Genomic DNA, 55,705 nt, shown 5'->3' on the forward strand with positions numbered 1-55,705 from the left:
CGGCCACGGTCCGGGCGTGGTCTGCGGCAACGTCGGTGAGTCGGAGCCGGATATTGATGCCTTGCCGGTTCAGGGTGCCGCCCAGCGCGGCGATGTTGTTGGCGTGCATGACGCCGATGCGCCCCACGCCGACCAGTCCCAGAATGACGTCTTTCATACTTCCGCCTTCACGCGGTCCGCGGATACGGTAAACGCCGCCCGGAAGGCATCCAGGGCCGCCTGGCTGTCGCCGCTGGCCCAGGCTTCCATGCCCACTGTCCCGTCGTAGCCGGCGTCAGTGAGGGCCCTGGCAACGGCCGCGTAGTTGATCTCGCCGGTACCGGGTTCGCACCGGCCCGGCACATCCGCCACCTGGATTTCACCGAGGTACGGCAGCGCGCTCCGGACCAGCTCGATCAGGTTCCCCTCCCCCATCTGGGCGTGGTAGAGGTCCAGCATGAGCCGGGCGTTGGGGTGCCCGGCGGCCTGAACCAGCGCCAGTGTGTCCTTGGCGCGGGCCAGCGGGATACCGGGGTGGTCCAGGATGGTGTTGAGGTTCTCGAGGCAGAAGGTCACCCCGTGTTTCTCGCCAAGCCGGCCCAGCCGTTCCAGGGTGCGGGCGCCGGTGATCCACATCTGGCCGGTGGACCGGTAGATCGGGCGCGCCGCCTGGCCGTCCACGAGTTCCGCCGGGTGCACCACCATGCGGCTCACGCCGAGTTCCAGGGCGGTGGGGATCAGCAATTCCGCAGTCCGCACCACCTCGTCGGCGGTCTCGGGGTCCACCAGGCTGCCGGCGGTGTAGCCCGTCATGGAGGAAAAGGTTGCTCCCGTAGCCTTCAGGGCGGTGATGTCCTTGGTCCGCGAGTCCCAGAGCTCGACGTCGAAACCGGCGTCGTGGATCCGGCGCACCCGCTCCGTGAACGGGAGGTCGGTGAAGACCATCTCCGCGCAGACGGCGAGCCGCATCAGAGGGCTGCCGTCTCTGGCACGGCCGGTGTTTCTACTGCCCCTGTTTGTACCCTGGCGGGCGTGCCGCTCTGGACCGACTCGATGCAGGCGAGCGCCATGGCCAGCGCGCGCCGGGCATCCGCCGCGCCGGGCGTCAGTGTGTAGGGCGCGGACGACGTCGCGGCATGGTCACTGCTGCCGTCCCGCCGTGCCCGGACGACGGCGGTGAAGTCGGCGAGCTCGTCCGTGTAGGCATCGCGGAACAGTTCGACGTTCAGCCGGGGGGTGTCAGCCGACATTCCTTCGGCCGTGTAGCGCCGGGCGGCTGTTTCCGTGGCGCGCCCTGCCTGCACCATGCCCTTGGAGCCGAAGACTTCGCCGCGGATGTCGTAGCCGTAGAGTGCACTGAAGTTTGCCTCGGCCACGGCGATGGCACCGTTGCTGTAGCGGATGGTGACAACGGCGGTGTCCAGGAAGCCCTGATCGCGCAGTCCGGGTTCCACCAGCGCGTCGGCCATGGCGTAGACCTCCACCGGCTCGGCGCCTTCGTTGAACCAGTTCAGGGTGTCGAAGTCGTGGATCAGGGTTTCCAGGAAGACGGTCCAGGCCGGGACGCGGGCAGCGTGCGGGATGCTTCCCGTCCCCGGGTCCCGGGTCAACGAGCGCAGGAGCTGGGGTGTGCCGGCGGTGCCAGCCGCGAGGTCCTTCTTGGCGGCCTGGAAGTCGGCCGCGTACCGGCGGTTGAAGCCAATCTGGAAGTGCACCCCGGCCGACTCCACGGCCGCCAGGGCGGCGTCGAGTTCGTCGAGGCCCTGGCCGGCAGGCTTCTCGCAGAACACGTGCTTCCCGGCGGCAGCGGCCTGGCCGATCAGCTGCGCGTGGAAGCGTACCGGGCTGGCGATGATCACGGCGTCGATTTCCGGGTCGGCCAGGATGTCGGCCGCGTCGGCGGTCACCTTGGCCGTGCCCAAGGCGGACGCCAGCGCAGCGGCGGATTCCACATTGGGGTCCGCGATGGCCGCGAGTTCGGCGCCGGGGACCCGGCGGGCGATGCTCTCGGCGTGGAATGCACCCATCCAGCCGGAGCCGATGAGTCCGATCCTGACCGGTGCGGAGGTCTTGGCCGGGGTGTGGTTCAGATAAGCCAAAGGCTTGTCCTTTCAGGAAATGGGGCGGCAGCTACTGGTAGGTCTTGCCGGTGGTCTGGGACACGTCGGCGACTTCGCCCTTGACCTCCTTGACCACGTCGCCGTGGCCGCCGAGCTGTTCGAGTTCATGGGCGAGCTCGGCAAGTTCGGCGCCGCCGGCCATTTGGGCGGTGAGCTCGTCGAGGGTGATGTCCTTCTTGTCGTAGTAGCCGATCGATTTGCCCCGCTTGAGCAGCAGGAACCGGTCGCCGACGGGGAAGGCGTGGTGGGGGTTGTGGGTGATGAAAATGACCCCCAGTCCCCGGTCGCGGGCCTGCAGGATGTAGCGGAGCACGACGCCGGACTGCTTGACGCCGAGGGCGGCGGTGGGCTCGTCGAGGATCAGGACCTTCGCGCCGAAGTACACGGCGCGGGCGATCGCGACACACTGGCGTTCACCGCCGGAGAGCTGGCCGATGGGCTGTTCCACGTCGCGGAGGTCGATGCCCATTTGTGCGAGTTCCTTGAGCGTGATCTCCTTCATCTTCTCGACGTCCATGCTCTTGAACGGGCCGAAGCCGGACGTCAGTTCCGAGCCGAGGAAGAAGTTCCGCCAGATCGGCATCAGTGGTACGACGGCGAGGTCCTGGTAGACGGTGGCGATGCCGACGTCGAGGGCGTCCCGGGGCGAGGTGAATTTCCGTTCCTCGCCCATGACGTTGAGGGTCCCGGCGTCGTGCTGGTGCAGGCCGGCGATGATCTTGATCAGGGTGGATTTGCCGGCGCCGTTGTCGCCCAGGACGCAGGTGACGCGGCCGTTGTCCACGGCCATGGTGACATCGGAGAGGGCGATGATGTTGCCGTAGTGTTTGCCGACCCCTTCGAGGGAGAGCAGGTGGACGGGGGTGTGGGTGAGGGGGTCCGCTTCGTTCTGGAGCAGCGTTTGCTGGTCGATGTCTTTGGCGTTCATTTCTCTTCCGGCCCTTTACTTGAGTTCCGCGCGGCGCTTGACGATGAGGTTGACGATGGTGGCCAGCAGCAGCATCAGGCCGAGGAAGAACTTGAACCAGTCCGGGTTCCACTGCGCGTAGACGATGCCCTTGTTGGCCATGCCGAAGATGAACGCGCCGATAGCGCCGCCGATCGCGGAGCCGTAGCCGCCGGTCAGGAGGCAGCCGCCGATCACTGCGGCGATGATGTAGAGGAACTCGTTGCCTACGCCTTCACCGGACTGCACGGTGTCGAAGGCGAAGAGGTTGTGCATGCCCAGGATCCAGCCGCAGAAGCCGACACCCATAAAGAGCCCGATCTTGGTGGCCTTGACCGGAACACCCACGGCTCGGGCCGCGTTCGCGTCCCCGCCGACGGCGAAGATCCAGTTGCCCACGCGGGTCCGCATCAGCACCCAGGTGGCCACGGCCACCAGGGCGATCCAGATGAACACAGTGATTTTGACGTCCACGCCGGCGATGTTCACGGAAGAAGCGAACACGGCCCGCGCGGAGTCGAAGCCGTCCATGTTCGAAATCGAGGGGGAGGACACGCCGCCGCCGATCAGCCGGGTCAGGCCGAGGTTCAGGCCGGTCAGCATCAGGAAGGTGGCCAGGGTGACGATGAAGCTGGGCAGCTTGGTCTTCATCAGGATCCAGCCGTTGATGTAGCCGATGCCGAGGGAGACCAGCAGGGCCAGGGCGACGCCGACCCAGACGTTCGTGCTGAAGTACCAGCTGAACATCGACGCCGTCAGCGCGGAGCTGATCACGGCGACGCCGGTCGAGAGGTCGAACTCCCCGCCGATCATCAGCAGGGACACCCCTACCGCCATGATCCCGATCGTGGAGGAACCGTAGAGCACGGTGGCGAAGGCATTCGGCTGGGTGAAGGTCGGGGAAACCAAGGCAAAGAAGACGAACAGGACGATCGCGCCCACCAGGGCACCGATCTCGGGCCGGCCGAGCAGTTTCTGCAACGGACTGCGTTTGGCGACGCGCTCGTCGGCCGCCGCCGACCTTGTCTTTGTCTGTGTCTGGGTGATGGTCATGATGTTTCTCCTTGCTGCCGGGCCGGCTTGCGCCGGCCCGGCCAGCGGACTGTTAGCGGATGCCCTGCTGGGCGAAGGTCAGGACATCAGCCGCGTTGTCCTTGTCGATGAGCGCGGGTCCGGTGAGCACAGACTGGCCGCCGCCGATGCTGAAGCCGCCGCGCTTGTTCTGCCAGATGGCGTCCACGGCGCCGTAGCCCTGGAGCCACGGCTGCTGGTCCACGGTGAAGAGCACTGCCCCGTCAACGATCTTCTGGGCCAGATCCGCGTTCAGGTCGAAGCTGGCCACCTTGGCAGAGCTGCCGGCGTCGGTGACTGACTTGAGGAGAGTCAGGGTGATGGGGGCGCCGAGGCCGATGATGACGTCAGCATCCGTGGTGGCCTGGAGCTTGGCCGTCGCGGTGGACTGCACGGAGGTCATGTCCTTGCCGTCGACGTAGAGGATCTCTGTTGCGGGCACCTGGACCTTGACGCCGGCGCACCGCGCTTCCAGTCCGACGTGGCCCTGCTCCTGGATCACGCAGACCGGGTGCTTGTAGTTCTCGGCGGCAAGCCGGGTACCCACAGCCTCACCGGCGAGCTTTTCGTTGGAACCGAAGTGGGTGAAGGCACCAAGCTGGGCCGACACCCCTTCGCCCGCATTGAGGCTCACCACTGCGATGCCGGCGTCGGTGGCCGACTTCAGCACGTCCTTGAGGGCGTCGGGCTTGGCGAGGGTGACGGCAATGCCGTCCACTTTCTGGTCGATTGCCTGCTGGACCAGCTGGGCCTGGCGCCCGGCCTCAGGATCGGAGGTGTAGAGAAGCTCGACATTGTCCTTGGCCGCGGCTTCCTCGGCGCCCTTGCGGACGATGTCCCAGAACGTGTCCCCCGCCGCCGCGTGGGTGATCAGCGCGATTTTGATCCGCTCCGTGGAGGCGACCTGGCCGCCGCCTGCCGCGTTGCCTGAATCTGCGGGCTTGCCGCCGGTGCTGGAACACGCGCTCAGGGCCAGCATGGGTACCACGGCCGCTACGAGAGCCGTCTTCCGCCACGAGAACTTGGTCACGATCAATCTCCTTTGATTCCGGGCCACGCCGACCGCTTCGTTGCGTCAGTCCGTGAGCCATCTACAACTGATCATGGTGACTTAGCTCACTCATGTCAATAGTTTGTCCTGACATTAGGATGTAGTTACTAAATAATGCGCTTCGTTCCGTAAGAGAGCGGGGCCGAAGGGCGCGTTCTGGATGCATGCTGTTCCGAAATCGACGACGGCGGCAAGGGCGGCGGTGCCGGGGGCGGCCAGCCGACGGCGGCGGTGCCCGGGCCGCTTAAATGTCAGTGCCTCGCGGGACGATGTGGGTATGGAAAACAAGGTGGTTTTCAGTGCGGAGGTTCGGGAGGCAGCGAAGGCTTTGGCCGCATCCGCTGCGGCGCTGGCTGCCTCGATGGGCGCGGGTGCATCCGTTTTGCCTGAGGATGGCCGCTCTGAGGGTGATTCTCCTCAGGATGGTTCTGGGCTGTTGGAGGGTGGGGATCCGTTGCGGGATCTGGCGGACGCGTGCCTGGACCGGTTGGCCGATCTCTCGCGGATGGAGGCGCAGGGCGCGGCGTTGAAAGCCCTGGTCGCCGGGGAGTATCTGGAGGCTTCCGAGGCGTTGGCGGCGCCCGAGGCGTCCAGCACCGCGCAGGAGATGGCGGAGGTCGCCGAGGTCGCGGGTGTCCTGACCGTCTCCGAGCGGTCGGCCGGGGCGTTTCTGGGTGAGTGTGTGGCGTTGACCGCGCGGCTGCCGCTGACTTTGGCGGCGTTGGGCGCCGGGACACTCTCGTGGCAGCACGCACGGGTCATGGTGGACGAGACGGCGAATCTGGACGCCGCGGGGGCGGCGGCGCTGGAGGCGCATTTCCTTGACCCGGCCGCACCGGACCCGGCCAGGGGGTGCCCGGCCGGGGAACTGGTCCCGGGACGGTTCCGGGCCAAGGCCCGCACGTGGCGCGAACGCCACCACCCGGTGAGCATCGAAACCCGCCACAGAAAGTGCGCGGCGGACCGGCGGGTCGAGTTCGTTCCGGACAACGACGGGATGGCCTGGTTCAACGCGTACCTTCCGGCGGAGACCGCGGCAGGGATCTGGAACCGGACCACCGCCGGGGCGAGGGCGTTGCAGGGCCCGGAGGAGTCCCGGACCCTGACCCAGCTCCGCGCCGACATCGCCGCCACCCTCCTCCTCAACGGCAACACCGGCAACAACACCGCCGGCAGCGGCGACAGCGCAGATTTAGGGACGGCCGGCGGCACGCACAATGCTGCCGGCGGGGACGTTTTGAGCGGCGTCATTGTGGACGGGCCGGGCAGGGGTGCAGCTGAGCGCGGGACGGCTGGCAGCGGGCATCTTGATGGCCGGGATTGGAATACTGGCGTGCCGGTGCCGGTGCCGCGGGCGCAGGTCCTGGTCACTGTCCCGGTGATGTCGCTCCTGGGGGTGACGGAGGAACCGGCGATGCTGGATGGGTACGGGCCGATCCCGCCGTCCATGGCCCGCCGCCTGGTCGCCGGCGGCGCGGATTCGTTCCACCGGGTCCTGGTCGACCCGCGGGACGGGGCGCCGCTGGAGATCGGCCGGACCAGCTACCGGGTCACCAAGGCCCTGCGGCAATGGTTGCGGCTTCGGGATGCTAAATGCTCCTTCCCGGCCTGTAACAACGCCTCGCTCGACAACGATGCGGACCATCTGTTGGCTTGGGCTGATGGCGGGACCACCGGGATTACTAACCTTGGCCAGCCGTGCCGGAAACACCACCGCCTCAAACACACCACAGCCTGGACACCGGCCGGAGCCACCAAGGAGAGCCCGCCCGGCTGGACCTCACCGACCGGACGGACCTACCCCAGCGAACACCAGGACTGGGAACCACCAATCTGGCCGGACAGCATCCCGCTCACCGGCAGAAGCCGGGATCCCGGCACGCCCCTGGACCGGGGCTGGCGCCCGGACCCCGGCACGCCCCCGGACCCTGGCTGGCAGCCGGACCCTGGCGCGGACTGGGATCAGTTCGAGACTGGCTTCCCTGGCGACGACCCTGGCGAACTGTCTGATCCGGGACCATCACTCAACACCGGATGGGGCGCCGACATGGAGCCGCCTCCAGACCCGTTCGCGGAATGGTATCTGTTCGCCGCCGGCCAGGACGCCGAACTGGAACTCCCACCTGACCCCGGCCCGGAACCAGGACAGGAACTACCCGCAGACCCGTTCCCGGACTGGTTCGAGTTCGCCATCCGGCGCCTGGGCCAGGAGTCTGAAATGGTCGTGTAGGACTCCGCCGGCAGTCGGCGGCTCAGGACTTTAGCTCCGCTGGAGTTCCGCATGCTCCCGTGCAGTGTCGAGAGAACCTGCGTCGGCTCCGGAAAGGCCGCCGGACGGCTCGGAAACCAGGCTGTGCCCTTCGGCGTCGCGCCGCTTCGCCGCTGACGCGGCGAGCACCATGACCCCCAGCCCCAGCAGTGTGATGCCGGCGCCGGCCCAGATGGGCGAGGTGTAGCCCAGGCCGGCGGTGATGGTCACGCCGCCCATCCAGGCGCCGAGTGCATTGCCCACATTGAACGCGCCGATGTTGGCGCCGGATGCCAGGGTGGGTGCCGCCGCGGCGTACTTCATGACGCGCATCTGCAGCCCGGGCACCGTGGCGAAGCCGAACCCGCCCAGCAGCACCATGGACGCAATGGTCACAGGCTGGTTGTCGGCCGTCAGGGCGAAGACCACGAGTACTACGACCAGCACGGAGATTGCCACCAGGAGGGTGCGGTCCACGTTCTTGTCCGCCGCCTTGCCGCCGACGGTGTTGCCGATGAACAGGCCAACGCCAAACAGGATGAGCAACCACGGAACGGTCGAGGCGGAGAATCCAGTCACTTCCGTGAGGGTGAAGGCGATGTAGGTGAAGGCCCCGAACATGCCGCCGTAGCCGAGGATCGTGACGAGGATGGACAGCCAGACCTGGCCGGAGCGGAAGGCGCGCAGTTCACCGCGCAGGCCGCCGGGGGCAGTATCACCCGAACCGGTCTTGGGCACCAGGGTGAGGATCCCGGCAAGTGCAAGCACACCAATGGCCGTGATGGCCCAGAACGTGGACCGCCAGCCGGCAGCCTGTCCCAGCATGGTGCCGAACGGAACACCCAGGACGTTTGCCGCCGTCAGCCCGGTGAACATAATGGCGATCGCGCCGGCTTTTTTGGCGGGCGCCACCATGCTGGCAGCGACCACCGCGCCGATGCCGAAGAAGGCCCCGTGCGCCAGCGCCGCGATGATCCGGCCCACCATCATCAGCCAGTAGTCGGGTGCCACGGCAGAGACCAGGTTTCCGGCAATAAACAGCACCATCAGCACGGCCAGCACCGGCTTGCGCTGGAAGCGCGTCACCGCGGCGGTCAGGAGCAGCGCTCCAACGACTACGGCGAGCGCGTAGCCGGAGATGAGCCAGCCGGCTACGGCCTCGCTGACCCGGAAGTCTGCTGCCACCTCGGGCAGCAGGCCCATAATGACGAACTCGGTGAGTCCGATGCCGAACCCGCCAAGCGCGAGTGCTATCAGGCCAAGAGGCATGGAAAAGCTCCTTCAAAACTGTACGGAAAGAAAATCGAGGCGTAGCATATTAGTTGCAGACGCGTTATTTATTGTTGCACAAGCAACTATAGCGCGCAAGCAACTATTCCTGCTGCCGCCGTTCCGTTGTCTCCAGGGGCCGGTGCAGGACGATGTGAAAGGGAGAACTGATGGGCATCAAGGACGACGCTGTCGAGGTCCGGGCGCAAGGCTGGCGGACCCTCGCGGCCTTGCACGGACTGATCGAAGCGGAACTGGAACGCTCGCTGCAGGCGGTGGCTCAGCTGTCCGTTGTGGAGTACACCGTGCTGGATGCACTGAGCCGCCAGGACGGCTGGCACATGCGCATGCAGCAACTGGCCCGCGCCACAGCGCTGAGCGCCAGCGCCACGACCCGCCTCGTCACCCGGCTTGAGGACCGGGGCCTGCTGACCCGGATCCTGTGCGCCGATGACCGCCGCGGGATCTACACCGAGCTCACCCCGAAGGGGATCGAGCTGCTGGAGGAAGCCCGGCCCAGCCATGACGCCACCCTGGAGCGCGCGCTGGCCGACGCACACGAGGTCCCGGAACTGGCGCCGCTGGTGGATGCCCTCCCCCGGTTGCACGCACCGGTCTGACACGCACCGGCGTAGCCGGTTCGCTCCAGGCCACGCCAACGAAGAACGCCCCGCCCGCGGTGACTCGCGGGCGGGGCGTTCTTCTGCGTTGGGCTAGGCAGCGGCGGGTTGTTTGGCCGCCAGCTGCTTGAAGTGGTGCTCCAAGTCTTCCAAGGACTTGTCCTTGGTTTCCGGTATGTATTTCGCGGCGAACGCGATGGCGCCTATGCCCAGCACGGCAAAGACAAAGAAGGTGCTGGACAGGCCGATCGCGGCGAGGAGCTGCGGGAAACCGAAGCCCACCAGGAAGTTCACCGTCCACAGCACGAAGGCTGAGGCCCCCATGCCGAGGCCACGGATTTTCAGCGGGAAAATCTCGGACAGCATCAGCCAGGTCACCGGGGAGATGGCGCCCTGCTGGAACGCCAGGAACGTCACGGTCAGGGCCAGGATCACGAAGCCGCGGGCGGTGCCTTCGGGCAGGACCAGCGAGAACAACCCGATCAGCAGCAGCGCCGCCGTCGTTCCGACCTGGCCGGTGATCAGCATTCTGCGCCGCCCCACCTTGCCCAGCAGCCAGATCCCCACGAAAGTGGCGAGGACCGAGATGACGCCGTTGGCGATGTTCGCCGTCAGGGCGGCTTCCCGGCCGAAACCGGACTCCGCCAGAATCTGCGTTCCGTAGTACATGATTGAGTTCACGCCCGTGATCTGCTGGATGACCGCCAGGCCGATGCCCACCACGAAGATGCGGCGCAGCCAGGGCACGCTGAGGTCGCGCCAAGAGCCCATTTTGGACTTGTAGTCCTCCACGGCCATGGCCTTGACTTCCTCGAACTCGGCCCGGGCCTCGGACTGCGAGCGGATCCGTTGCAGCACGCTGAGGGTCTCGCCGAAGCTGCCCATCGAGGCCAGCCACCGCGGGCTTTCGGGCATGAAGTGCATCCCGATCCAGAGCGCGATCGCCGGGAGGGTGGCGATCACCAGCATCCACCGCCAGATCCCGCCGGATTCACCGAAGGTGTTGCCGAGGTAGGCGTTAAAGATGAAGGCCAGCAGCTGGCCGGTGACGATCATTAGCTCGTTCTGGGTGACGATCCGGCCGCGCCGGGCGCTCGGCGAGACTTCGGCGAGGTAGACGGGCACGGTGACGGACGCGCCGCCGACGGCGAGGCCCAGGACGAACCGGGCCAGGATCATGACTTCGGTGTTCGGCGCGAACGTGCAGGCCAGAGTGCCGAGCAGGAAGATCACGGCGAGCACCATGATCATCCGGCGCCGTCCGTTGCGGTCCGCGAGGCGTCCGCCGAACAGGGCACCGAAGGCGGCGCCAAAGAGCAGCGAGGAGGTCACCAGCCCCTCCGTGAGCGGCGTGAGGCCCAGGTCCTCCTGCATGTACGGCAGGGCGCCATTGATGACGCCGGTGTCATACCCGAAGAGCAGCCCGCCGAAGGTGGAGATGATGGTGACGGTGCGCAGCGCCTTCTTGTGGTTGGCGGGTGCCTTCCGCTGCCCCGCGGTTGCCGTCGTCGTCATACGGTGGCCTTCTGGATGTGCTGCTTGATCGTGTCCAGCTGGTAGCGGGACACCTCGGCGGCGTTCTCGTCCTCGGCGAAGACGCTGGAGACCATCACGGTGTCCTCGCGGTCGAGGAAGCCGATTTCGCGCAGGCCCCCGAAGAACTCCTCCCAGTTGACGTCGCCGTCGCCGATTTTCAGGTGCTGGTGCACCCGCACCGGGTTGCCGGGCGGGTTGGTGATGTAGCGCAGCCCGTGCGAGGCGTGGTGGTTCATGGTGTCCGCGACGTGGACCAGGCGCAGCTTGTCCCCCGCGGCCCGCATGATTTTCAGGGGCGCGTCCTTCATGTGGAAGCTGTGCGAGGCCACGTAGACCAGGCCCACGTTCTTGGAGTTGAGGCCGCGGATCACCCGGATGGCGGCCAGGCCCTCTTCGACGAAGTCGTCCGGGTGCGGATCAATCAGCAGGTCGATGCCCTCGCGTTCGATGATGGGCAGCAGCTCTTCCATGGAGCGGTAGAAGGCACGCTCCGATTCCTCGGCCTTTTCCGGGCGGCCGCTGAATTCGGTGTTCATGGTGCTGACCCCAAGGTCCACGGCGATCTGGATGGCGCGTTTCCAGTAGCGGACGGCTGCCTCGCGGGCGTCCTCGTCTGGCCCGGACCAGCGCAGTACCGGCAGGACCGAGGCAATTTCGATCCCGGCGTCCCTACAGGCCGCCTTGAGCTGGCCCACCAGCTCATCGTCGGCCTTCGGGTGGTTGTAGAACGGGATGAAGTCGGCGTGCGGGGTCATCTGCATGTACTTGTAGCCGAGGTCCGCCACCACCCGCGGGAATTCGAGCAGGCTATGCGAGTGGTGGAACGGCGTGGGATCAAGTGCGATTTTCACTTCGGGACACTCCATTGTGGATCAGTCGGGTTGTGCGTGGAACCGGCAAAGTGCGAGAGGGGGCCGTGGCCCCCTCCCGTTGGTCCTAGCGGTAGAGCGCGGGCTTGGCGTTGAGCTTCACGGCGACCTTTTCACCGTTCTTCTGCGCCTCGACGCCGGCCTCGCAGCAGGCAGCCGTGGCGTACCCGTCCCACGCGGTGGGGCCGCCGATTTCGCTGCGGAGTGCGGCGTCCACCCAGGACTGGATTTCGACGTCGTAGGCTGCGCCGAAGCGGTCCTCGAAGCCGGGGGTGACGTTTCCGCCCCAGTGCCCGGCGGTGCGGGTGTACGGGCCCTTGTCGCCGCCTATGTTGACGATGCCGTCCTCGAAGGAGGCCTGGGTCGCCACTTCATAGCCGAACTTGGCGTTGACGAAGATTTCGACGTCGGCCAGGACGCCGGATTCGGTTTCGATCAGCACATGCTGCGGGTCGTGCTGGCCGGCCGGGGCGTTCTTGGTGGCCTTGCCGAGGCGAACCTGGACCGAGGTGATCTCCTCGCCGGTGAAGAACCGGATGGCGTCGAATTCGTGGACCACGGAGTCGTTGATCAGCATCTCGTTGGTGAAACCGGCCGGGGTGGCCGGGTTGCGGTGCTGGTGGTGCAGCATCAGCAGTTCGCCGAGTTCGGAGCTCCGGATGATGTCGCCCAGGGCGGCGTATTCGGCGTCGAAGCGGCGCATGAAGCCGACCTGGATGCGCTGGTGGCCCAGCTGTTCCTCGGCCTGGACGATCTTCCAGGCTGAGGCGGCGTCCGGGGTGAGCGGCTTCTCGCAGAGAATCGGGATGTCCTTGGCGATCGCCTTGAGCAGGATGTCCTCGTGCAGGAAGCCGGGGGTGGCGATCAGGACGGCGTTGACGTCGCCGTTGCCCAGCGCCTCGTCGGCGTCCGCCAGGGCGACGGCGCCCGGGATGCCTTCGATGGCGGCCTGCGCACGGGCCAGGTCGACGTCGACGACGGCGGCAACTTCCGCGCCGTGGATGCGGGTGTTGAGCCGCTGGATGTGGTCGGCGCCCATACGGCCGGCGCCGATGACGGCAACACGGAGGGTCTTGGTCATGGTTCTTGTCCTTCGTTCTCGGTGAGGTCTAGTTGACGGCGGTGCGGGAGCCGCAGGAAAGCAGGTAGTTGCGGGTCCGCTTGGCGATCGGCATCGGGACGTCGAAGGCAACCGGGTACATGTCCTGTTCCACAATGCCAAAGATTGGCCGGTCCAGCGCTTCCACGGCCTCGATGACGGCGCGCAGGTCCGGCAGGCCGTTCGGCGGTTCGGTCATCACCCCGGCCAGGTTGGCGGCGGCCCAGGTCATGTTTTCCTCGTTGACCTTTTTCAGGACGCCAGGGTTGATCTGCTTCAGGTGCAGGTAGCCGATCCGGTCCGGATAGTTCTTGATCAGTTCCAGGCTGGACGCCCCGCAGTATTCGGCGTGGCCGGTGTCCAGGCACAGGTTCAGGTACTGCGGGTCCGTCGAGGCGAGCAGGGTCTCAATGTCCTGCTGCGCACCGACATGGGAGTCTGCGTGCGAGTGGAACTGCTGCTTCAGGCCGAAGTCCTCCAGGAGCGTCTTGCCCATGCGGTTGTGCCCGGCGAAGAGGTCGTTCCAGGCCTTCTCCGTGAGCGTGCCGCTCTCCACCGCCTCGCCGGTGACGTCGTCGCGCCACATGGCGGGGATCACCACGATGTGTTCGCCGCCCATGGCCGCCGTGAGCTCGGCGACCTTGCGGGCGGGTTCCCAGGCTTCCTCGTACTGCTGGGCGCCGCGGTGGAAGGCGGTGAACACGGTGCCGGCGGTGACTTTCAGGTCGCGTGCCTTGAGTTCCTCCGCCAGCCGGGCCGGGTCGGTGGGCAGGTAGCCGTAGGGTCCCAGCTCGATCCACTTGTAGCCGGATTCGGCCACCTCGTCGAGGAACCGTTCCCATGGGGTCTGCTGCGGGTCGTCCGCAAACCAGACGCCCCAGGAGTCCGGCGCGGTGCCGATGATCAGCTTGTTCTCAGTCATGACAGCGTTGTCTTTCTTCTCGGGGCGTCAGTTGGACGGGAAGTTGTAGGAGGCGCCGGAGGCGTGGGTGGGTTCGGGCCAGCGGGAGGTGACCACCTTGCCGCGGGTGTAGAAGGAGACGCCTTCGGGGCCGTAGATGTGCTTGTCGCCGAAGAGCGAAGCCTTCCAGCCGCCGAAGGAGTGGTGTGCCACCGGAACGGGCAGCGGCACGTTGATGCCGATCATGCCGACGGTGACGGAGCGCTGGAACTTGCGGGCGGCGGCGCCGGAAGAGGTGAAGATGGCGGTGCCGTTGCCGTACGGGTTGGAGTTGATCAGCGCGATGCCGGCGTCGAGGTCATCGACCCGGACGACGACCAGGACGGGTCCGAAGATTTCCTCGCTGTAGGCGGTCATTTCGGTCTTGACGTGGTCGATCACGGTGGGTCCGACCCAGAAGCCGTCCTCGTGGCCGGGGACCACCAGGTCGCGGCCGTCCACCACCATGGCGGCCCCGGCATCTTCGGCTTCGGTGACGATCTTGACGATGCGTTCCTTGGAGGCCGGGGTGATGACCGGGCCCATTTCGGCGCCGGGCGCGGTGCCGTTGTCGACCTTGACGGCCAGGGCACGCTCCTGGACCTTCTTGACCAGCAGGTCGGCGGCGTCGCCGACGGCGACGGCGACCGAGATGGCCATGCAGCGTTCGCCGGCGGAGCCGAACGCGGCGGCGGCGAGGTGGTCCGCGGCGTTGTCCAGGTCGGCGTCGGGCAGGACGATGGCGTGGTTCTTGGCGCCGCCGAGGGCCTGGACGCGCTTGCCGTGGGCGGTGGCGGTCTCGTGGACGTACCGGGCGATCGGGGTCGAGCCGACGAACGAGATGCCGTCCACGTCCGGGTGGGTCAGGAGGCCGTCCACGGTTTCCTTGTCCCCGTGAAGGACCTGGAAGACGCCGTCGGGCAGGCCCGCGTCCTTCCACAGCTTGGCCAGCAGCATCGAGGCCGAGGGGTCACGTTCGGAGGGCTTGAGGATGAAGGCGTTGCCGGTGGCGATGGCCATCGGCGCCATCCACAGCGGCACCATGACCGGGAAGTTGAACGGGGTGATCCCTGCGACGACGCCGAGCGGCTCGCGGAAGGAGAAGACGTCGATCCCGGTGGAGACCTGGTCCGAGTAGTCGCCCTTGAGAAGGGTAGGGATGCCGCAGGCGTACTCGATGACCTCGAGGCCGCGGCCGATTTCGCCCTTGGCGTCGGAGAGGACCTTGCCGTGCTCGGCGGTGACCAGTTCGGCGAGGTCGTCCACGTGGGCGGCGACGAGTTCGCGGAACTTGAACAGCACGGCGGTGCGCTTGGCCAGGGAGAAATCGCCCCAGATGTCGGCGGCGGCCCGTGCGGCGGCAACAGCGGCGTCCAGGTCGGCCCGGTTGGCCAGGCGCAGCTCCGCGGTAACGGCGCCGGTAGCGGGGTTATAGACGGGCTGGGTGCGGGTGCCGGCGCCGACGGTTTCGGCGCCGTTGATGAAGTGGCTGATGGTTTTGGTGGTGACGGTCGTCGTTGACATGGTGGTGGACATCCTTGATCTGTGGCTTGCGCTGTAGCTGTGTGGGAAGGGTGGCAGGGACTCAGCCGAGCAGTTTGCGCTGGCGGCTCTTGTGGTCGGCGTAGGTCTGGAAGGCCTGCTTCGTGGAGTCGAGTTCGGAGACTTCGGAGACGGGAACGTCCCACCAGGACTCGGAGCTGGGGGCGTCCAGCAGGGGGTCGGATTCGACGTGGATGAGGATCGGGCCGCCGTTTTCCGGGGCGGCCTTCGCGTCCCGGACGGCCTGTTCCAGTTCGGCGATGGCCTTCTCCCCCGGTTCGATCCGGATCACCTTCACGCCGAGGGACTCGGCGTTCAGGGCCAGGTCGACGGGGAGCCGGTCGCCGCCGTCGAAGCTGTGGTGTTCCTCGTCCAGGGCGCGGTACTGGGTGCCGAACCGCTGCGAGCCGAGGGACTCCGAGAGCGAGCCGATCGAGGCGTAGCCGTGGTTCTGGATCAGGACCACGATCAGTTTGATCCGTTCCGCGACGGCGGTGACCAGCTCGGTGTGCATCATCAGGTAGGAGCCGTCCCCCACCATGACGACGACGTCGCGGTCCGCCCCGCCCTTCGCAGCTTCGGCCAGCGCGGCACGCTTGACGCCGAGCCCGCCGGGAATTTCGTAGCCCATGCAGGAGTACGCGTATTCGACGTGGTAGCCGAAGGGGTCCCGGACGCGCCACATCTTGTGCAGGTCCCCGGGGAGGGACCCGGCGGCGCAGATCACCACGTCTTCCGCATCCATGCCCCGGTGGGTGGCGCCGATGATCTCGTTCTGCGCCGGCAACGGGGTGAAACGGGTGCCGAACGCCGTATCCACAGTGGCGTCCCAGCGGGTCTTCTCCGCCGCGATCTGCTGTTCCAGGTCCGCCCCCACCCGGTAGCCGCCCAGCGCTGCGTTGAGTTTCACCAGGGCCTTGCGGGCATCCGCGACGATCGGCAGGTGCGTGCCGTGCTTGTAAGCGTCAATGGCGGCGACGTTGATGTTGATGAACTTCACGTCCGGGTTCTGGAACGCGGTGCGGGACGCGGTGGTGAAGTCCTCGTAGCGGGTGCCGATGCCGATGATGAGGTCCGCGTCGGCGGCGATGGCGTTGGCCGCCGTCGTCCCGGTGGAACCGATCGCGCCGAGGGAGAACTTGTGGTCCCAGGGCAGGACGCCGACGCCGGCCTGGGTGTTGCCCACCGGGATGCCGGTCAGCTCGGCGAACTTCGCCAGTTCGTCGTTGGCGTAGGCGTAGAGGACGCCGCCGCCGGCGATGATCAGGGGGCGCTTCGCGGCGCGGATGGCCGCCGCGGCCCGGGCGATGTCGGCGTCGTCGGCGTCGGGCCGGCGGATCCGCCATTCGCGTTCGGCGAGGAACTCCTCGGGCACGTCGAGGGCCTCGGCCTGGACGTCCTGCGGCAGGGAGATGGTGACGGCGCCGGTCTCGGCCGGGTCCGTGAGGACGCGCAGGCCGTGGTGGAACGCGGAGAACAGCTGCTCGGGCCGGGACACCCGGTCGAAGAACTTGGACAGGGGCCGGAACGCGTCGTTGACGGTGATGTCGTAGGCTTCGGTGCGCTCCAGCTGCTGCAGCACCGGGTCCGCGGCCCGGGTTGCGAACGTGTCGGACGGCAGCAGCAGGACCGGCAGCCGGTTGGTGGTGGCCAGCGCCGCCCCGGTGAGCAGGTTTGAGGAGCCCGGCCCGATCGAGGTGCTGATCGCGAAGGTCTGGCGGCGGCGGGTGTGCCGGGCGTAGCCGACGGCCTGGTGCGCCTGGGCCTGTTCGTTGCGGCCCTGGTAGTACGGCATGATGGCCGGATCCAGCTGCTGGTACTGCTTCAGGGCCTGCCCGACGCCGGCAACGTTGCCGTGGCCGAAGATCCCGAACGTGCCCGGGATCAGCCGCTCGCGGTAGTCCTGGCCGCCGATCGAGTCAACGGTGTACTGCTTGGACAGGTATTCGACGACGGCCTGGGCGACCGTCATCCTGCGGGTTCCGGGTGCAGTGCTCATTCCCATGGGAAGCTACTCCGATACTTCTGCGGTGCGGGTGGACGTGTTGTGGGTGGAGCGGGTGCGCGGGGCGGACCGGTGCAGCAGCGACGCCGCCGTCGCGACGGCTCCGGCCACATCGCCGTCGTGCGGGTAGAGCAGCGTCCGGCCGACCGTGAGGCCCTGGACACCGGGCAGCGCGAGGGCTGCCCCCCAGCTGGCGAAGACGTCGTCCTGGCTGCTGTCCGGGTCCCCGCCGAGGAGCACGGTGGGCATGGTGGTGGCCGCCATGACGCGCTCCATCTCGGCCACCACCGGGAGCTTCATCCAGGTGTAGGCGCTGGTGGAGCCGAGGCCCTGGGCGATGCCGATGGACTTGATCACGGCGTTGGTGGAGAGGTCGTTGCGGACCTTGCCGTGTTCCCGGACGGAGAGAAACGGTTCCACCATGGCGATCAGCTTGCGCTCGGCGAGGGAATCGATCGCCTTGGCGGTGGCTTCCAGGGTTACCACCGTGTCCGGGTCGCCGAGGCAGATGCGCGTGAGCATCTTGCCGCCGTCGGCGCCGAGTGCCTCCAGCGCGGCGGCAGTGTGGCCGGTGAAGCGGTCGTCGAACTCGTTGACCAGGCCGGAGAGTCCGCCCCGGTTCATGGAGCCGAAGAGGAGCTTGCCATCCAGTGCCCCGAGCAGGAGCAGATCGTCCATGATGTCAGGCGAGGCGAGGACGCCGTCCACGTCCGGGTTGGCGAGGGCAATCTGAAGCCGGTCCAGGAGCTGGCGCCGGTCCGCCATCGCCACGGGGTCGCTGCCGACGGCGAGGGCGCCGCGGGCCGGGTGGTCGGCCGCGACAATGAAGTTCTGTTTGCCGGCTTTGACGCCGGGGTGGCGGCGGCGGGCCTTCGCGGCACGGGCCACGGCGTCCGGGTCTTCGAGCCGGATGACACTGAGGTGCTCGTAGCGGCGGGGATCATCGTCCACCGCGACGGCGGCGGAGGCTGGGATGACGCTCACAGGGTTGCTCCTTCGATGGCGTAGTCGCCCGGCGCCAGGCGGCCGCGTTCAGCGAGCAGGCCCGTCACCTCGTCCGGGGTCGGCATGGCGTCGGCGCATGACAGCCGGGACGCGACCAGGGCGCCGGCCGCGTTCGCGAAGTCGAGGACCTGGGCGAGCGGCCAGCCGGACAGCAGCCCGTGGCAGAAGGCCCCGCCGAACGAGTCGCCGGCGCCTAGGCCATTGACGGTTTCGACCGGCACGGGGGCGGACACCACACGCTCGTTGCGGGTCTTCGCCATCACGCCCTCGGGGCCCAGCTTGACGACGGCGATTTCGACGCCGGCGGCGAGCAGCCGGTCCGCCTGCTCGTCCGGGGTGCCCTCGCCGACGGCGACGGCACATTCCTTGTCATTGCCGATCGCCACCGTGACGTGCGGCAGGATCTTGGCCACCTGCTGCCGGGCTTCCTCTTCGGAGGCCCAGAACATCGGCCGGTAATCGAGGTCCAGGATGGTGAACTGGCCCGGCTTCAGTCCGGTCCGGGGCCTGGCCTCGTGGGCTGCGAGGTGCGCTTCCCGGCTGGGTTCCTGGCAGAGGCCCGTGACCGTGGACCAGAAAATGCCGGCATCGCGGATGGCGCCGAGGTCCAGGTCCTCGGCCTTGATCTGCAGGTCCGGCGCCGTGGGGAACCGCCCGTAGAAGTAGAGCGGGAACTCGTCCGTGGCGGGCTTGATCGCACAGAAGGTGACCGCCGTCGGCCATTCCTTGACGGCGGTGACAAAGGAATCATCCACGTTGAACTTGCGCAGTTCACGGTGCAGATAGTTGCCGAAGGCGTCGTCGCCGGTCCGGGTGATGACGGCGGTGCGGCGGCCGTGGCGGGCCGCGGCCACGGCCACGTTGGACGGGGAGCCGCCCAGGTACTTCCCGAAGGATGTAACGTCCTCCAGATCCACGCCGATGTCATTCGGGTAGATATCAACGCTGATGCGCCCGATGGTGAGCAGTTCGTGGGTCACGGTGATCGTGGACCTTTCTGGTGTGAGCTCTGTACCTTTACACAGCGGCTGCCTGTCAGAATTCGTGGTCCGGAGTGGTTCCGGGGGCCCCGCAGTGAGCGGGACCACATCGACTACTTTGCCCTAGAATCCATGTACTGTCAAAGGTTTGTACTGACATATTTACAACATGACACAGAAGGTGAATTATTCGTGTCACCCGCCCCTTAGACGCGGGGCTACCGCCCCGGCGTGGCGAGCTCGCCGGTGACATACTGGGCCCGGCCAAAGCCGAAGGACCAGTCGCCCGCCGTGTTCTCGACATAGCCGATGAATACGTCCTCGCCGGCGATCCCGGCGTCCGCCAGATTCCGTGCGATCGCGGCAAACAAGGCCTGCTTGGCCGCCTGGCTGCGCCCGGTCTGGGTAAAAATCTGGATCATCACCACGTTCCGCGTCCGCTCGAACCCCAGGCCGGCATCCTCGGCGACGATCTGGCCTGCCGGGTGCTCGGTCAGAACGTGGAAATAGTCGCGCTCGGGGATGCCGTATTCCGCCAGGATGGCGTCATGGATGCCCCGGCTGAGGGACTGCAGCTGCTCAGGGGTACGGCCCTGGTTGACGTCTATGCGCACAAGAGGCACTCGATGCTCCTTTTGTAGTTTGTCCTGACATACTAACAAACTGCGGAGATTTCACGCAAGGCACTTGCCCGGCAGACAGCAACGCGGGGTCACTTCCGGCCGGTTCCAGGCCGCGGAATGGGCGCTACGTGACCCCGCGTTTGGGGGTCTTGCGGGGCGGGCAGGGGCGGCGTAGCGTTAACAACCAAGAGATTGATCAATAGATTGATTGATTACACGGCGGGTTAGCCGCCGCTGAAGCACTTGCAGAGTAGGAGGCGCCCACTTCATGGATTCCAGCGACGACGGCGAGCTCGACTCGGCCTTCCTGGCCCTCGCCGATCCTGTCCGCCGCCGCATCATTTCCCGGCTCAGCCGGGGCCCGGCCACGGTCAATGAACTGGCGGAACCCTTCGCAATCACCAAGCAGGCGGTTTCGAAGCACATCCAGGTTCTCGAGCAGGCGCAGCTGGTCACGCGCACCCGTGACGCCCAGCGCCGGCCCGTCCACCTGAACCCTGCACGGCTGGAGGCGCTCACCGCATGGATCGACCAGTACCGTCTGGTCCGCGAGGGGCAGTTCCGCAGCCTGGACGCCGTGCTTCAATCCGGCGCCGGGAACACCGGCGCCAAGGCAAAGGACGCATCATGAGCAACTCTCTGAAACTCTCGGTCCCCGAAGGTGTCCCCTTCATTGACTATGAGCGCGAATTCGATTTTCCCGTCGCCGATGTCTTCAAGGCACACAAGGAGCCGGACCTCATTGTCCAGTGGCTGGGCCCGCGGCGAATGAAGATGGAGATGGACCATTATGACTTCCGGACGGGCGGGAGCTACCGGTACCTCCATACCGGGCCCGAAGGCATTCCCTATGAGTTCCGGGGCATCTTCCACACCGTCCGGGAAAACGAGTTCGCCCTGCAGACCTTCGAGTTTGGCGGCTATCCGGACGTGGTGAGCCTGGAATTCATGACCTTCGAGGATCTCGGCGGCGGCAGGTGCAGGCTCCGCGGCCACTCCGTCTACCCCAGCATGGAAGCCCGGGACGGCATGGCCCAGTCCGGCATGGAGGGCGGCATCTCCGAAGGCTACGAGCGACTCGACGAGCTGCTCGCCGGAGCGAAGGTCTAGGACCGCCGTCGTACTTAAACAAACAACGCGGGGTCACTCCGCGCCCATCCCACCCGGTGGAATGGGCCGTGAGTGACCCCGCGTTGCTTTAGTGCTGCAGTACTTTTGGTGCTTTGGGCCTAGAGTGCTGCGAAGACCTCGCGCAGGAGCTTGGCGGTCTCGGACGGCGTCTTGCCGACCTTGACGCCGGCAGCCTCGAGGGCTTCCTTCTTGGCCTGGGCGGTGCCCGCGGAACCCGAGACGATGGCGCCTGCGTGGCCCATGGTCTTGCCTTCCGGAGCGGTGAAGCCGGCCACGTAGCCGACAACCGGCTTGGTGACGTTGGCCTTGATGTAGTCTGCGGCGCGCTCTTCGGCGTCGCCGCCGATTTCGCCGATCATCACGATCGCCTTGGTCTCCGGGTCGGCCTCGAACGCTTCGAGCGCATCGATGTGCGTGGTGCCGATAACCGGGTCGCCGCCGATGCCGATGGCGGTGGAGAAGCCGAGGTCACGCAGTTCGTACATCATCTGGTAGGTCAGGGTGCCTGACTTGGAGACGAGGCCGATGGGGCCCTTGCCCGTGATGTTGGCCGGGGTGATGCCGACGAGGGCCTCGCCCGGGGTGATGATGCCGGGGCAGTTCGGCCCGATGATGCGCGTGACCTGCTTGCCGTTGGCGTCGACCTTGGACTGGGCCAGTGCCCAGAACTCGGCGGAGTCCTGGACCGGCACACCTTCCGTGATGACAACAACCAGGCCGATGCCGGCCTCGATGGCTTCAACGACGGCGTCCTTGGTGAAGGCCGGCGGGACGAAGACGATGGAGACGTCGGCGCCGGTCTCGGCCATGGCTTCCTTGACGGTGCCGAAGACGGTGATCTCGGTGTCGCCGTGCATGACCGTGGTGCCGGCCTTGCGGGCGTTGACGCCGCCCACAACGTTGGTGCCGGCCTTCAGCATCAGGGCGGTGTGCTTGGTGCCTTCGCCGCCGGTGATGCCCTGGACGATGACCTTGGAGTCTTTGTTCAGATAAATAGACATGATTAAGTCGCCTTACTTCCCGGTGCTTACTTCGAGTTGGCGAGCTCGGCAGCCTTGTCGGCGCCCTCGTCCATGGTGGCAGCCAGGGTAACCAGCGGGTGGTTGGCCTCGGCCAGGATGCGGCGGCCTTCCTCGACGTTGTTGCCGTCGAGGCGGACTACCAGCGGCTTGTTCGCAGAGTGGCCCAGCTCGGCCAGTGCACCGACGATGCCCTTGGCGACCGCGTCACAGGCGGTGATGCCGCCGAAGACGTTGACGAAGACGGACTTGACCTGCGGGTCGCCCAGGATGACGTCGAGGCCTGCGGCCATCACCTCGGCGGAAGCTCCACCGCCGATGTCCAGGAAGTTGGCGGGCTTGACGTTGCCGTGGTTCTCGCCGGCGTAGGCAACGACGTCGAGCGTGGACATAACCAGGCCGGCACCGTTACCGATGATGCCGACTTCGCCGTCGAGCTTGACGTAGTTGAGGTCCTGCGCCTTGGCTTTGGCCTCCAGCGGGTCAGCAGCGTCCTTGTCTTCAAGGTGCGCGTGCTTGGGGTGGCGGAAGTCGGCGTTCTCGTCGAGGGAGACCTTGCCGTCGAGGGCGACGATGTCGCCTGCACCGGTCTTGACCAACGGGTTGACCTCCACGAGGGTGGCGTCTTCCTTCTTGAAGACATCCCAGAGCTTGAGGATGACGGCGGCGACCTTGCCGCGCAGCTCCTCAGCGAATCCGGCGGCGGCGACAATTTCGTCGGCCTTGGCCTGGTCGATGCCGACGGCGGGGTCGATCGCAACCTTCGCGAGGGCCTCCGGGCGTTCGACGGCGAGCTGCTCGATCTCCATGCCGCCCTCAACCGAGCACATGGCCAGGTAGTTGCGGTTGGCTCGATCCAGCAGGACGGAGAAGTAGTATTCCTCGGCGATGTCCGCGCCCTGGGCAATCATCACCTTGTTGACGGTGTGGCCCTTGATGTCCATGCCGAGGATGTTGGTGGAGTGCTCCAGCGCCTCATCCGCGGTCTTGGCGACCTTAACGCCGCCGGCCTTGCCGCGGCCACCGACCTTAACCTGTGCCTTGACGACAGTTACGCCGCCGATCTTCTCGGCAGCTGCCTTTGCTTCTTCAGGGGTGTGCGCCACGATGCCAGCAAGCACGGGTACACCGTGCGCCTCGAACATATCGCGCGCCTGATATTCAAACAGGTCCACGGTTTAGTGTCCTTCTACGTCGAAGTAGTTTCTGTACAGCCGGACCCCGCGTTCTCGCGGTTACCGGGCTGCGGAATAAACGCACCCTGCGACTGGCTTGGAAACGAGCCACACGGCGCAATGCTCCTTTTTTGAACTCTAGTCCTTTCTGGGGACCGGCCCGTCCCAGAGTACCCGTTATGTGAGTAAGGACACTATTCTATGGAGCGTAGAAAAACCGCTAGATTACGGGGTTTTTGGGGCCTCGGAGGGCGCCGGGGAGGCCGTTTTCCCGGTGTCGGAGATTAGTTCGTAACGGTCCCGGGACACGAAGAAGCCGACGCCGGCAGAGACGTTTCCGCAGGCGACGCCGCCGTCGTATGCGGAACAGCGCAGGCCGTTGCGTTCCAGGTTCTGGCCCTCGTCCAAGACCTGCAGCTGGGAAATCGGGCCGTTGCGGGTGCCCTTAGGTCCGAACTCCGCTTCCTGCTGTGTGACGCCGGACCTGCATTCGCCGTACGTGGCGGTGTCCGGGGTGAGCAGTGCGGCGCCGCCGAGGTAGCCCAGGCCCGTCCCGCTGCAGTCGTCCGTGATGTCCGTGGCTTCGGGTTTCGGGTAGGCCGCCAGTTCGCAGTGTGCCACCGGCACTGTGGCCAGCTTGTTGTTGGCGGAGTCGGAGTAGCCGTTCGGTTCGTACGGCAGGTTCACGTGCTCACCGCGGGCCGAGGTCAGGGAGCAGACCACGTTGCGGTCCGCGGTGGCGAAGCTGAGGATGTCCTGCCCCGCGGCGAACTTCTCCGCGTCGGCAAGGGGCGCCTGCCGGAGCTGCTCCAGCGCGGGCAGCGGCGCGGGCGGGACGTAGTCCGGATCTTTTTGCGTGACGGTGCACGCGGTGGCCGCCAGCAGGGTCAGGGCGGCCAGGATCCCCAGAAGTGTCCGTCGCATGGGCTCCATTATGCCTGCCGGGCCGCCGGGCAGCCTTGCGGGTTAGGCGCCGGGCACCGGCTTTAGGCGTCGAGCTTCGTCAGCGGGGCGTAGCGGAGCAGGAGGCGCTTCTCGCCGACGCTGAACTTCACTTTGGCGACGGTCTTGTCCCCCGCGCCTTCGACGGCCAGCACGGTGCCATTGCCGAAGCTGGTGTGGTTGACCTTGTCCCCCACGCTGACGGCGACGATCTCCTTCTGCGGCTGCACCCGGTTCTTGGCGATGGCCGCCGGGACGTCGGCATTGAACCCCGCGGAGGCATCCGCCCCGGTGCCGCGGGCGGTGCCCGCTCCCCAGAACGATCCCCCGTAACGGCTCGAGCCGATGGACGCGCCGCCGCCCCAGGCCGCCTGGCGGCTGGTGCCTTCACGCTTCCATTCCACCAGTTCGGCGGGGATTTCCTCGATGAACTGGCTGGCCGGGTTGTACTGGCTCTGGCCCCACATGCTGCGGACCTCTGAGCGGGTCAGGTACAGGCGCTTCCGCGCCCGGGTCAGGCCGACGTAGGCCAGCCGGCGTTCCTCGGCCAGTTCTTTGGGGTCGGTGGCGGAACGCTGGTGCGGGAACAGTCCGTGCTCCATGCCGGTCAGGAACACCACCGGGAATTCCAGCCCCTTGGCCGTGTGGAGCGTCATGAGCGTGACCACACCCAGCCGTTTGGCCTCGGCGACGGCGGCGGCCAGCTCGTCGGCGGATCCCGCGGGCGCGTCGGGGATCTGGTCGGCGTCCGCCACGAGGGAGACGCCTTCCAGGAAGGCGCCGAGGGACCCCTCGGGGTTGTCCCGTTCGTATTCGCGGACGACGGCGACCAGCTCGGCCAGGTTTTCCACCCGGGATTCGTCCTGCGGGTCGGTGCTGGACCGGAGGGTGGCGAGGTAGCCGGTCTGTTCCAGGACGGCTTCCAGTGCTGCGGCCGCGCCGGATCCGGAGGCCACCTCGGCGAGGTCGTCGAGCAGTTTCACGAAGCCCTGGACCGCATTGACGGACCGGGTGGCCATGCCGGGGGCCTCGTCAGCGCGGCGGGCCGCTGCCATGAACGAGATCCGGTCGCGCTGGGCGAGGGAGGCCACGGCGCCCTCTGCCCGGTCGCCGATGCCGCGCTTGGGCTCGTTGAGGATGCGGCGGAGGTTGACGTCGTCGTCCGGGTTGACCAGCACCCGCAGGTAGGCGAGGGCGTCCTTGATCTCCTTGCGCTCGTAGAAGCGGGTGCCGCCCACCACCTTGTACGGGAGGCCGACGCGGACCAGCACGTCCTCGATGGAGCGGGACTGCGCGTTGGTGCGGTAGAAGATGGCGACGTCACCGGGACGGAGATCGCCCTCGTCCTGCAGCCGGTCAATCTCCTTGGCGATGAACTGGGCTTCGTCGTGTTCGTTCTCGCCAACGTAGCCGATGATCTTCTCGCCGTCGCCCTCGGCCGTCCACAGCCGTTTCTCCGGCCGGTTGGGGTTGCGGGAGATGACCGAGTTGGCGGCGCTGAGGATGGTCTGGGTGGAGCGGTAGTTCTGCTCGAGTTTGATGGTGCGCGCGTCCGGGTAGTCCTTTTCGAACTCCACGATGTTGCGGATGTCGGCGCCGCGGAAGGCGTAGATCGACTGGTCGGAGTCGCCGACGACGGTGAGTTCAGCCGCGCCCTCGCCCTCCCCCACGATCTCGCGCACCAGTGCGTACTGGGCGTGGTTGGTGTCCTGGTATTCGTCGACCAGGACGTGCCGGAAGCGGCGCCGGTAGGACTCGGCGAGCGCGGGGAAGGCGCGGAACATGTAGACCGTCTCGGCGATCAGGTCATCGAAGTCCATGGCGTTGGCCTGGCGCAGCCGCTGCGTGTAGCCCTTGAAGACCTCGGCGACGGCCTGTTCGAAGGGGTCGTTGTGGTTGGCGCTGGAGGAGTAGCTGTCCGCGTCGATCAGCTCGTTCTTCAGCGCGGAGATCTTGTGCTGGATGGCTTTGGGGGCGAAGCGCTTGGGGTCGAGGTCCAGGTTCTTGGCCACGAGCGTGATGAGGCGCAGCGAGTCCGCGGAATCATAGATGGAGAAGTTGGAGTTCAGCCCCACGTTGGCGGCTTCGCGGCGCAGGATCCGGACGCAGGAGGAGTGGAACGTGGAGACCCACATGGTCTTGGCCCGGCCCCCGACCAGGGCCTCCACCCGCTCCCGCATTTCCGCGGCCGCCTTGTTGGTGAAGGTGATGGCCAGGATCTCGCCGTGGTGGGCCCGCCGCGTGGCGATCAGGTAGCCGATGCGGTTGCTGAGCACGCGGGTCTTGCCTGAGCCCGCGCCGGCGACGATCAGCAGGGCACTGCCGGCGTGCTTGACGGCCTCTTCCTGCTGCGGGTTCAGCCCCGCCAGGAGCTCCGCCGCGCCCGGGAGCCGGTGGTGTTCCGGGTCCCCGCCCGGGTGGTTCCCGTGGCCGGCCGGGTAGTTCCCGTGGCCGCCGTGGTGCCCGCCGCCAGGGGCGGGATTCGGGGCGGAATTAGGGGCGGATTCCAGGGCCGCGGCCCCCATGCCGGAGGGCGCTTTGGCGCGCGCCGCCGTCGTCGAAGCAGCTTGGAAGGGTCCGTCGGCATAAGGGTCAAACAACATATCCATGGTGTTAACAAGTCTAGGCGGTGCCGCTGACAGTCAGATCCGTCCCCTCGGGACATGCTCCCCCTGAGCCCCAACCACTGGACATACTGCCCATATGCCCACTCTCCGCCGCCACGAATGAGCATGTCCCCCGGCCCGTCATAGCGAAGAATGTACATGTCCGTTCGTGCCGGTCAGGAATGAGCATGTCCCGCAGGGCGGAGCCAGTCGGACTTCCGGACCTACCCCACGGAGCCGGACTCAAGGGCCGCACGGAGCTGCCGGACCGCCGTCGTGCCCCCAGCGAGGAACCAGTCCAGCCCGTTGACGCGGACGACGTCGGCCGCGCCGCCGGCGGCCTGGACGATCGCCTTCCCCGGGAGCCAGTCCCACTCCGGGCAGCTGTGCTGGAACCAGCAGCCGAGTTCGCCGTCGGCCACGCGGGCCAGGTCGCAGGAGCCGGAGCCGAACATGCGCAACGCGGCGGCGGAGGTCGCGGCGGCGTGCCACGGCATCGCACACATGGGGTCGGCGAGCCAGGTGGGGTGGATGTAGGTGGCGGCCCCGAGTTCGGACAGCGGGGTGCCGGAGCGGCCGGCGGGGCCCTCCTCCGAGCGGAAGGTGGTCAGCTGTTCGCCGTTGACCGTCGCACGCCGGGCAGTTCCGCCGAGCCAGAGCTTGTCCTCCTCGGGCTGGAAGATCCCGCCGAGCTGCACACCGGAGGCGTCCTTGAGCGCGATGGCGGAGCACCAGTACGTGGAGCCGTGCAGGAAGTTGTAGGTCCCGTCCACCGGGTCGATGACCCAGGTGCGGCCGCTGGTGCCGGCCACGGAGGCGCCCTCCTCGCCGAGGATGCCGTCGTCGGGCCGGCACCGCCGGAGCTGTTCCAGCACGTAGGCCTCCGCCGCGTGGTCCGCGGCGGTGACGACGTCGGACACCGAGGTTTTTTGTTTGCCCTCCAGCCCGGCCTGCCGCATGAGGAGCGCCAGGGTCCCGGCCTCACGCACCAGTGCCTCGGCCAGCTGGTAGTCGTCCAGGGCGGGGTTGAGTTCAGCAGTGCTGTGCCGGCCAAGCCGGTGCTTTCCTAGTTCGGTCACGCGCTCCAGCCTAGTGCCGCCTGTCGGCACTGAACAGGCGGCACTGAACAGGCGGCAGAGAACAGGCAGCACCGAACATGCGGCCGACGGGGCGCCGCCTCCCCGCGCGGGTCCCTGTACCCGGCTGGCCGTGTGCCCGGGCAATAATGGAGCCATGGCCAAAACACCCGCCCAGCGGATCAAGAAGCACGGCGCCAAGGCAGTCGTTCCCCAGCATCAGTTGCCGTCGGTGATCAACCCGAGCACCAGCCGGACGCCGCAGAAGGCGCAGAGCAACAGCAACCTGATCCTCATCGCGGGCGTCGTGGCGAGCCTGTTCCTGTTTTGGTACCTGCATCTGCTCACCCTGAACCAGCTCACCCAGCTCAGCGGCGGCCTGGCCATGCCGGATTCCCTGGTCGGCGGCTTCGACCAGGGCTACATCGAGCAGGTGCGCGGCGCCATGGACGACGATGCCCGCGGGCAGCTCAACTACATCCACAAGACGGCCGGCACGCTGTTCCCGCTGATCTTCGGCTTCACGTGGCTGCTGCTCATCGGCACGAACGTGGCTCGGAAGGGACTTCGGTGGGCGCTGTGGGCCGTGCCCCTGCTGTTCGCCGCCGTCCGGTTGTGGGGCAACGCTTCGATCGATTCGATGCTGTCCGCCGAAACGCTCGACGCCGGCCAGGTCGCCCTCGCATCGGGACTCACCGTCGCCGGATGGGTGCTCCTGGTGCTGAGCCTGCTGGTCGGCGGCGCCGCGGTGTTCCTAGGCCGCAAAAAGCCCGCCGCCTCACCCAACTCCCCCACTGGACATGCCCAGCCTTAGACGCAGCCACCGGACATAATCCTGTTATGTCCATCCGCCACGGAATGCGGAGGGCATGCTCCCCGGTTCGCATGTCCAGCAGCCCAGTCCCTAGTGGAACATGCCCAGCCTTAGGTGCGGCCACCGGACATAAAGCCCCTATGTCCATCCGCCACGGAATGCGGAGGGCATGTCCAGCCTGGTCGCGCAGGAGGCAGGTCGCAGGAAGGGGACGCTCTCGGGCTCACGCCTCGGCTGAGATGTACTCCCGGGCCTGATCCGCTCGCTGCTGCGCGCCGGAAGACTCAAAATACTCCACCGCCAGAAGCAGACTGGCCCTTGCCGCATCGAGGTTGCCGATCGCCGATTGGGCCCTGCCCAGCAACAGGCAGGCCTCGCCGATAATTTGTGGGGACGGTTTGTCCGGGTCCGCGCAAATCTGATCCAACAGCTCGATAGCCGCTCCAGCGTCCCCGGCTAGCAGGTTCCAGTGGGCGCGGTTAAGTTTCATGAGCAGGTAGTCGTTGGAGCTTCCGCCGATGACGTCTGTGGCGAGCTCGGCCCGTTCGATGCAGCGCAGGGTGTCGGTGTCGGCGACCTCTGCCGCGAGCCGCATGGCGGCGGATGCCTTGTTGAACTTTGCCCACACGTCAAGGTTCCTTGCCGGGGAAAACGTCGTCGCCGCCAGTTCGTGATACTTCAGCCCCTCCTGCACCTTGTTGCAGAGGAATGCGACGTTCCCGATGACCCAGTAAACCTTGCCGATCAGCTGGTCATCGACTTCGGTGGAAACCACTTCCGCCAGCTCGAGACATTCGGCCCAGGCGTCATCCAGCCTTCCGCTGTCTGCCAAAACTGCGATGAGGGCTTGGCGGGCTTTGACTTGGATCTCGATGTCGTCGTCGTCCGTCACCAGTTGGGCGGCCGCCCGTGCGGCGTCCGCCGCTTCCTCCAGCAAGCCAGCGCCCTGCCGGGCCTTGGCCACCAGAATGTAAGTGAGCGCTTTCGCCTGCGGTTCCACTGCAGAGTGGGGCCCGTCGACAAGTTCGGAGGCGAGGGCTGCGCAGGCTGCAAATTCCTCGGCATCGAGTAAATTTTCGGCCTGAACAAAGGTCATGTTCCACCAGGCCTCCATGTCGCCTTCACTTCGGGCGATTTCTGCCGCCTCGTGGGCGCTCTGGGCTGCCGGCGCGAAGGCATGGTTGGTCCGGTGCTCGTATGCGCGCAATTCTGCGGCAGCGTATAGCGGCGAAACGGAGTGCAAAGGCATGATTCCATTATCCGTCGCCGCGGGAGCAGATAAGGACAGTCCATAAAAGCAGGAGAGACGCAGTTTTCGCGCAGGAATCCATCAGCTTCGCGCGAATAACATATTTATGAAGGTGTCGCGACAATTCTTCCTGCTCCGGCGTGTCTTATGCCCCTATACTGAACTCGCATCACACGAGTCGCATCAGCCTCTTACGTAACAGGAGTACTCCATGAAGAAAATCGTTGCAACGCTCCTCGTCACCGGAGCCATCGCGGCCGCAGGCCTGACCGCGGGAGCTGCTGTTTCCGCAAGCGGCGACAACTCCGGGCAGGGTTCCGTTCAGGCCGTCAACTGGTGGCCGAACTCCACTCCGAAGTACTAGAAGCAACACAAGTACTGAGTGGTACCTGAGAACGGCGGGTTCTGGAAGGCGACTTCCGGCACCCGCCGTTCTTGCGTGGCACCCGCGGACACCGCGGCGCAAAGCCACGCGGGCACCTACACGGACTCCCCCAGGATCCCCCGCTCCAACAGCGTCTCGATCTGCTCGGCCGGAGCGGGCCTGCCGAAGTAATATCCCTGCCCGCTCGCGCAACCCAGCCGGGCCAGTTCCGCTGCCTGCTCCGCCGTCTCGATGCCTTCGGCGACTGCCTGGAGCCCGCAGGCCTCGATGAGGTGCAGGACGGCCGCGACAAAGTTGCTCTGCTGCTCGTCAGAGCCCAGCCCGTCGATGAGGCTTTTGTCGATCTTGACCACGTTGACCGGCAGCTTGCGCAGGTAGCTGATGGAGGAATAACCCGTGCCGAAGTCGTCGATTTCGAGCTGCACACCCAACCGGCGCAGTCCGCTGAGGGAGTAGCGGTCGACGTCCCCGCCGTTCACGGCCATGGATTCCGTCAGTTCCACCACGAGGTTGGCAGCGTTCACCCCGGTTTCGTGAAGGATGTCGCGGACGTGCTCAATCAGGTCGAGGTTCTGCAGTTCAGTGGTTGAAATGTTGACACGGACGTTAAAGCTGCTGTCCACCTTCTGCTCCAGCTGCCAGCGCCGGAGCTGCCGCACCGCGTGCCGCAGCACCCAATGGCCCAGGTCCACGATCATTCCGGTTTCCTCCGCCAGCGGGATGAAGGAATCGGGCATCAGGAGGCCCCGCTCCGGATGGTTCCAGCGCACCAGCGCCTCAACGCCCTCAATCCTGCCGGTGGCCAGCTCCACCACCGGCTGGTAGTGCAGCGTGAGCTGGTCGTGTCGGATGGCCTCGCGCATTTCACTGATCATCACGCTCTGCAGCCGGCGTGCATACAGCAGGGCCGGCTCGAACACCTTGATGCTGCTGTGCGGCTGGGCTTTGGCGGCGTACATCGCCGTGTCGGCTTCCATAACCAGATCGTCAACTGACTGGCCCGGTTCCGCCACCCGCAGTCCGATGCTGGTGCCGCAGGTAATGCGGAGGTCACCGATCTCGAGGCTCTCGCCCAGGGCCTTGAGGATTCTGTTCGCCACCCGGCGGGCCCGGACCAGGTTGGACTTCGGCAGCATGACGGCGAATTCGTCGCCGCCCAGGCGGGCCACGGTATCCGTTTCGCGGACCGCGTCCTGCAGGCGCCGCGAGATGACCCGCAGCACGTCGTCGCCGGCGCTGTGTCCCAGCGTGTCGTTGATGCCCTTGAACGAGTCCAGGTCGAGGACCAGCAGCGCCGGAGGCAACTCCCCGCGCGCCGTCTCGGCCAGCGCGTGGCTGAGGACCGAGTTCAGCGCGGTCCTGTTGGCAAGCTGGGTGAGCGGGTCCGTGAGGGCCATCCGCTCAAGCTCGACCTGGGCCTCCCGGAGCATCGCCGTCCGGCTTTCGACGCGTTCCTCAAGCTCTTGGTAGATGGTCTGCAGGTCGTCGGCCATGAGGTTGATCCCGGCAATGACCGCGGCGACGTCGTCCCTCGCACCGGAGTGCGGGATCCTGGTGGTCAGGTCCCCGCTGGCAATACGGACGATGCCTTCAACGAGGGCATGCAGCCTGGGGTCCGGCGGATCAGTCTTCACTCGTGTAGTGCCCTAACCAATCGACGGCCTCGGCCTCGGAGGTGAAGAACTGCGCGGGGATCGTCTCGGTTTTTGACCGCAGCAGGTAGTGCGCAATCACGCGGTCGACGGGGCTCTCTCCGACGAGGGCAAAGGCGGATGCCGCAATCGAGGAGGCGTAAACCTGCCGCGCCTCAACGCTGACGCCCACCACACCAGTGATGATCAGCAGCACCGGCATCCGGCGTCCGTCCGCGAGCTCGCGGACCGCGGCTCCGGCCGCCCGCGCCACGGGCCCTTCAATTTCCTGGTTGGCCGGAAGTGTGACCTCGATGATGCCGCCGTCCCGCAGGCGGACTCCGATGGGGGCGCCCGACGGCGGCTCTGTCACCGGCGGATATGCCGCTGCCGGGGACTCCTCGGGGACACGTTCTTCTGCTGCGGCCACCGTCCCGATCGTCATCGGGCCTCCGTCCTGCGGAGCGCCCGCGCCGTCGCTGCATGCACGCGCCGCAAGACTAGCTGATCAGACATTCGTCCCCATTGGACTCCTAAGTTGGCCATTCGTCGTGCGCAGGAGTCGCATCGCGCACGCTGCACCGAATCTTCCGGTGAGTGCCCTCATGATAATCCAAGGTCAGCACCATATGAGACATAAGACACCCCGGAGCGCTCCCCTTCCCCGGACCCCGACGCCGGACCTCGCCGGGAGGGACGGATCCGTGCCATGCGCCGCAACGGCCTGCGGCGGCTGGAGGGCAGTTGTCCCCATGGCCCCGCGCCGGGCCGTGGGATAGCGTGCAAGTCATTGCTGGTGGAGCCTCCTGCCAGTTCCCGACCGAAGGTCCCAGCCATGCCAGATTCCGCAGTGATCCCTGCGACCACCACGTTCCGGATGACCAGCCTCGCCTGGGCCCTGGCCGTGCAGCGCGCCACGGAAACACTACGGACGGACTCCACCGCGGACGCGCCGGACGCCCGCCCGGACTCCCACCCGGGCGACGAAGCCTCTTTCCTGGCCGGACTGGACGGACGCACCCGGGCCGGAATCGAGGGCGAGCTGACCGCCGCCGGAATCACGGACGACGCCGGCATCCTCCAGCCCCAGTGGCTGCAGGCGCTGCAACTCAGCGCAGTTGCCCCCATCCAGGCAGACCTCGTGTGCCGGTCCGGTGATTCGTCCACCCATTGCCGGGTGAACCTCTTCGACGGCCGGGGTCTCGGCGTCGAATTCACGCGCCCGGTGGCCACGGCCGCGGACGGAAGCGTGGCTCCCGCCGGCGTCGCCGACGTCGTCACCGTCACCCTGTTCCCGGAGACGGTCCTGTGGCCGGTCATGGCACGGTCCCTGCGCCGGTTCCCCGAACTGCTGGCCGGCGACGGCGGGGGTCCGCCCGGCGGCGCAGACGCCGTCGACCCTGCAGAACCTGCAGAACCTGCAGATGCCGCAGAACCCGTGCGGGCAACGGTCCACCTGGACGTCCGGTCCCGGGCCGCCGGCACCGACCGGCAGTACCGTGCCGGCGGAGTCTGGGCCTTGTCCGACCAGCTGTATTCGGTCCGCACTGCCGGGCCGGCCACAGCACAACGCCCGGTGATGGCGGCAGTGGACGGCGGCGACATCGCCCGCCAGCTGGTCTGGCACGTGCTCGGCGTGCAGGAGTTCCTGGCCAACAGCGCCAGAGAGGCGTCGGCATCATGAGCCTGTATGGCATGGACACGGACCAGGGCGAGCTCCTCGCGAAGGAACTCTCCCGCGCAAGCCGGCGCTTCGCCCAGCTGAGCGGGAACCTGACGCCCGTCATCACCGCAAGCCCATGGCGGGGGCCTGACGGAGAGCAGTTCCGCAGCGACTGGAAGACCCACAGCAGGATGCTGCTGGCCACCTCCGAAGCGCTGCGGACGGCCGCGGACGCCGTGCGGGAGCATGTCCGCCAGCAGCAGGAGGCCAGCTCCGGGCGCGCAGGGAGCGGCCAGGCCGGCGGATCCGGCAGCGCGGCGGCCCCGCTGCCGGACACCGTGGCTCCGGGTGACAGTGCGGTTCCGGGTGCCGGGGGCGCGTCAGGCGGCACGTCCGGCGGCGTGGCCGACGGCCTGTGGGCCGGAACCGGCCAGTTCATTGACACTGTGGGCGATGGCCTGGGCTGGCTGGGCGGCCGGGCCTCCGAGGCGGCGACCAATCTGGCGGACGCGGGCGGGGACGTGGTGGGCGGGCTGGTCGACGCCGGCGGGCTCGGCTGGGAGTTCCTCACCACCGGAGAGCCTCCGTCGGTCACCGAGCTGATCGCCGGCGGGACGGGGCTGCTGGCCGCCGGAATCAATGCCGGCGTCTCCGTGTCCACCGTCGGGCTCCTGCATCCGCACCTTCTCGATGACGGCTCGCCCGTGGCCGGTGACCCGCAAGCGGTGGGCGTCGGGGCGGAACCGGCGCAGAACGGGTACCGCAACACCCCCATGCCCAGCAGCCTCGCGCAGATCATGGGAGGAGTCACGGCAGCCTACGAGGACGGCGGCTATGCCGGGACTCCCGACGCCGCGGTGCGGATCACCGCCGTCGACAAGGGCAACGGACCGGCATACATCGTGACCATCCCGGGCACCTCGGAATGGAACCTCCGGTCGGGGTCCAACCCTCTGGACACCGTGGGCAACCTCGCCTCCGCGTCCGGAACCCTGTCCACAGCGTCGCAGGCCGTCACGATGGCGATGCGTCAGGCCGGAATTCCCGACGGCGCGCCGGTCATGCTGGTGGGTCATTCCCAAGGCGGAATGACCGCCGCAAACCTTGCCGCCGATCCTGGGTTCCGCGGCCAGTTCAACGTCACCAACGTTCTGACCTACGGGTCCCCCATCGATTCGACCCGCATTCCGGGCAGCGTGGACACCCTTGCCCTGCAGCACCCGTACGACGTCGTGCCCCGCCTCGACCTCGGCAACGCCAAACCGGGGGCACCCGGACTGGTGGGCTGGCCCAGCAGCAGCGGCGCCACCGTTGTCACCCTCCCAACCCCACCCGGCGCCGGGCCGGGCGACGTGCTGGGCAACCACGACTACAACGCCTACGCCGCGTCCGTTGCGGCCAACGAGTCCTCGGGCGCCCTCGCGGCCTACCGGAACGCGCCGTCCACCCAGGCTTTCATCACGTCAGACCCCGGCCAGGTCAGGTCGACAACGTCCGGCATCGGCCGGACCGAATAGAGTCGGACTATGCGAAAAATCCTCACTGTCCTGGCCGCCGGACTGCTGGCCATGGTCCTGGCCGGCTGCGGGGCCACCCCGGGAACCCCGGCAACCTCGGACCAGGATTACGCTGCCAAATACAAGGCGGCGGTGGAGCCGCTGGCCCACGTGGCCAGTGTGGAGGCCAGATACAAGTCCTCCGGCGGCATGGGCAGCAGCGGGAACATCTTCATGCACGCCGACACCTCGGACCGGGACACCATGCTCGGCGTCCTCCGGGAGGCCTTTCCGGCGATCGTGGACGCCGCGGCGGGTGACCCCGAGGTGAATCTGGCGATCCAGGTCATCTCCGCGGACGGGGCTTCGGCCGTCTCGCCCGCCGATCTGGGGTATTCCGGGACCGGCAACCTGAGCAGTTACCGGGACTTCCTCGGCAAGTAAGCCACCGCGGCAGGCCGCGGCCCCCACCGCGGCAGGCCGCGGCCCCCACCGCGGCAGCCCCCGGCCCGTCCCGCGGCGGCGGCTGGACCGCCTACCGGTCGCCGGACCGCCCACCGGAACGGTCAGCGCACCGCCGCCCGGCCCCGCTTCACAGCGGCCCGCTGCTCGCCCGTCCGCTGCGCAACCACAAGCCCGACGGCGGCCGTGCCGATGGTGATGGGGTAGCCCATGAACCGTTCAAGGGTTCCTGGCTCGGCTACCTCCATGCCCGTGACGCCGCCGGTGACAAGGGCGCCGAGGGAAACCAGCCCGCACACCAGGATGGGCCAGCCCAGCGGTGTCTGCCGGAGCCAGACCCAGCCCAGCAGCACCAGCGCCACTGCCCCCGCGGCAAAGAACATGATGGCTCCCACCACGTGCCACGGTGAGCCAACGTCCTCAGGGACCAGTCCCACCAGGACGGTCCCGGCCCCGGCGGCTGCGGTGAGAACACGCGCGGAGACCGCGGCGGCCCGCGTGATCCCGCGGGCCGAAACCAGCGCCGGCTGCACACTTGGCCGCGCCACCGTGCACAACAGCGCCGTGCCGAGCAGCACCGCGCCCACCATCATGCCGATGCCCTGGACCACAAACGAGGCGTTCATCAGCACGTGGGCCGGCGAGCAGACGTCCCGGCCGTCGAAGACCCCGCAGGTCACAGCGCCCAGGTCGCTGATGTACCCGGTCCGGCGGCTGTACGGTTCCTGCCCCGCCCACGCGCCGATCACGGCGGCCTCCGCCACGAAATACTGCAGCACGCTGAGCAACGCCAGCGCGCCCGCGAGGAACCTCGTGGACGGCAGGGCAGGAATGTAAATGATGTCCCTGGAGGGCACGTTGGCAGCGGCGGTCATGCCAAGAGCGTAGTACGCGCCCTCACCTTGTATGCTTATACCCGTGTCCGAACGGGCCGGCCCGCGGCCGGCCGGCACGGACGCCCGCCCTCGTAGCTCAGTGGATAGAGCACGGCTCTCCTAAAGCCGGTGTCGTTGGTTCGATTCCAATCGAGGGCACTTGAACCCCCAACTCCCGGGCCCGGCCCAAGAAGAGGAACGCTTCGACCTCCGCGCCTATCTGTTGGGCAGCTGGACCGTGGCACGGACCCTGCTGGACAGGTCCACCGGCACCCGCGGGACCTTCACCGGCGTCGTCCGCTTCACGGCAACAGAGCACGACGGCGGCCTCCGCTTCCGCGAAGACGGCACCGTTTCCTGGGCCTCCGTCCCGGGCGGACCGGCGGGCACCCCGTTCACCGGACCCGCCAGCAGGGAGTACCTGCTCCGGCCCACCGGCGCCCCGGACACGATGGACATGAACTTTGCCGACGGCAGGCCGTTCCACCGCATGGGCTTCGGACCGCAGAACAGCTCCGACCAGCACTGGTGCGACCCGGATACCTACCGCGTGAGCTACACCCGGACGGGCCCGGACGAATTCCGCTACGAGTGGGACGTCACCGGGCCGGCCAAGGACCAGCTCCTCACCTCAGTCCTGCGCCGGATGCCGGAGCCTGCGGCATGACCGGCCTGAACCCGCTGATCGTTGTCTCCGCCGTATGCGTCTTCGACCCGGAGGGGCGCCTCCTCACCGTCCGGAAACGGGGCACGGACAAGTTCATGCACCCCGGCGGCAAGCCCGAAGCGGGCGAGACGGCCGCCCAGACGGCGGCACGGGAACTGGCCGAGGAAGTCGGGATCGTGCTCGCGGCCGACCGGCTGATCCTCCTGGGCGTCTGGTACGCGGACGCCGCCAACGAGGCCGCCACGCAGATCCGGGCCACGGTCTTCACCGCCCCCGGAGTCTGGGAGGCCCGGCCGTCCGCGGAGATCGCCGAGATCCGCTGGCTGGACCTCGCCGCCGAGCTGGCTGGACCTCGCCCCGCTCCTCACCGACCACGTCCTCCCGGCCCTCGCGGTCCGGCCGGGCTAGCCCGGGACCACTACAGCCCGGGAACTGCCTCCTCCGCCACGGCGCTGGCCTCGGCGAACTGGGTCCGGTACAGCTCCGCGTAGCGGCCGTCGGCGGCCAGCAGCGCGCTGTGCGTGCCGCGTTCGACGATCCTGCCGTCCTCCACCACCAGGATGGCGTCGGCGGCGCGGATGGTGGAGAGCCGGTGGGCAATCACCACGGCGGTGCGGCCCTCGAGCGCGGCTCCGAGGGCCTCCTGCACCGCGGCCTCATTCGTGGAGTCCAGGGCGGCGGTGGCCTCGTCGAGGATGACGACGCGCGGCTGGGCGATGAGCAGGCGCGCAATGGTGAGGCGCTGGCGTTCCCCGCCCGAGAGCCGGTAGCCGCGCTCCCCCACCACTGTGTCCAGGCCGTCCGGCAGGGACCGGATCATGTCTTCCAGCCGGGCCTGGCGCAGCACGTCCCACATGAGCTCGTCGCTGGCGTCCGGGCGGGCCAGGCGCAGGTTGGCGGCGATGCTCTCGTGGAACAGGTGCCCGTCCTGGGTCACCATGCCGAGGGTGTGCCGCATGGAATCAAAGGTCAGGTCCCGGACGTCCACGCCGGTGCCCGGAACGGTTCCGCCGAAGCGCACGGCGCCGGAATCGACGTCGTACAGGCGCGAGAGCAGCTGCGCGATGGTGGACTTGCCGGCGCCCGAGGAGCCCACGAGGGCGACGGTCTGGCCCGGTTCCACCCGGAAGCTGATGCCGTGCAGCACCTCTTCGCCGCCGCGGGTATCGAGTGTGGACACGTCCTCAAGCGACGCGAGCGAGACCTTGTCCGCGGACGGGTAGGAGAAGCGCACGTCGTCGAACTCCACCGACAGCGGCCCGGGCGGCGAGGACACCGCATCGGGTTTCTGCTGGATGAGCGGCTTGAGGTCCAGGATCTCGAAGACCCGCTCGAAGCTGACCAGGGCGCTCATGATCTCCACCCGGGCGTTGGACAGCGCGGTGAGCGGCGCGTACAGGCGGGTGAGCAGCAGTGCCAGCACCACGACGTCGCCTGCGGCCAGCTGCCCCTGCAGCGCCAGGAACCCGCCCAGGCCGTAGACCAGGGCGAGGGCCAGCGCCGAGACGAGCGTCAGGGCGGTCACGAACGTGAACTGCAGCATCGCCGTGCGGACCCCGATGTCCCGGACGCGGCCGGCCCGCGCCGCGAACTCCTTGGACTCCTCATCCGGGCGGCCGAAGAGCTTCACCAAGGTCGCGCCGGGGGCCGAGAACCGCTCCGTCATCTGGGTGCCCATGGAGGCGTTATGCTCCGCGGCCTCGCGGCGCAGGTCAGCCAGCTTGGAACCCATCCGGCGGGCGGGAATCAGGAAAATGGGCAGCAGGATCATGGCGAGCACGGTCACCAGCCAGGACTTGCCCAGCATGACCACCAGCGTCAGGGCGAGGGCCACCACGTTGCTCACCACCCCGGACAAGGTTCCGGCGAAGGCCGACTGGGCGCCGATCACGTCGTTGTTGAGCCGGCTCACCAGCGCGCCGGTGCGGGTGCGGGTGAAAAATGCGATGGGCATCTTCTGCACGTGGTCGAAGACCCGGGTGCGCAGGTCCACAATCACGCCTTCGCCGATGGTGGAGGACAGCCAGCGCGTGACCAGGCCCAGCCCGGCCTCCGCGACCGCCACGATGGCGATCAGCACGGCCAGCCAGACCACGACGTCGGTGGCCGCGCCGGCGATGATCGCATCCACCACCTGGCCGGCGAGCACCGGCGTCGCGACGGCCAGCACGGCCATCACGATCGACAGGAGGACGAAGGCGATCAGTTTGCCCTTGTGCGGACGGGCGAAGCCGAACACGCGCTTGAGCGTCGCCTTCGAGAACGGCTGGGAGCCGGACGAGGCGCGGGTGATGTTGTACAGGGAGCTCCAGGCCACCCGGTCCATGCTCATGAGTTCTTGCCTTTCGGGGCGGTAGTGCCCAACAGCTCGGTGACGACGCCGTTGTCCACGTTCCAGCGCGCGTCCAGGCGCACGTTTTCCAGCAGCCGGCGGTCGTGGGTGACCAGCAGCAGCGCGCCGTCGTAACTGTCGAGGGCTTCTTCCAGCTGTTCGATCGCCGGCAGGTCCAGATGGTTGGTGGGCTCGTCGAGCACCAGCAGGTTTACGCCGCGGGCCTGCAGCAGCGCCAGCGCGGCCCGGGTCCGCTCCCCCGGCGAGAGGGACTCCACCGGCCGTGAGGTGTGGTCCGCCTTCAGCCCGAACTTGGCCAGCAGGGTCCGGACCTCCGCCGGGGGCAGCTCCGTCAGGACGGCTTCGACGGCGTCTGCCAGCTTCAGCCCGCCGGCCAGCAGCCCGCGGGCCTGGTCGATCTCGCCGACCGCCACGGAGGCGCCCATGGAGGCGTTGCCGGAGTCCGGGCGCTGGACGCCCAGCAGCAGGCGGAGGAGGGTGGACTTCCCGGCGCCGTTGGGGCCGGTGATGCCGATCCGCTCCCCTGCGTTGAGCTGCAGGTTCAGCGGCCCCAGGGTGAAATCGCCCTGGTGGACGACGGCGTCACGGAGCGTCGCGACCACGGCGCTGGAACGCGGCGCCGCACCGATGCTGAACTGCAGCTGCCATTCCTTGCGGGGCTCTTCAACCTCTTCGAGCCGGGCGATCCGGGATTCCATCTGGCGCACCTTCTGGCCCTGCTTTTCGGCGGACTCGGTGCTGGCGGCGCGCCGGATCTTGTCGTTGTCCGGGTTTTTCTTCATGGCGTTCCGGACGCCCTGGGAGCTCCATTCGCGCTGGGTGCGGGCCCGGGAGACCAGGTCGGCCTTGGTGTTGGCGAATTCCTCGTACCGTTCACGGGCGTGCCGGCGGGCCACGGCGCGTTCCTCCAGGTAGGACTCGTAGCCGCCGTCGTAGACGGCCACGGCGTTCTGGGCGAGGTCCAGTTCCACCACGGTGGTGACGCAGCGGGCCAGGAATTCCCGGTCGTGCGAGACCAGCACGACGCCGCCCCGCAGCCCCTGCACAAAGGCCTCCAAACGGGCCAGTCCATTGAGGTCCAGGTCGTTGGTGGGTTCGTCCAGGAGCACAATGTCGAAGCGGCTGAGCAGCAGCGCCGCGAGCGCCACGCGGGCGGCCTGGCCGCCGGAAAGCCCGGTCATGTCCGCGTCCGGCCCGACGTCCAGGCCTAGGTCCGCCAGGACGGCGGGGATGCGCTCCTCCAGGTCGGCGGCGCCGGAGGCCATCCACCGGTCGAACGCGAGGGAGTAGGCGTCGTCGGCACCGGGGGCACCGCTGCCGAGGGCCTCCGCTGTGGACTCCATCTCCAGGGTGGCCTGCGCGCAGCCGGTGCGCCGTGCGATGTACCCCGCCACGGTTTCGCCGGCGATCCGCTCGTGCTCCTGGGGCAGCCAGCCCACAAAAGCGTCTGCCGGGGCAAGGCTGACCGTGCCTTCCTGCGGCTGGTCCACGCCGGCAAGGAGCCGGAGCAGGGTGGACTTGCCGGCACCGTTGGCTCCAACGACGCCGACGACGTCGCCGGGGGCGACGGTCAGGGAAAGTTTGGCGAAAAGGGTCCGGTGGTCGTGGCCTCCGGAAAGGTCCTTGGCAACAAGGGTTGCAGTCATTTATCCATCCTCTCACCGCGGCCCAAACCGGCTGCCGGCGGGCCGTCCGGGCCGCCGAAAGCACCCGGGCATGAAAGAACCCGCTGGTCCGGACTTGGGGGGTGTACGGACCAGCGGGTTCGAGCATCTAGCATAGTTGAAGCAGCACGTCCCGTAAAATCGATGCAGTTCTTGCTCCACCGGACTGTCCCGGCCACACCTCCATTCGATCCCGCAGGAAGCAATAGATGCCCTTACCCGCCAAGGCGTTCCAACTCTGGCTCCATGGCGTTGCCCCTTCAGCGAGCACGGCCGACATCTGCAGGATCTCCGGGATCAAACGCACCACGCTGGCCCAGCAGCTGGTCCGCGGGAAGGTCGCGGAGAACACCCTGGTCAGCATCAGCCGCGCCCTGAAGCGAAGCCCCCTGGAAGACCTGGCGTGGTTTGACAGCTATACGGAGCTCTCGGGTGCGAAGGCTCCCACGCCGGCTGAACTGGTCAGCCAGATTGCCACCATGGACCTGCTCCGCGCGGTCATTTCCCGCTCGTCCCCAGCCTACGGCGGCTACGGCGACGCCGGCAGTGCCCTGACCCCGGAGCTGAGCCCCGCCCCGCACGCCACGTCGGTCCGCAACTGGGTGGATGCGATCGACGACGGCGAGCTGCGGCACCGGGTTTCCGCCGCCACCGGCGTCGCACCGCAGAACTATTCGGCGCAGCTGACCGCGAACCGGCTGTCCCCGGAACTGGCCGTCGCCACTGCCCGGGCCGCTGGCGTAGGATTCACCGGCGGACTCGTTGCCACCGGACTGTTGACGGAGCGGGAAGCGGGCTGGGCGCCGGACGCACGGCAAGTCGCCCTGGACGCGCTGTCCGACGGCGACCTCACGGCGCTGGCCGGCGAGCGCCTGCAGTCCCTCGGGAAGACGCTGCGCCGCCAGGAGCACGAACACGAACAGACAAAGAAGATTTGGGAGAACCTCGGATGATCCCGGTCTTGCAGTGGACCACGCTGGCGGTCTGCGGACTCGTCGCGATCGCCCGGATTCCCAGCGCGCTCCGCGGCGAGAACCGGTCAGTCTTTGGGATCTTCGTGCTGTCCACGCTGGCTGTTTTGCTGAGCATCGATGTCAGCTACAAAGTCATCGACGCGTGGCTGGGGTCCCAGAATTACGCGAACCTGCTGCTCCGCTTTCTCATCTACGGAACCGTCCTGCTGGCCGGATACCGGATTGCCAAAGCCTTCGATGCGGCCACGAGCATCCGGCTCATCACCGGCCCCGCCGGCAGGGCGGCGTTGGCAGTCACAGGCGTCGCAACCGTAGTCCTGTTCCTGTTGGCCGACACTGCCGGGTCGGCGACGGGGCTGTCCGGCCTGCCGCTGCGGAGTCCGGAAAACGCGTCGCTGATCTGCTGGTACGCGGCGGCGGGTCGCCTGTACCCGGCTTTCGTCGCGGTCTGCATCCTTCCCGCCACCTTCCTGGCGATCCGGCGGCGGCTGCCCTGGGCCATCCGCGCCGGAGCGGTCCTGCTGACAGTGGCCTTCGCCGCCCTGGCTGCAGGTTCCCTCTTCCCGCTGATACCGCCCGAGGCCAACTATCTCAGGGCTGTCATCAATTACACGGCGGTGCTGTCCCTGGCGCTGGGGCTCGCTTTTGTCTGGATCTCCAGCCTGATGGCGAAGCGCGCACGGTCATCGCCGTGATCGCGATCCTGCAGTGGACCACTCTTACCGTCTGCGCTGTCCTGGCGGCCTTCCGCCTACCGGGCGCCTTCCGGGGTGAAAACCGCTCACTGTTCTTCATCTACGTGCTGCTGGTGGCGGGCCTCCTGCTGAGTATCAATGGCCCCTATGTGGCTATTGACGGAGTCCTGGGCGGGGTGAACCTGGCCAATCTGGTGTTGCGCTTCGTCGTCTTCGGCACCGTTTTCGCCTTGGGGCTCAGAATCGCGCGGGGTTTTGGCGCCCGCGATGCCCTCCGCCTAATGACCGGCCGTGTCGGCATTGCTGTCGCGGTGGCCTCGTCCGCGGCACTGGTGGCGGTGTTCCTGATGATGGATACCGCCGGGTCGTCTGCGGGCCTGGTCAGCGTTTACGCCAAGGACCCCCGCAGCGCCGCCCTCGTGGAGCTGTACGGAGCCGCCGGCCGCGTTTATCCGGCATTCGTCGCCCTCGCCCTCCTGCCCGCGCTGGTGCGGACGGTCCGTGGCGGGTTGCCGGCGCTCCTGCGGACCAGCGCGGCCCTGCTGGCCCTCGGGTCAGTGGCCCTCACCCTCAGCCTCTCTTCCCCGCTGATCGGCCCGCCGTTTGGGTACTTGCGCTTTGTCTTCAACTACACCGCCGTGCTGTGCCTCCTGACCGGGCTGGCCCTGATCTGGCTGTCAAAAACGGTGACGGGCGCGAAGCTGAAGAGGAAGACTTACTCCAACGGATTCTCACGACTGGCTGAGCCGCAGAACGATTCGAGAGGCCCCTGACGATGACCGCCCTTGAGTGGACGACGCTGCTGGTGTGTGGCACCGCGCTTGTCCTCCGGGTGCCGGACGCCGTGAGGGGCCGGAACAGGACGGTGTTCGGGATCCTCCTGCTGGCCACGGTGTGCAGCGTGCTCGCCGTCACCGCGGTCTACACGGTGATCGACGGCGCCCTGGGCGGACGCCACGTGACCAGCCTGATCCTGCGGTTTCTCGTGTTTGCGACCGTCCTGCTGGTCGGCCTCCGCCTCGCCAGGGGCCTCGGCGACGCCAGGGCCTATGCGCTGATTGCCGGCGCCCCCGGCCGCTGGGCCCTGGCGCTGTGCAGCGTGGCCGTGCTGGCGGCGTTCCTCCTGATGGACACAACCGGTGCGCCCGCCGGGCTGCAGGTGCCGTCCACCGACAGCAACGCCACGGTGGCGCCGTATTTCACCGCGGCCGGCCGCACGTACCCCGCTTACATCTCGCTTGTGCTGGTGCCGCCGCTGCTGTCAGCCGTCAGGGGCCGGCAGCCGCGGCTGGTCCGGGGAGGGGCCCTGCTGGTCCTCCTGGGCGCCCTGTTCGCCATCCTGACCTTTCCGGTGTCCCTGGTGCCGGCCGGCGGGCTGCATTTCGTCAACTATGCGGCGGTGCTTGGCTACGTTGGCGGCCTCGTCCTGTTCTGGTTCTCCGGCCTGATCGCAGCCCCTTCAGGTAACGCTAAGGCAACATTACGGCGGAACCGGGGCTAGGCATTCACAAAATCATTAGACCGTGAGAGAATCATGAATGTGTGAAAGCGGCAATCGCTTCGTGAACGGGGACAGTCCGTGCGGAGCCGAGGCAGCCGCCCAAGCGCCATTGGGGGGATGAGTGGTAGCGGTCCGGATGGACCGCTCCCACTCAGCCTGTTTAAGGGCGAATCAGCCGCGTCTCAGGACAAACCGCAGCGTCACCAGCTGGAACGGCCGCAGGGCCAGTTCCGCCGAGTCCCCGTGCAGCGTCACACCGGGCGCAGCCGCCGGCCGCTCCAGCAGGTCGACGGTACGGACGCCGCTGGCGCCGAACCCGGCGGTGACCCGCCCCGTTGAGCGCTCGCCCAGCGACTCGTACAGCCGGACGATCACGTCACCCGAGCCGTCCTCGGCCAGCTTCACGGCCTCAATGACCAGGGCCGGGTTGGAGACCGTGAAGAGCGGTTCTGCCGCGTGGGCGCCCTTCACCAGCCGCGGTGCCAGGTTGGTGCGGTAGCCCTCCTCGACGGCGTCGGCGATGCTGGCGCCCGGCCGGATGGTGACGGTCAGTTCGTGCCGGCCGCGGTCGGCGCCGGGGTCCGGGAACTTGGGCGCGCGCAGCAGGGAGAGACGCACGGTGGTGGTGGTCCCGCCGTCGTCCTCCCTGATGGTCCGGGTGACGTCATGGCCGTAGGTTGATGAGTTGGAGACCGCCACCCCGTAGCCGGGCTCGGCGACGTGGATCCACCGGTGGGCGCAGATCTCGAACTTCGCTGCCTCCCACGACGTGTTCAGGTGCGTCGGGCGGAAGACGTGGCCGAACTGGGTCTCCGACGCTGAACGGTCCGCCCGGACGTCGAGGGCAAACCCGAGTTTGAGCAGCTTTTCGCTCTCCTGCCAGTCCACAGCGGTGGCAATCGTCAACGAGTGCGCCCCCGGCGCGAGGGAGATGCGCTGCGTTACGGCCGACGTGCCGGCCAGCCGTTCCACCACCACGACGGCGTCCCCTCCGTTGCGTTCGAGCGCTACCGACCGCGCGCTGGTGAGCGGGGTGACGTTGCGGCGGTAGAACGCGTCGATGTCCCAGGCGTCCCACTCGTTGGGGGTGTCCCGGTGCAGTTCCAGCAGGTTTCCGAACTGCCCGGGCGCGATTGCATCGCGGCCGCTCGCGGTATCCACCAGGGAATCCAGCAGTCCGTCGGCATTGATGACGGCCCGGATGACCCCATTGTCCAGGACGTAGCCCCCGGAGGCTTCCTGGGCCGCCACCGGGGGCCCCGCAGGGGCCGGCCGGTCCGCGGCGTACGCGGCGACACCGCTGCGTTCGTGCGGGGCGGCGTTGAGCAGGAAGCTGGTGCCCCCTTCTCCCAGGAGGGATCCGGCGGCACCGGCGATGATGGCCTCCACCTGCGTGGCGACGGCGGCATAGTTCCGTTCGGCATCCTGGTGCACCCAGGCGATGGAGCTGCCCGGGAGGATGTCATGGAACTGCTGCAGGAGCACCAGCCGCCAGAGCCGCTTGAGCTCGGCGGCCGGATAGGTGTACCCGGTCCTGACGGCGGCGGTAGCGCACCAGAGTTCGGCCTCGCGCAGGAGGTGTTCGCTGCGCCGGTTGCCCAGTTTTGTCTTGGCCTGGCTGGTGTAGGTGCCGCGGTGCAATTCGAGGTACAGCTCGCCGACCCAGACCGGAAGGGCGGGGTATTCGGCCTGCGCCCGGGTGAAGAAGTCGGCGGACGAGCCGAGCTCCACCCTGGGCGAGCCTTCGAGGTCCGCCGTGCGGCGCGCGGCTGCGAGCATTTCGCGGGTAGGTCCGCCTCCGCCGTCGCCGTAGCCGAACGGGACAAGCGAAGTGGTGCCGCGCCCATGGTCGCGGTAGTTCCGTTCGGCATGGGCAAGGTCCCGGCCGCTGAGCTCGGAGTTGTAGCTGTCCACCGGCGGGAAATGCGTGAAGATCCGGGTGCCGTCGATGCCTTCCCAGTTGAACGTGTGGTGCGGCATCCGGTTGACCTGGTTCCAGGAGATCTTCTGGGTCAGGAACCACTTGCTGCCGGCAGCCTTGACGATCTGCGGCAGGGCCGCCGAGTAGCCGAACGTGTCCGGAAGCCAGGCTTCCTGGCATTCCACCCCGAACTCGTCAAGGAAAAAGCTCTTCCCCTCGAGGAACTGCCGGGCCATGGCCTCGCCGCCGGGCATGTTGGTGTCCGACTCGACCCACATGCCGCCGACAGGGACGAACTGGCCGGTCTTGACCTTTTCCCGGATCCGCCCGAACAGCTCGGGGTACAGCTCCTTGATCCAGGCCAGCTGCTGGGCCGAGGAGCAGGAGAACACAAACTCGGGGTCCTCGTCCATCAGCGCCACCACGTTGGAGAATGTGCGGGCGCATTTGCGGATGGTTTCGCGGACGGGCCAGAGCCAGGCGGAGTCGATATGCGCATGTCCCGTGGCCAGCAGGTGGTGGGCCGAGGCATAGGCCGGCCGGGACAGGACCCCGGCGAGCGCCTCCCGCCCGGCGGCGGCGGTCCCCGGCACGTCGTCGGGATCCATGACGTCCAGCATGTGTTCGAGTGCGCGGAGGATTTCGTGCCGGCGGGGCAGGTTCATGGGCAGTTCGTGCATGAGGCCGTTGAGGGTCCAGATGTCCTGCTGCAGTTCCCAGACGGTGTGGTTGAGCTCGGCGATCATCATTTGGCCGAGCCGGTATTTTGGTTCGTTGCCTGAGGTCGCCTTGTCCCCGTAGGGCGTGGCCGCGAACGTCCACCCCTGGGAAAGGTCGGGGTTGGCGGCGGCCTCCACGTAGAAATCGACGGCCATCCCGCTGCCCAGGAGCTTCAGCGGAATGTACTGGTTCCGCGGGGAGATGGCTTTGATGATTGTTCCGTCCGGACGCCAGGCAATTCCCTCGCACTGGAAGCCCGGAAGATCGGTACTGAATCCCAGGTCCACGATGATCTCCACGGAGGTGTCCGCAGCAGTGCCCCAGGCGTCGGGAACCTGCCCCTGCAGCCGCAGCCACATGGTGCTCCACGGCCGCCCCCACAACGCCCCGTGCTCCTGCGGCGTGAACTGCTGCCGCAGGGCCTCCAGGGCCGGCACCGGCTCGTCCGGGACCTCCCAGCTGCTCAGGTCCAGCGGGACCCTGCGCGGATAGACCGCAGGGGCAATGCGTTCGCGGACGAAACGGTCGAGCCGGACTTCCGTGAGACGGCGGTCGTCATGCATGTGTTCCTCTTAGCGCTGGCGTGGATGGCGCTGGAATGTGTCCAGTCGATGGATAAAACTTACTTCGCCACCCTCCCCAATCCAAGGGGCAGGGATCCGGGCGCTACCCGCCAGCGTGCGCGGGCAGGGCCACGCGGCTGGCGCCCGCGTACACGTTCAGCGAGGCGCCGCGGCTGAATCCGGCCAGCGTCATGCCGCTGGCCTCGGCCAGCTCGACGGCCAGGCTCGACGGCGCGCTGACCGCGGCCAGGACGGGAATGCCGGCCAGGGCAGCCTTCTGCACGAGCTCGAACGACGCCCGCCCGGACACCTGGAGCACGGTCCCACGCAGGGGCAGCATGCCCTCCCGGAGGGCCCAGCCCACCACCTTGTCCACGGCGTTGTGGCGTCCCACGTCCTCACGCAGGCAGAGCAGTTCGGCGGTGCCGCCGTCGGAAATCCGGAACAGTCCGGCGGCGTGCACTCCCCCGGTGACGTCAAACACGGCCTGGGCCTCCCGCAGCTGGTCCGGGAGTGCGGCGAGGGTGGCGATGGGAACCGTCAGCGGGTCGGCCGCGGGACTGAAATGCGAGGACTTGTGCACTGCCTCAATGGAGTCCGTGCCGCAGATGCCGCAGGAGCTGGAGGTGTAGACATTCCGTCCGGTGTCAGGCCGGACGACGTCGGGCCGCAACTGTGCCTCCACCACGTTGAAGGTCTGGACGCCGTCTTCGTCTTCCCCGGCACAGAACCGCAGCGAGACAAGCTGCTCGGGGCTCCAGATGACGCCCTCGGACACGAGGAACCCCGCCACAAGGTCAAAGTCGTGTCCCGGCGTCCGCATGGTCACCGAGAACGACATGCTGCCAATCCGAATTTCCAGCGGTTCCTCGACGGCGAGCACGTCCTCCCGGTGGCGGACTGGAAACTCGAGCGCCTGGGGCGACCCGTCCAAAACATACTTGTGCACCTTGCGGCGCTGTGTGACACGGCCCATCAGGTACTCCTCACCAACATCTTTCCATCATGACAAGCGCCGGGCCGGGTGGCCAGCGCGTTCGGGGCCGGGCACTACCCCAGCAGGGCGCTCCAGTCCACGGGTCCGCCGGTGCCGGCGGATTTCCGGGCTGCACGCTTGGGGGCCGGCTTGTCCTTCGGTGCCGCCAGGTCCGGAAGCGGCCGGCCCCACGGCAGCGCAAAGGCCGGGACCGGCTCGCCCAGCTGCACGCCGTGCGGCGGGACCACCAGCACCCCGTCGGCGGAGGCCAGCCCGCGCATCATCCCCGGGCCCGCGTGCTGCGCCGGGGAGGCCATGCCGTAGACCAGCCGGAACGGCATCAGCCGGGTCCTGCCGGGATCGGGCTCGATCATGGCGCCGCACGGAACCTCGGTGACGGGCGGCAGGCTCCCGTGTCCCAGCGCGGCCAGGAGCGGGGCGCCGATGGTCGAGAGGGCCATCATGGCCGCCAGCGGATTGCCCGGCAGTCCGATAATGAACCGGCCGTCGGGCAGTTCGGCCAGGACTGCGGGGTGGCCGGGCCGCATGGCGATGCCATCGATGAGCAGCCGGCCGCCCAGCTCGGCAACCGAACGCCGCAGGTGGTCGGTCCCGGAGCGGCCCGTGCCGCCGGTGGTGATGACGACGTCGGCCGGCAGCGGCTCGGCGGCCGCGCCGGGAAGCGGACCCGGGGCGTCCTGCGCCGGGTCGGTGTCTTCGAGCGCGGTGAGCCACTCGTCGTAGCTGTCGCCAATTTTTGTTTCGCCCGCACTGATGCCGCCGAGCATTTCCACCACGTCGGCGAGCTGGGGGCCGAAGGTATCGCGTACCTGTCCGGGCTGCGGGACACCCGCCGTCACCACCTCGGAGCCGGTGTACACCAGCCGGACCAGCGGCTTGCCGAGGACCGGGAGGGTGTCGTAGCCGGCGAGGGCGGCGAGGGCCAGGTGCGCGGGGTTGAGCACGGTCCCGCCGGTGATCAGCACGTCGCCGGCGGCAGCTTCCTCCGCGGCTTTCCGGATGTGTTCGCCGTTGCGCGGCTCGCCGGGTTTGGCGGCGCCGGCGAGCCGCAGCACCGGGAGCCCGTCCTCGTCGGGGGCGATCGTGCCGCTCTCACTGCGCAGCACGGCTTTCGCTCCGGGCGGGATCAGCCCGCCCGTGGCGATGGGGCTGGCCTGGTGGGGTGCCAGCCGCTGGCCGGGTTCCGCGAGGATCCACGGGCCGCTGCCGTTCACGGCCCAGCCGTCCATGGCGGACGATGCGTAGTGCGGCATGTCCGCGAGTGCTTCGACGTCGGCGCTGAGCTTCCGGCCCAGGGCGCCGCGCAGGGCGACGGGTGCGGCCGGGATGGGTGCCGCGCAGTCGAAGGCGAGCTGCCTGGCTTCCTGCCAGGTGTGGGCGAGGTGCCGGTGCGCCGTGGGTTCCTGGTCCGGAGCGCCCGGGCCTGCGCCCGCTGGCTCAACGGCAGCGGGGTGCGGGGCCGGGCCCTGGAATTTGTCCGCAAGGGCAGGGTTTGCCTCCGCCGGGCCTTCGGCGGCAGGCTCGTGCCCCGCGGCAGCTGCACTGCCGTGAGGGGGAACAGGTGTCATGCGTCGGGGACTTCGCTGGCCGCGTAGTCCTTCGCCAGTTTGCGGGCCACGTCCATCGCGGCCTGCATGGAGGCAGTATCCGTGGCCTTGCCCGAGCCGGTGGCAAGGCCCGCTGCGAAGCCGGCGATGAAAGTGGTCAGGGGCGCGGCGGGGCGCACGATTGAATGCGCTGCCACTCCCGCCAGGGCCAGGACCCCGTTGACATCAACCTCGATGCCTTCCAGCTCCAGGGCCTGCAGCAGGGCGCGGCACCAGTCTTCCAGCGTTTCATCCTGGCTTTTCACTGTTTGCCTCCAAGGTCGATTTCAGCTCGGACGCACCGGACGCTGAGCCCTGTCCGTGGATGTCTCCACTGTGGACGCCGGGCGGTCCGGTAACCCCGAGTGCGGCGGCATCGTCCCAGGTGTCCACATCATCCGTGGACCCGCCGGGGACACCGACTTCCCGCACGTCCAGCCTAGCAAGAAGGGCGAATACCGAGGCGTCGACGAGAGCACCGCGCCGGTCGGCGTCCAAAACCTGCTGTTGTAGCACGGCCGTGCCATATAGGCCCAGCAGCGGCTGCCGGCGGCCGTCGGCCGACACTGCCATCAGCCCGTCGCCCGGCGGACCCTCGGCGGCGGTTTCCAGCAGCGCCCGGACGGCGGTTTCCGCGCGGGGCATGTCGCAGGCGAGAACCAACGTGTACGGGGCAGGGGCGCGGTGCCGGTCCTGGGCACGGCGGGCCAAAGCGGAAAGGCCAGCGGCAATCGCTGCGGCCGGGCCGGTGAAGGGCGGGTCCTCCCGGCAGGCCAGCACACCCTCGGGCAGCGTTCCCGGGTCGGGGCCCACGACGGCGACGGCCGAAGCCCCGCCGGCTGCCTGCAGGGCCCGCTCCAGGAGGGTGGCGCCGTCGTGCATCAGCGCGGGCTTGGGCACGCCCCCCAGCCGGGAGGAGCGGCCTCCGGAGAGGATGACGGCATCAAATTCCACCGGCCCAGCCTAACCCGTGCTGGCTTGAACAGCCGGGCGGATCGATCTGCCGGGCAGCAGGTTCCGGCGGAGGGGCGTTTCAGGCGGCAGATTCGGGCAGCAGGAACGGGTCCCACGCCGGCGTCGGTTTCTCCAGTTCCTTGATCTGCCAAGTGGTGCCTTTGGGTGGCGCGGGACTGAAACCAAGCTTCCATCCCATTTCACCGGGCGTGTGGTCACCTTTGGCGTTGTTGCACCGCAGGCAGGCGGCAACAAGGTTTTCCCAGGAATCCGCCCCTCCCCTGGACTTGGGCTGGACGTGGTCGATGGTGTGGGCCGCTTTGCCGCAATACGCGCAGCGGTGCCCGTCCCGGCGGAGCACACCACGGCGGCTGACCGTAGTGACGGTATTGTACCGGGGCCTGATGTAGCGGTTGAGGAGGATCACCGAGGGCCGGCCCAGGACGTCCTGCGGTCCGACGACGGGGTCGTCGCCTTCCGCCACGACACTGGCCTTTCCGGTCAGCACGAGCACCAGCGCCCGGCGGAAGGTCACTACCGCCAGCGGCTCATATCCAGCATTCAGAACGAGAGTGCGCATCCGCATACCTCTTCACGGCCGCACCCGCCAGGGGCACGAGGGCCGGCTGCCCTCTGCATGGTCGGGCTATGGATCGACAAAACAAGAGTAAACATGGAGATGCGGTTTCGCCGAATATTTTTTTCCGGCTGCGGTCACTGTCTGCTGAAGTTCATGCCCCGGCAACGCAAAGGACCCCTGCCAAAAGGCAGGGGTCCTTGGGTGTTGCTGGGGGTTCTTTAGCCGCCGACGCGGATGAAGACCGGGCCGGAGCCGACGTTCACGCTCTGCAGGGAGGTGGTTCCGCCGTTCCAGCCGCCGTGCACGGCCATGCCGTTGCCAACGTAGACAGCGATGTGGGCCAGGCCGGAGCCGCCGTTCTGGTAGTAGGCGAGGTCGCCTGCGCGTGCCTCGCTGGCGCTGACGGTGCGGCCCAGGGACAGGTAACCTGCCGGCCAGCCGTGGTAGTTGATGCCGGCCGCGGCCAGGGCGTTGGTGGCGAGTCGGGTGCAGTCCTGGCCAACGCCGATCTGTGCGTAGGCAGCGGCGGCGATCGTAGCGCCCATGCCGCTGGCGACGGCGGCCGGAGCCTTGGTGCCCGCTGCGGCGGCGGTGGCGGTGGCGGCGACCTTGGTGCTGGCGGTCTTGGCGGTGTTAGTCGTGTTGGCCGCGGGAGCCTCCTGGACCTTCACTACCGGCTTCGGGGCCTCGACGACGGGAGCCGCGGTGGTGGTGACAGCCGGCTTCTCGTAGGAGATGGCAATGGTGGAAGCAGCCGAGATGGTCGCGGGGGCGGCCGACTGGACCTCGAGCGTGGACGCCGAGGTGGATTCGCGCTGGACGTTGGCCTCAGCAGCGTTGGCTGCGACACCGCTGGTCAGGACGAGGCCTGAGGCTGCAGCGATAACGGCGGCCTGGCGGCCCATGCCACCGGCGTTGTCGCCGACAGCCTTGGCAATGACAGCAAGCGAGTTGGTCTTGGTGACCTCGGCGCGGTGCCGTGCGTTTGCACGAGTAGTCATTAAGTTCTCTCTTTCGTGATCCTGGGTCCGCGCTTTTCAGGCGCGGGCTGAGGACGCTCCGGCATCTTGGGGGTACGCCGGATCGCCCCTGAAATGGGTTACTTAGCGAAGGGTGTACTGCGAAGACGCGCCAAAAGCGGGAACTGCGTGCAGGTGCATGGCCTGCGGGCCGGACTCAACAGAGATAGAGGCGGCGGTGTGAGATCCGGTCCGGGCGCCGGCAAGGGCGTTCCGGGTTTCGGACATCAGCGGGCTCGAAAGAGCCGCGCAAGCGCGGTGGCGCGCAGCATTGTGGCGTGAAGACACGAAAGTAGCCTCTCCCAATGCCTGCGAGGTGAGCTGTCGGATTCGGATGGGAGTCACCCGGCCGCGCTGCTTCCTGGGAAGCTTTGCGACTTAACCCCTAGGTCTTCTTGCGAAGACCAAAATTGGTTCCCCCGCCCCTGCCAGACGATGTAATGCGAACGGACCTTGAGCGGTGGCAGAGCTAGGCAATCCACTCAAGAGCGCCAACTTCGGAAAAGTTGGCGTGGGTCAAACGTACAACAGTTGGGGCTCAATGTCACATTCAGATCACGGCGTGTCACAGAAGTGCGAGAGCGTCCGATCAGCTTTGTTAGAGCCAGCCGGTCGGGTCAACGACTTCGCCGTTGACCATGACTTCGAAGTGGAGGTGGCAGCCGGTGGAGGCGCCGGTGGTGCCGCTCATCGCCACAACCTCGCCGCGGGAGACCTGCTGGCCCACCTTGACGGCGTCGGAAGACAAGTGGTTGTAGGTGGTCTCGAGGCCGTTGCCGTGGTCAATCACTACACGGTTGCCGCCGCCGTAGGGGTGCCATCCGGTAAAGGTCACGGTGCCGCTGGCAGCCGCAACTACGGGGGTACCGCACTGGGCGGAGTAGTCCTGGCCGCGGTGGAACTCGCCGGAACCGCCGGTGATGGGGCTGACCCGGTAGCCGAAGGGCGATGCAGTCTTCAGCTGGGCCAGGGGCGCACCCAGGCTGCCGGCGGAGGCCGCCCGGGAGATCGAATCCACGGACTGCGCGCTCAGGAGCTGCTTGAGCTTTCCGTCCGGATCACCCTGGGTGGTTACGGCTGTGCGGTTGAAGTCAATTTTTGCCTCGCCGGCCGTGACGTCGGGCTGGACTGCGGCCGAAACGGACCCGGCAGATCCGGCGTCCGTGGCCATCACGGGTCCCGTGGCGGGGACGGTCACGGTGAGGACCAGTCCCGTGGCGGCGAGGGCGATGCCGGCCTTCTGCCCGACGCCGCTCGCGGCGGCGAAGTCAGTTACCTGGCGGAACGGGCTGCGGCGGCCCCTGCGCTCATCACGGTGCGCGTCACGTGGACGGTCCGCCATAATGGCGACGACCGGGCGCGGCTCCGGAGCGGGACCGGTCGCACGACGGCGGCCCCTGACGGTCTGGGTGGTCAATAACGGTTCCTCTCTGGAGAGCCTGCGAGGTTAGCTGTCGGATTCGGGTCAGAGAGATCAAAGACCCGGTCCGCCGTGGCAAGCGCCAAGGCACAGAGGGATCCATGAGAATTCCTCATATGGTGTGAGCTTGCCGCTGACGGACTTCACCCCAAGGCTGCAAAAACAGCCGGAAGTGGTTCCCCCGCCCCTGCCAGAAAGTGACGCTGCTACTGATCCGCTGGCAGAGCTCGGCTTCGGATCAGATAACGCTTTGGTATCGGTACTAGTGTTCAACTATAGGCGATTAAGCCGTCCAGAGATAAATCCGTTACCGGACCTGTGGAGAACTCATAGGTCGTCCGACGAGCTTCAGGGGGGCAGCCGGTGAGGCGCCGTTAACCGACGGTGACGAAGACGTGGGCCGCGACCTCGGGCGGGAGTTCGAGGGCGCCTTCGATGTCCGGCACCCGGACGGAGATGTATTCCCCCACGCGCTCCAGCGAAACCGAGGCGCCCGGGCGGATGCCGCCCTCGTCGAGCTGGACCAGCAGTTCCGGCTCCACCTGGATGGGCTCGGCGAGCCGGCTGACGGTGATCCGGGAGCCGGGGCCGTAACCGGCCATGGCGTCGAGCAGGCTCACGACGCCGTCGGCAAAGGGCTGGGCGGGCTGGCCGGTCAGTTCCGCGAGGCCGGGGATCGGGTTGCCATAGGGCGAGACGGTGGGGTGGTCCAGCAGTTCGAAGATCCGCCGCTCCACCCGTTCACTCATGACGTGTTCCCAGCGGCAGGCTTCCTCATGCACGTATGCCCAGTCCAGCCCGATCACGTCGGCGAGGAGCCGCTCCGCGAGCCGGTGCTTGCGCATGACTTCAATGGCGCGTTTCCGTCCGGTTTCCGTCAGTTCAAGGTGCCGGTCACCGGAAACAACCACCAGGCCGTCGCGCTCCATGCGTCCGATGGTCTGGGAAACTGTGGGGCCGGAGTGGCGCAGCCGTTCGGCGATGCGGGCGCGGAGGGCAACGATGTTCTCTTCTTCAAGTTCCAGGATGGTCCGCAGATACATCTCGGTTGTATCGATCAGATCCGTCATTCAGCTCAGCTCCTCGAGCGCCGTCCTTGCGTGTTCCCACCGTACCGCGTGCTGCGCGCGCCCTGGCGGGGGCCGCCGTACGTTCGCAGGCCAGCTTAGCCTATTTTGAATTACTCCGGATAATCTCAGTGACCGGACTGTGACGGGTCTTTTTGCCCGCCCCGCCGGACAGTCAGGCAGAATGAAATGCGGGTCCGCGGCAGCCACCCTGTCGGGCCGCTTTCCGAGCCGCACTTTGTACCAGATAAAAAAATTGGAGCCACTGTGAGCGACACCAGCATCACGATTCCCGCAAACCTCCTGCCCAAGGATGGCCGGTTCGGCGCCGGGCCGTCCAAGGTCCGCCCGGAACAGCTGGCAGCCCTCGCCGCGGCGTCGGGGCTGCTGGGAACGTCCCACCGCCAGGCGCCCGTCAAGAACCTCGTGGGCTCGGTCCGGAACGGTCTCAGCCAGTTCTTCCGCGCCCCGGAAGATTATGAGGTCATCCTGGGCGTCGGCGGGTCGACGGCGTTCTGGGACATCGCAAGTTTCGGCCTCGTCGAGAACAAGGCGCAGCACCTGTCCTTTGGCGAGTTTGGCTCGAAGTTCGCCGCC

The 55,705-nt window shown here is 67.6% G+C and carries 51 protein-coding genes, 1 tRNA gene, 1 pseudogene and 2 riboswitches (2 of these 55 running past the window's edge); of the genes and pseudogenes, 17 read left to right on the plus strand and 36 right to left on the minus strand.

Going from position 1 to position 55,705, the window contains the following annotated elements; genetic code table 11:
• The 6 genes in view from ACTWQD_RS12870 to ACTWQD_RS12895 are tightly spaced (at most 52 nt apart) and all read right to left on the minus strand, a layout consistent with a single transcriptional unit that may run on beyond the window.
• Nucleotides 1-157 carry the 5' end (the start) of a Gfo/Idh/MocA family oxidoreductase gene (locus ACTWQD_RS12870; protein WP_443196519.1) on the minus strand. 878 nt of this gene lie to the left of the window's left edge, so the window shows 157 of its 1,035 coding nt (coding positions 1-157); the start codon lies at nt 155-157; the stop codon falls past the left edge of the window.
• Nucleotides 154-948, minus strand: coding sequence for a TIM barrel protein (locus tag ACTWQD_RS12875; RefSeq protein ID WP_443196520.1), 795 nt, complete (start codon nt 946-948; stop codon nt 154-156). Before ACTWQD_RS12875 ends, ACTWQD_RS12870 begins: the two co-directional genes overlap by 4 nt.
• Nucleotides 948-2,078 carry a Gfo/Idh/MocA family oxidoreductase gene (locus ACTWQD_RS12880; RefSeq protein ID WP_443196521.1) on the minus strand — a complete coding sequence of 377 codons (1,131 nt, stop codon included), beginning with the start codon at nt 2,076-2,078 and terminating at the stop codon, nt 948-950. The genes ACTWQD_RS12875 and ACTWQD_RS12880 overlap by 1 nt, the downstream gene beginning before the upstream one ends.
• A 31-nt stretch (nt 2,079-2,109) precedes the next feature.
• A complete protein-coding gene (locus ACTWQD_RS12885) occupies nt 2,110-3,027 on the minus strand; it encodes an ATP-binding cassette domain-containing protein (protein WP_443196522.1) in 918 nt (305 codons plus the stop codon).
• A 15-nt stretch (nt 3,028-3,042) separates the two neighbouring features.
• A complete protein-coding gene (locus ACTWQD_RS12890) occupies nt 3,043-4,098 on the minus strand; it encodes an ABC transporter permease (RefSeq protein WP_443196523.1) in 1,056 nt (351 codons plus the stop codon).
• 52 nt (nt 4,099-4,150) lie between these two features.
• A complete protein-coding gene (locus ACTWQD_RS12895; RefSeq protein WP_443196524.1) occupies nt 4,151-5,146 on the minus strand; it encodes a substrate-binding domain-containing protein in 996 nt (331 codons plus the stop codon).
• Between the two features lie 298 nt (nt 5,147-5,444).
• Between ACTWQD_RS12895 and ACTWQD_RS12900 the strand changes: the two genes are divergently transcribed.
• Complete coding sequence (locus ACTWQD_RS12900; protein WP_443196525.1) at nt 5,445-7,397, plus strand: DUF222 domain-containing protein; 1,953 nt, start codon at nt 5,445-5,447, stop codon at nt 7,395-7,397.
• Nucleotides 7,398-7,427: 30 nt separating this feature from the next.
• Here the strand turns inward: ACTWQD_RS12900 and ACTWQD_RS12905 are convergent, their stop codons facing one another.
• On the minus strand, nt 7,428-8,684 hold the full coding sequence (locus ACTWQD_RS12905) for an MFS transporter (RefSeq protein ID WP_443196526.1): 1,257 nt from the start codon (nt 8,682-8,684) through the stop codon (nt 7,428-7,430).
• Between the two features lie 170 nt (nt 8,685-8,854).
• Here ACTWQD_RS12905 and ACTWQD_RS12910 point away from each other — a divergent pair, with 170 nt between their 5' ends.
• On the plus strand, nt 8,855-9,304 hold the full coding sequence (locus tag ACTWQD_RS12910) for a MarR family winged helix-turn-helix transcriptional regulator (protein WP_443196527.1): 450 nt from the start codon (nt 8,855-8,857) through the stop codon (nt 9,302-9,304).
• Between the two features lie 93 nt (nt 9,305-9,397).
• Here the strand turns inward: ACTWQD_RS12910 and ACTWQD_RS12915 are convergent, their stop codons facing one another.
• From ACTWQD_RS12915 to ACTWQD_RS12955, 9 genes are all read right to left on the minus strand, one after another.
• Complete coding sequence (locus ACTWQD_RS12915) at nt 9,398-10,819, minus strand: sugar porter family MFS transporter (RefSeq protein WP_443196528.1); 1,422 nt, start codon at nt 10,817-10,819, stop codon at nt 9,398-9,400.
• Complete coding sequence (locus tag ACTWQD_RS12920; protein ID WP_443196529.1) at nt 10,816-11,691, minus strand: sugar phosphate isomerase/epimerase family protein; 876 nt, start codon at nt 11,689-11,691, stop codon at nt 10,816-10,818. The genes ACTWQD_RS12915 and ACTWQD_RS12920 overlap by 4 nt, the downstream gene beginning before the upstream one ends.
• 85 nt (nt 11,692-11,776) lie before the next feature.
• The gene (locus ACTWQD_RS12925) at nt 11,777-12,790 is read right to left on the minus strand and encodes a Gfo/Idh/MocA family protein (RefSeq protein ID WP_443196530.1); all 1,014 of its coding nucleotides are present in this window, start codon (nt 12,788-12,790) and stop codon (nt 11,777-11,779) included.
• A gap of 28 nt (nt 12,791-12,818) precedes the next feature.
• Entirely contained in the window at nt 12,819-13,730 is a 912-nt protein-coding gene (locus tag ACTWQD_RS12930; RefSeq protein ID WP_443196531.1) for a sugar phosphate isomerase/epimerase family protein, read from the minus strand.
• Between the two features lie 27 nt (nt 13,731-13,757).
• Nucleotides 13,758-15,272, minus strand: a complete 1,515-nt coding sequence (locus ACTWQD_RS12935) for a CoA-acylating methylmalonate-semialdehyde dehydrogenase (RefSeq protein WP_443196532.1) — start codon at nt 15,270-15,272, stop codon at nt 13,758-13,760.
• A 61-nt stretch (nt 15,273-15,333) separates the two neighbouring features.
• Nucleotides 15,334-17,289 carry a 3D-(3,5/4)-trihydroxycyclohexane-1,2-dione acylhydrolase (decyclizing) gene (gene iolD, locus ACTWQD_RS12940; protein WP_443196533.1) on the minus strand — a complete coding sequence of 652 codons (1,956 nt, stop codon included), beginning with the start codon at nt 17,287-17,289 and terminating at the stop codon, nt 15,334-15,336.
• A gap of 12 nt (nt 17,290-17,301) precedes the next feature.
• Complete coding sequence (locus ACTWQD_RS12945) at nt 17,302-18,279, minus strand: Cgl0159 family (beta/alpha)8-fold protein (RefSeq protein ID WP_443196534.1); 978 nt, start codon at nt 18,277-18,279, stop codon at nt 17,302-17,304.
• A complete protein-coding gene (gene iolC, locus ACTWQD_RS12950; RefSeq protein WP_443196535.1) occupies nt 18,276-19,280 on the minus strand; it encodes a 5-dehydro-2-deoxygluconokinase in 1,005 nt (334 codons plus the stop codon). Before iolC ends, ACTWQD_RS12945 begins: the two co-directional genes overlap by 4 nt.
• Before the next feature lie 218 nt (nt 19,281-19,498).
• Nucleotides 19,499-19,903 carry a tautomerase family protein gene (locus tag ACTWQD_RS12955; RefSeq protein WP_443196536.1) on the minus strand — a complete coding sequence of 135 codons (405 nt, stop codon included), beginning with the start codon at nt 19,901-19,903 and terminating at the stop codon, nt 19,499-19,501.
• 268 nt (nt 19,904-20,171) lie between these two features.
• Here ACTWQD_RS12955 and ACTWQD_RS12960 point away from each other — a divergent pair, with 268 nt between their 5' ends.
• Nucleotides 20,172-20,534 carry an ArsR/SmtB family transcription factor gene (locus ACTWQD_RS12960; protein ID WP_443196537.1) on the plus strand — a complete coding sequence of 121 codons (363 nt, stop codon included), beginning with the start codon at nt 20,172-20,174 and terminating at the stop codon, nt 20,532-20,534.
• The gene (locus ACTWQD_RS12965) at nt 20,531-21,013 is read left to right on the plus strand and encodes an SRPBCC family protein (RefSeq protein ID WP_443196538.1); all 483 of its coding nucleotides are present in this window, start codon (nt 20,531-20,533) and stop codon (nt 21,011-21,013) included. Before ACTWQD_RS12960 ends, ACTWQD_RS12965 begins: the two co-directional genes overlap by 4 nt.
• Nucleotides 21,014-21,132: 119 nt before the next feature.
• Here ACTWQD_RS12965 and sucD read toward each other — a convergent pair whose 3' ends face one another.
• The 5 genes from sucD to ACTWQD_RS12990 form a co-directional block, all read right to left on the minus strand.
• The gene (gene sucD / locus ACTWQD_RS12970; RefSeq protein WP_443196539.1) at nt 21,133-22,035 is read right to left on the minus strand and encodes a succinate--CoA ligase subunit alpha; all 903 of its coding nucleotides are present in this window, start codon (nt 22,033-22,035) and stop codon (nt 21,133-21,135) included.
• Between the two features lie 26 nt (nt 22,036-22,061).
• Complete coding sequence (sucC, locus tag ACTWQD_RS12975) at nt 22,062-23,228, minus strand: ADP-forming succinate--CoA ligase subunit beta (RefSeq protein WP_443196540.1); 1,167 nt, start codon at nt 23,226-23,228, stop codon at nt 22,062-22,064.
• 225 nt (nt 23,229-23,453) lie between these two features.
• A complete protein-coding gene (locus ACTWQD_RS12980) occupies nt 23,454-24,161 on the minus strand; it encodes a hypothetical protein (protein WP_443196541.1) in 708 nt (235 codons plus the stop codon).
• A gap of 53 nt (nt 24,162-24,214) precedes the next feature.
• On the minus strand, nt 24,215-26,773 hold the full coding sequence (gene pcrA / locus ACTWQD_RS12985; RefSeq protein WP_443196612.1) for a DNA helicase PcrA: 2,559 nt from the start codon (nt 26,771-26,773) through the stop codon (nt 24,215-24,217).
• Nucleotides 26,774-27,000: 227 nt separating this feature from the next.
• Nucleotides 27,001-27,855, minus strand: coding sequence for an inositol monophosphatase family protein (locus tag ACTWQD_RS12990; protein ID WP_443196542.1), 855 nt, complete (start codon nt 27,853-27,855; stop codon nt 27,001-27,003).
• Nucleotides 27,856-28,009: 154 nt separating this feature from the next.
• Here ACTWQD_RS12990 and ACTWQD_RS12995 point away from each other — a divergent pair, with 154 nt between their 5' ends.
• A complete protein-coding gene (locus ACTWQD_RS12995) occupies nt 28,010-28,666 on the plus strand; it encodes a hypothetical protein (protein WP_443196543.1) in 657 nt (218 codons plus the stop codon).
• 223 nt (nt 28,667-28,889) lie between these two features.
• Here ACTWQD_RS12995 and ACTWQD_RS13000 read toward each other — a convergent pair whose 3' ends face one another.
• Nucleotides 28,890-29,915, minus strand: coding sequence for a hypothetical protein (locus tag ACTWQD_RS13000; protein WP_443196544.1), 1,026 nt, complete (start codon nt 29,913-29,915; stop codon nt 28,890-28,892).
• A 211-nt stretch (nt 29,916-30,126) separates the two neighbouring features.
• Between ACTWQD_RS13000 and ACTWQD_RS13005 the strand changes: the two genes are divergently transcribed.
• The gene (locus ACTWQD_RS13005; protein WP_443196545.1) at nt 30,127-30,279 is read left to right on the plus strand and encodes a hypothetical protein; all 153 of its coding nucleotides are present in this window, start codon (nt 30,127-30,129) and stop codon (nt 30,277-30,279) included.
• Nucleotides 30,280-30,395: 116 nt separating this feature from the next.
• Here ACTWQD_RS13005 and ACTWQD_RS13010 read toward each other — a convergent pair whose 3' ends face one another.
• Both ACTWQD_RS13010 and ACTWQD_RS13015 read right to left on the minus strand, forming a co-directional pair.
• Nucleotides 30,396-31,934 (minus strand): putative bifunctional diguanylate cyclase/phosphodiesterase, encoded by a 1,539-nt coding sequence (locus tag ACTWQD_RS13010; protein WP_443196546.1) that lies wholly within the window; start codon nt 31,932-31,934, stop codon nt 30,396-30,398.
• On the minus strand, nt 31,924-32,376 hold the full coding sequence (locus ACTWQD_RS13015) for a DUF7793 family protein (RefSeq protein WP_443196547.1): 453 nt from the start codon (nt 32,374-32,376) through the stop codon (nt 31,924-31,926). Before ACTWQD_RS13015 ends, ACTWQD_RS13010 begins: the two co-directional genes overlap by 11 nt.
• Nucleotides 32,377-32,766: 390 nt before the next feature.
• On the opposite strand from ACTWQD_RS13015, the gene ACTWQD_RS13020 reads away from it, so the two are divergent.
• From ACTWQD_RS13020 to ACTWQD_RS13030, 3 genes are read left to right on the plus strand one after another with little or no spacing between them, the layout of a single operon-like run.
• Complete coding sequence (locus tag ACTWQD_RS13020; protein ID WP_443196548.1) at nt 32,767-33,615, plus strand: hypothetical protein; 849 nt, start codon at nt 32,767-32,769, stop codon at nt 33,613-33,615.
• Nucleotides 33,612-35,111 (plus strand): hypothetical protein, encoded by a 1,500-nt coding sequence (locus tag ACTWQD_RS13025; RefSeq protein WP_443196549.1) that lies wholly within the window; start codon nt 33,612-33,614, stop codon nt 35,109-35,111. Before ACTWQD_RS13020 ends, ACTWQD_RS13025 begins: the two co-directional genes overlap by 4 nt.
• Before the next feature lie 9 nt (nt 35,112-35,120).
• Nucleotides 35,121-35,534 carry a hypothetical protein gene (locus ACTWQD_RS13030; RefSeq protein WP_443196550.1) on the plus strand — a complete coding sequence of 138 codons (414 nt, stop codon included), beginning with the start codon at nt 35,121-35,123 and terminating at the stop codon, nt 35,532-35,534.
• Between the two features lie 122 nt (nt 35,535-35,656).
• On the opposite strand, the gene ACTWQD_RS13035 is transcribed toward ACTWQD_RS13030, so the two are convergent.
• A complete protein-coding gene (locus ACTWQD_RS13035; RefSeq protein WP_443196551.1) occupies nt 35,657-36,427 on the minus strand; it encodes a hypothetical protein in 771 nt (256 codons plus the stop codon).
• Nucleotides 36,428-36,513: 86 nt separating this feature from the next.
• Between ACTWQD_RS13035 and ACTWQD_RS13040 the strand changes: the two genes are divergently transcribed.
• The 3 genes and pseudogenes from ACTWQD_RS13040 (at nt 36,514) to ACTWQD_RS13050 (ending at nt 37,502) form a co-directional block, all read left to right on the plus strand.
• Nucleotides 36,514-36,586 (plus strand) — tRNA-Arg (locus ACTWQD_RS13040).
• A 1-nt stretch (nt 36,587) separates the two neighbouring features.
• The gene (locus ACTWQD_RS13045) at nt 36,588-37,094 is read left to right on the plus strand and encodes a DUF6314 family protein (RefSeq protein ID WP_443196552.1); all 507 of its coding nucleotides are present in this window, start codon (nt 36,588-36,590) and stop codon (nt 37,092-37,094) included.
• 5 nt (nt 37,095-37,099) lie between these two features.
• Nucleotides 37,100-37,502: pseudogene (locus tag ACTWQD_RS13050) on the plus strand (NUDIX hydrolase).
• A gap of 10 nt (nt 37,503-37,512) precedes the next feature.
• Here ACTWQD_RS13050 and ACTWQD_RS13055 read toward each other — a convergent pair.
• Together ACTWQD_RS13055 and ACTWQD_RS13060 are read right to left on the minus strand one after the other, a co-directional pair.
• The gene (locus ACTWQD_RS13055; protein ID WP_443196553.1) at nt 37,513-39,426 is read right to left on the minus strand and encodes an ABC transporter ATP-binding protein; all 1,914 of its coding nucleotides are present in this window, start codon (nt 39,424-39,426) and stop codon (nt 37,513-37,515) included.
• The gene (locus tag ACTWQD_RS13060) at nt 39,423-41,093 is read right to left on the minus strand and encodes an ABC-F family ATP-binding cassette domain-containing protein (RefSeq protein ID WP_443196554.1); all 1,671 of its coding nucleotides are present in this window, start codon (nt 41,091-41,093) and stop codon (nt 39,423-39,425) included. Before ACTWQD_RS13060 ends, ACTWQD_RS13055 begins: the two co-directional genes overlap by 4 nt.
• A 227-nt stretch (nt 41,094-41,320) precedes the next feature.
• Here ACTWQD_RS13060 and ACTWQD_RS13065 point away from each other — a divergent pair, with 227 nt between their 5' ends.
• The 4 genes from ACTWQD_RS13065 to ACTWQD_RS13080 are packed head-to-tail and all read left to right on the plus strand — an operon-like array spanning nt 41,321 to nt 44,281.
• Nucleotides 41,321-42,064, plus strand: coding sequence for a hypothetical protein (locus tag ACTWQD_RS13065; RefSeq protein ID WP_443196555.1), 744 nt, complete (start codon nt 41,321-41,323; stop codon nt 42,062-42,064).
• The gene (locus ACTWQD_RS13070; RefSeq protein WP_443196556.1) at nt 42,061-42,780 is read left to right on the plus strand and encodes a hypothetical protein; all 720 of its coding nucleotides are present in this window, start codon (nt 42,061-42,063) and stop codon (nt 42,778-42,780) included. The genes ACTWQD_RS13065 and ACTWQD_RS13070 overlap by 4 nt, the downstream gene beginning before the upstream one ends.
• Nucleotides 42,777-43,553: a hypothetical protein gene (locus ACTWQD_RS13075; RefSeq protein ID WP_443196557.1), complete on the plus strand. Its 777-nt coding sequence runs from the start codon at nt 42,777-42,779 to the stop codon at nt 43,551-43,553. The genes ACTWQD_RS13070 and ACTWQD_RS13075 overlap by 4 nt, the downstream gene beginning before the upstream one ends.
• Before the next feature lie 2 nt (nt 43,554-43,555).
• Entirely contained in the window at nt 43,556-44,281 is a 726-nt protein-coding gene (locus tag ACTWQD_RS13080) for a hypothetical protein (protein WP_443196558.1), read from the plus strand.
• Between the two features lie 171 nt (nt 44,282-44,452).
• Here the strand turns inward: ACTWQD_RS13080 and ACTWQD_RS13085 are convergent, their stop codons facing one another.
• From ACTWQD_RS13085 to ACTWQD_RS13125, 9 genes are all read right to left on the minus strand, one after another.
• Complete coding sequence (locus ACTWQD_RS13085; protein ID WP_443196559.1) at nt 44,453-47,485, minus strand: alpha-mannosidase; 3,033 nt, start codon at nt 47,483-47,485, stop codon at nt 44,453-44,455.
• A gap of 103 nt (nt 47,486-47,588) precedes the next feature.
• A complete protein-coding gene (gene fdhD / locus ACTWQD_RS13090) occupies nt 47,589-48,461 on the minus strand; it encodes a formate dehydrogenase accessory sulfurtransferase FdhD (protein WP_443196560.1) in 873 nt (290 codons plus the stop codon).
• 74 nt (nt 48,462-48,535) lie between these two features.
• Nucleotides 48,536-50,050: a molybdopterin molybdotransferase MoeA gene (locus ACTWQD_RS13095; protein ID WP_443196561.1), complete on the minus strand. Its 1,515-nt coding sequence runs from the start codon at nt 50,048-50,050 to the stop codon at nt 48,536-48,538.
• On the minus strand, nt 50,047-50,334 hold the full coding sequence (locus ACTWQD_RS13100) for a DUF6457 domain-containing protein (RefSeq protein WP_443196562.1): 288 nt from the start codon (nt 50,332-50,334) through the stop codon (nt 50,047-50,049). The genes ACTWQD_RS13095 and ACTWQD_RS13100 overlap by 4 nt, the downstream gene beginning before the upstream one ends.
• On the minus strand, nt 50,318-51,022 hold the full coding sequence (mobA, locus tag ACTWQD_RS13105; protein WP_443196563.1) for a molybdenum cofactor guanylyltransferase: 705 nt from the start codon (nt 51,020-51,022) through the stop codon (nt 50,318-50,320). The genes ACTWQD_RS13100 and mobA overlap by 17 nt, the downstream gene beginning before the upstream one ends.
• Nucleotides 51,023-51,101: 79 nt before the next feature.
• Nucleotides 51,102-51,602 carry an HNH endonuclease gene (locus ACTWQD_RS13110; protein ID WP_066436177.1) on the minus strand — a complete coding sequence of 167 codons (501 nt, stop codon included), beginning with the start codon at nt 51,600-51,602 and terminating at the stop codon, nt 51,102-51,104.
• Nucleotides 51,603-51,820: 218 nt separating this feature from the next.
• Nucleotides 51,821-52,603 carry an NlpC/P60 family protein gene (locus ACTWQD_RS13115; protein ID WP_443196564.1) on the minus strand — a complete coding sequence of 261 codons (783 nt, stop codon included), beginning with the start codon at nt 52,601-52,603 and terminating at the stop codon, nt 51,821-51,823.
• Nucleotides 52,604-52,913: 310 nt separating this feature from the next.
• Nucleotides 52,914-53,083: riboswitch (cyclic di-AMP (ydaO/yuaA leader) on the minus strand.
• Nucleotides 53,084-53,219: 136 nt separating this feature from the next.
• A complete protein-coding gene (locus tag ACTWQD_RS13120) occupies nt 53,220-54,038 on the minus strand; it encodes a M23 family metallopeptidase (RefSeq protein WP_443196565.1) in 819 nt (272 codons plus the stop codon).
• 4 nt (nt 54,039-54,042) lie between these two features.
• A riboswitch (cyclic di-AMP (ydaO/yuaA leader) is annotated at nt 54,043-54,256 on the minus strand.
• Nucleotides 54,257-54,415: 159 nt separating this feature from the next.
• A complete protein-coding gene (locus ACTWQD_RS13125; RefSeq protein WP_443196566.1) occupies nt 54,416-55,111 on the minus strand; it encodes a metal-dependent transcriptional regulator in 696 nt (231 codons plus the stop codon).
• Between the two features lie 264 nt (nt 55,112-55,375).
• On the opposite strand from ACTWQD_RS13125, the gene serC reads away from it, so the two are divergent.
• Nucleotides 55,376-55,705: the start of a phosphoserine transaminase gene (gene serC / locus ACTWQD_RS13130; RefSeq protein WP_443196567.1), read on the plus strand. 798 nt of this gene lie beyond the right edge of the window; the window shows 330 of its 1,128 coding nt (coding positions 1-330); its start codon is at nt 55,376-55,378; the stop codon falls past the right edge of the window.

It is taken from the genome of Pseudarthrobacter sp. 1C304 (assembly GCF_052245515.1).
Lineage (GTDB): Bacteria > Actinomycetota > Actinomycetes > Actinomycetales > Micrococcaceae > Arthrobacter.

Excerpts from the sequence above, each read along its gene's own strand:
- ACTWQD_RS13055 (WP_443196553.1), bottom strand. The coding sequence starts at position 39,426 with ATGAGCATGGACCGGGTGGCCTGGAGCTCCCTGTACAACATCACCCGC.
- ACTWQD_RS13030 (WP_443196550.1), top strand. The coding sequence starts at position 35,121 with ATGCGAAAAATCCTCACTGTCCTGGCCGCCGGACTGCTGGCCATGGTC.
- ACTWQD_RS12875 (WP_443196520.1), bottom strand. The coding sequence starts at position 948 with ATGCGGCTCGCCGTCTGCGCGGAGATGGTCTTCACCGACCTCCCGTTC.
- sucD (WP_443196539.1), bottom strand. The coding sequence starts at position 22,035 with ATGTCTATTTATCTGAACAAAGACTCCAAGGTCATCGTCCAGGGCATC.
- ACTWQD_RS13085 (WP_443196559.1), bottom strand. The coding sequence starts at position 47,485 with ATGCATGACGACCGCCGTCTCACGGAAGTCCGGCTCGACCGTTTCGTC.
- fdhD (WP_443196560.1), bottom strand. The coding sequence starts at position 48,461 with ATGGGCCGTGTCACACAGCGCCGCAAGGTGCACAAGTATGTTTTGGAC.
- ACTWQD_RS13025 (WP_443196549.1), top strand. The coding sequence starts at position 33,612 with ATGAGCCTGTATGGCATGGACACGGACCAGGGCGAGCTCCTCGCGAAG.
- ACTWQD_RS13080 (WP_443196558.1), top strand. The coding sequence starts at position 43,556 with ATGACCGCCCTTGAGTGGACGACGCTGCTGGTGTGTGGCACCGCGCTT.
- ACTWQD_RS13070 (WP_443196556.1), top strand. The coding sequence starts at position 42,061 with ATGATCCCGGTCTTGCAGTGGACCACGCTGGCGGTCTGCGGACTCGTC.
- ACTWQD_RS13035 (WP_443196551.1), bottom strand. The coding sequence starts at position 36,427 with ATGACCGCCGCTGCCAACGTGCCCTCCAGGGACATCATTTACATTCCT.
- ACTWQD_RS13020 (WP_443196548.1), top strand. The coding sequence starts at position 32,767 with ATGCCAGATTCCGCAGTGATCCCTGCGACCACCACGTTCCGGATGACC.
- ACTWQD_RS13060 (WP_443196554.1), bottom strand. The coding sequence starts at position 41,093 with ATGACTGCAACCCTTGTTGCCAAGGACCTTTCCGGAGGCCACGACCAC.
- ACTWQD_RS12885 (WP_443196522.1), bottom strand. The coding sequence starts at position 3,027 with ATGAACGCCAAAGACATCGACCAGCAAACGCTGCTCCAGAACGAAGCG.
- ACTWQD_RS13095 (WP_443196561.1), bottom strand. The coding sequence starts at position 50,050 with ATGACACCTGTTCCCCCTCACGGCAGTGCAGCTGCCGCGGGGCACGAG.
- ACTWQD_RS13065 (WP_443196555.1), top strand. The coding sequence starts at position 41,321 with ATGCCCTTACCCGCCAAGGCGTTCCAACTCTGGCTCCATGGCGTTGCC.
- iolD (WP_443196533.1), bottom strand. The coding sequence starts at position 17,289 with ATGAGCACTGCACCCGGAACCCGCAGGATGACGGTCGCCCAGGCCGTC.
- ACTWQD_RS12935 (WP_443196532.1), bottom strand. The coding sequence starts at position 15,272 with ATGTCAACGACGACCGTCACCACCAAAACCATCAGCCACTTCATCAAC.
- ACTWQD_RS12910 (WP_443196527.1), top strand. The coding sequence starts at position 8,855 with ATGGGCATCAAGGACGACGCTGTCGAGGTCCGGGCGCAAGGCTGGCGG.
- ACTWQD_RS13000 (WP_443196544.1), bottom strand. The coding sequence starts at position 29,915 with ATGCCTTTGCACTCCGTTTCGCCGCTATACGCTGCCGCAGAATTGCGC.
- ACTWQD_RS12925 (WP_443196530.1), bottom strand. The coding sequence starts at position 12,790 with ATGACCAAGACCCTCCGTGTTGCCGTCATCGGCGCCGGCCGTATGGGC.
- pcrA (WP_443196612.1), bottom strand. The coding sequence starts at position 26,773 with ATGTTGTTTGACCCTTATGCCGACGGACCCTTCCAAGCTGCTTCGACG.
- ACTWQD_RS13005 (WP_443196545.1), top strand. The coding sequence starts at position 30,127 with ATGAAGAAAATCGTTGCAACGCTCCTCGTCACCGGAGCCATCGCGGCC.
- ACTWQD_RS13110 (WP_066436177.1), bottom strand. The coding sequence starts at position 51,602 with ATGCGCACTCTCGTTCTGAATGCTGGATATGAGCCGCTGGCGGTAGTG.
- ACTWQD_RS12960 (WP_443196537.1), top strand. The coding sequence starts at position 20,172 with ATGGATTCCAGCGACGACGGCGAGCTCGACTCGGCCTTCCTGGCCCTC.
- ACTWQD_RS12915 (WP_443196528.1), bottom strand. The coding sequence starts at position 10,819 with ATGACGACGACGGCAACCGCGGGGCAGCGGAAGGCACCCGCCAACCAC.
- ACTWQD_RS12930 (WP_443196531.1), bottom strand. The coding sequence starts at position 13,730 with ATGACTGAGAACAAGCTGATCATCGGCACCGCGCCGGACTCCTGGGGC.
- ACTWQD_RS12905 (WP_443196526.1), bottom strand. The coding sequence starts at position 8,684 with ATGCCTCTTGGCCTGATAGCACTCGCGCTTGGCGGGTTCGGCATCGGA.
- ACTWQD_RS12965 (WP_443196538.1), top strand. The coding sequence starts at position 20,531 with ATGAGCAACTCTCTGAAACTCTCGGTCCCCGAAGGTGTCCCCTTCATT.
- ACTWQD_RS12900 (WP_443196525.1), top strand. The coding sequence starts at position 5,445 with ATGGAAAACAAGGTGGTTTTCAGTGCGGAGGTTCGGGAGGCAGCGAAG.
- ACTWQD_RS12890 (WP_443196523.1), bottom strand. The coding sequence starts at position 4,098 with ATGACCATCACCCAGACACAGACAAAGACAAGGTCGGCGGCGGCCGAC.
- ACTWQD_RS12995 (WP_443196543.1), top strand. The coding sequence starts at position 28,010 with ATGGCCAAAACACCCGCCCAGCGGATCAAGAAGCACGGCGCCAAGGCA.
- ACTWQD_RS13125 (WP_443196566.1), bottom strand. The coding sequence starts at position 55,111 with ATGACGGATCTGATCGATACAACCGAGATGTATCTGCGGACCATCCTG.
- ACTWQD_RS12980 (WP_443196541.1), bottom strand. The coding sequence starts at position 24,161 with ATGGAGCCCATGCGACGGACACTTCTGGGGATCCTGGCCGCCCTGACC.
- ACTWQD_RS13015 (WP_443196547.1), bottom strand. The coding sequence starts at position 32,376 with ATGACGATCGGGACGGTGGCCGCAGCAGAAGAACGTGTCCCCGAGGAG.
- ACTWQD_RS13115 (WP_443196564.1), bottom strand. The coding sequence starts at position 52,603 with ATGACTACTCGTGCAAACGCACGGCACCGCGCCGAGGTCACCAAGACC.